This window comes from Shinella zoogloeoides, from assembly GCF_003574625.1.
Lineage (GTDB): Bacteria > Pseudomonadota > Alphaproteobacteria > Rhizobiales > Rhizobiaceae > Shinella > Shinella zoogloeoides_A.
The window spans coordinates 1-55,744 of the sequence record NZ_QNUJ01000016.1 but is presented as its reverse complement, the minus strand read 5'-3'; the positions used below and the strand labels follow the sequence as shown (position 1 = coordinate 55,744).

The 55,744-nt window shown below is 65.7% G+C and carries 53 protein-coding genes, 1 tRNA gene and 2 pseudogenes (1 of these 56 cut by a window edge); 25 read left to right on the top strand and 31 right to left on the bottom strand.

Features of this window, described 5'->3' with window-relative positions:
• The 4 genes from DSD28_RS24730 to DSD28_RS24715 all read right to left on the bottom strand — a co-directional run.
• Window positions 1–288 carry the 5' portion of a chemotaxis protein CheW gene (locus DSD28_RS24730; protein WP_119259092.1) on the bottom strand. 189 nt of this gene lie to the left of the window's left edge, so the window shows 288 of its 477 coding nt (coding positions 1–288); it begins with the start codon at window positions 286–288; its stop codon lies off the left edge, out of view.
• Between the two features lie 95 nt (window positions 289–383).
• On the bottom strand, window positions 384–4,556 hold the full coding sequence (locus DSD28_RS24725; RefSeq protein ID WP_119259091.1) for a translocation/assembly module TamB domain-containing protein: 4,173 nt from the start codon (window positions 4,554–4,556) through the stop codon (window positions 384–386).
• 102 nt (window positions 4,557–4,658) lie between these two features.
• Window positions 4,659–6,581, bottom strand: coding sequence for an autotransporter assembly complex protein TamA (locus DSD28_RS24720; protein ID WP_119259090.1), 1,923 nt, complete (start codon window positions 6,579–6,581; stop codon window positions 4,659–4,661).
• 257 nt (window positions 6,582–6,838) lie between these two features.
• Entirely contained in the window at window positions 6,839–7,105 is a 267-nt protein-coding gene (locus DSD28_RS24715) for a YMGG-like glycine zipper-containing protein (protein ID WP_119259089.1), read from the bottom strand.
• A gap of 455 nt (window positions 7,106–7,560) precedes the next feature.
• Between DSD28_RS24715 and DSD28_RS24710 the strand changes: the two genes are divergently transcribed.
• The 4 genes from DSD28_RS24710 (at window position 7,561) to hemA (ending at window position 12,772) form a co-directional block, all read left to right on the top strand.
• Window positions 7,561–8,052, top strand: a complete 492-nt coding sequence (locus DSD28_RS24710) for a (2Fe-2S)-binding protein (protein ID WP_119259088.1) — start codon at window positions 7,561–7,563, stop codon at window positions 8,050–8,052.
• Window positions 8,053–8,159: 107 nt separating this feature from the next.
• A complete protein-coding gene (locus DSD28_RS24705) occupies window positions 8,160–10,508 on the top strand; it encodes a xanthine dehydrogenase family protein molybdopterin-binding subunit (RefSeq protein ID WP_119259123.1) in 2,349 nt (782 codons plus the stop codon).
• Window positions 10,509–10,520: 12 nt separating this feature from the next.
• The gene (locus DSD28_RS24700; RefSeq protein ID WP_119259087.1) at window positions 10,521–11,318 is read left to right on the top strand and encodes an FAD binding domain-containing protein; all 798 of its coding nucleotides are present in this window, start codon (window positions 10,521–10,523) and stop codon (window positions 11,316–11,318) included.
• 239 nt (window positions 11,319–11,557) lie between these two features.
• A complete protein-coding gene (hemA, locus tag DSD28_RS24695; RefSeq protein ID WP_119259086.1) occupies window positions 11,558–12,772 on the top strand; it encodes a 5-aminolevulinate synthase in 1,215 nt (404 codons plus the stop codon).
• Window positions 12,773–12,790: 18 nt separating this feature from the next.
• On the opposite strand, the gene dxr is transcribed toward hemA, so the two are convergent.
• Window positions 12,791–13,966, bottom strand: a complete 1,176-nt coding sequence (dxr, locus tag DSD28_RS24690) for a 1-deoxy-D-xylulose-5-phosphate reductoisomerase (protein ID WP_119259085.1) — start codon at window positions 13,964–13,966, stop codon at window positions 12,791–12,793.
• A 191-nt stretch (window positions 13,967–14,157) separates the two neighbouring features.
• Here dxr and DSD28_RS26335 point away from each other — a divergent pair, with 191 nt between their 5' ends.
• Together DSD28_RS26335 and DSD28_RS24680 are read left to right on the top strand one after the other, a co-directional pair.
• Window positions 14,158–14,874 carry an META domain-containing protein gene (locus DSD28_RS26335; protein ID WP_162911547.1) on the top strand — a complete coding sequence of 239 codons (717 nt, stop codon included), beginning with the start codon at window positions 14,158–14,160 and terminating at the stop codon, window positions 14,872–14,874.
• Window positions 14,875–14,899: 25 nt separating this feature from the next.
• Window positions 14,900–15,280, top strand: a complete 381-nt coding sequence (locus tag DSD28_RS24680; RefSeq protein ID WP_119259083.1) for a CAP-Gly domain protein — start codon at window positions 14,900–14,902, stop codon at window positions 15,278–15,280.
• Window positions 15,281–15,299: 19 nt separating this feature from the next.
• Here DSD28_RS24680 and DSD28_RS24675 read toward each other — a convergent pair.
• A tRNA-Arg gene (locus tag DSD28_RS24675) sits at window positions 15,300–15,376 on the bottom strand.
• A 159-nt stretch (window positions 15,377–15,535) separates the two neighbouring features.
• Here DSD28_RS24675 and DSD28_RS24670 point away from each other — a divergent pair.
• Window positions 15,536–15,802 carry a hypothetical protein gene (locus tag DSD28_RS24670; protein ID WP_119259082.1) on the top strand — a complete coding sequence of 89 codons (267 nt, stop codon included), beginning with the start codon at window positions 15,536–15,538 and terminating at the stop codon, window positions 15,800–15,802.
• 59 nt (window positions 15,803–15,861) lie between these two features.
• Here DSD28_RS24670 and DSD28_RS24665 read toward each other — a convergent pair whose 3' ends face one another.
• On the bottom strand, window positions 15,862–17,022 hold the full coding sequence (locus DSD28_RS24665; protein WP_119259081.1) for a M20 aminoacylase family protein: 1,161 nt from the start codon (window positions 17,020–17,022) through the stop codon (window positions 15,862–15,864).
• Window positions 17,023–17,153: 131 nt separating this feature from the next.
• On the opposite strand from DSD28_RS24665, the gene DSD28_RS24660 reads away from it, so the two are divergent.
• Window positions 17,154–18,266: a D-alanyl-D-alanine carboxypeptidase family protein gene (locus tag DSD28_RS24660; RefSeq protein WP_119259080.1), complete on the top strand. Its 1,113-nt coding sequence runs from the start codon at window positions 17,154–17,156 to the stop codon at window positions 18,264–18,266.
• A 14-nt stretch (window positions 18,267–18,280) separates the two neighbouring features.
• Entirely contained in the window at window positions 18,281–19,435 is a 1,155-nt protein-coding gene (locus DSD28_RS24655) for a CobW family GTP-binding protein (protein WP_119259122.1), read from the top strand.
• A gap of 103 nt (window positions 19,436–19,538) precedes the next feature.
• Here DSD28_RS24655 and DSD28_RS24650 read toward each other — a convergent pair whose 3' ends face one another.
• The 5 genes from DSD28_RS24650 to DSD28_RS24630 all read right to left on the bottom strand — a co-directional run bounded on the left by DSD28_RS24650 (window position 19,539) and on the right by DSD28_RS24630 (window position 23,609).
• Window positions 19,539–19,781: a sulfurtransferase TusA family protein gene (locus DSD28_RS24650; protein WP_119259079.1), complete on the bottom strand. Its 243-nt coding sequence runs from the start codon at window positions 19,779–19,781 to the stop codon at window positions 19,539–19,541.
• Complete coding sequence (locus DSD28_RS24645; protein ID WP_119259078.1) at window positions 19,778–21,292, bottom strand: L,D-transpeptidase family protein; 1,515 nt, start codon at window positions 21,290–21,292, stop codon at window positions 19,778–19,780. The genes DSD28_RS24650 and DSD28_RS24645 overlap by 4 nt, the downstream gene beginning before the upstream one ends.
• 192 nt (window positions 21,293–21,484) lie before the next feature.
• A complete protein-coding gene (locus tag DSD28_RS24640; protein WP_119259077.1) occupies window positions 21,485–22,438 on the bottom strand; it encodes an acetyl-CoA carboxylase carboxyltransferase subunit alpha in 954 nt (317 codons plus the stop codon).
• A 77-nt stretch (window positions 22,439–22,515) separates the two neighbouring features.
• Entirely contained in the window at window positions 22,516–23,463 is a 948-nt protein-coding gene (xerD, locus tag DSD28_RS24635; protein WP_119259076.1) for a site-specific tyrosine recombinase XerD, read from the bottom strand.
• Complete coding sequence (locus DSD28_RS24630; protein WP_119259121.1) at window positions 23,460–23,609, bottom strand: hypothetical protein; 150 nt, start codon at window positions 23,607–23,609, stop codon at window positions 23,460–23,462. Before DSD28_RS24630 ends, xerD begins: the two co-directional genes overlap by 4 nt.
• A gap of 173 nt (window positions 23,610–23,782) precedes the next feature.
• Between DSD28_RS24630 and DSD28_RS24625 the strand changes: the two genes are divergently transcribed.
• The 3 genes and pseudogenes from DSD28_RS24625 to DSD28_RS24615 all read left to right on the top strand — a co-directional run.
• Window positions 23,783–24,364 (top strand): shikimate kinase, encoded by a 582-nt coding sequence (locus DSD28_RS24625; protein WP_119259075.1) that lies wholly within the window; start codon window positions 23,783–23,785, stop codon window positions 24,362–24,364.
• A 10-nt stretch (window positions 24,365–24,374) separates the two neighbouring features.
• Window positions 24,375–25,502 carry a 3-dehydroquinate synthase gene (gene aroB / locus DSD28_RS24620; protein ID WP_119259120.1) on the top strand — a complete coding sequence of 376 codons (1,128 nt, stop codon included), beginning with the start codon at window positions 24,375–24,377 and terminating at the stop codon, window positions 25,500–25,502.
• A 173-nt stretch (window positions 25,503–25,675) separates the two neighbouring features.
• A pseudogene (locus DSD28_RS24615) lies at window positions 25,676–26,401 on the top strand (transporter associated domain-containing protein); the annotation flags it as partial.
• A 3-nt stretch (window positions 26,402–26,404) separates the two neighbouring features.
• On the opposite strand, the gene DSD28_RS24610 reads toward DSD28_RS24615, so the two are convergent.
• A complete protein-coding gene (locus tag DSD28_RS24610) occupies window positions 26,405–26,686 on the bottom strand; it encodes a BolA family protein (protein WP_119259073.1) in 282 nt (93 codons plus the stop codon).
• A 113-nt stretch (window positions 26,687–26,799) separates the two neighbouring features.
• Between DSD28_RS24610 and DSD28_RS24605 the strand changes: the two genes are divergently transcribed.
• The 4 genes from DSD28_RS24605 to DSD28_RS24590 all read left to right on the top strand — a co-directional run bounded on the left by DSD28_RS24605 (window position 26,800) and on the right by DSD28_RS24590 (window position 31,500).
• Window positions 26,800–27,432 carry a J domain-containing protein gene (locus tag DSD28_RS24605; protein WP_119259119.1) on the top strand — a complete coding sequence of 211 codons (633 nt, stop codon included), beginning with the start codon at window positions 26,800–26,802 and terminating at the stop codon, window positions 27,430–27,432.
• 139 nt (window positions 27,433–27,571) lie between these two features.
• Entirely contained in the window at window positions 27,572–28,570 is a 999-nt protein-coding gene (gene cobS, locus DSD28_RS24600) for a cobaltochelatase subunit CobS (protein ID WP_119259072.1), read from the top strand.
• Between the two features lie 16 nt (window positions 28,571–28,586).
• The gene (gene cobT, locus DSD28_RS24595; protein ID WP_119259071.1) at window positions 28,587–30,488 is read left to right on the top strand and encodes a cobaltochelatase subunit CobT; all 1,902 of its coding nucleotides are present in this window, start codon (window positions 28,587–28,589) and stop codon (window positions 30,486–30,488) included.
• Complete coding sequence (locus tag DSD28_RS24590) at window positions 30,478–31,500, top strand: esterase-like activity of phytase family protein (RefSeq protein WP_245424927.1); 1,023 nt, start codon at window positions 30,478–30,480, stop codon at window positions 31,498–31,500. The genes cobT and DSD28_RS24590 overlap by 11 nt, the downstream gene beginning before the upstream one ends.
• Window positions 31,501–31,513: 13 nt before the next feature.
• On the opposite strand, the gene DSD28_RS24585 is transcribed toward DSD28_RS24590, so the two are convergent.
• The gene (locus DSD28_RS24585; protein ID WP_119259070.1) at window positions 31,514–32,152 is read right to left on the bottom strand and encodes a VUT family protein; all 639 of its coding nucleotides are present in this window, start codon (window positions 32,150–32,152) and stop codon (window positions 31,514–31,516) included.
• A gap of 114 nt (window positions 32,153–32,266) precedes the next feature.
• Window positions 32,267–32,560, bottom strand: a complete 294-nt coding sequence (gene rpmB / locus DSD28_RS24580; RefSeq protein WP_119259069.1) for a 50S ribosomal protein L28 — start codon at window positions 32,558–32,560, stop codon at window positions 32,267–32,269.
• Between the two features lie 342 nt (window positions 32,561–32,902).
• On the opposite strand from rpmB, the gene DSD28_RS24575 reads away from it, so the two are divergent.
• Window positions 32,903–33,679, top strand: a complete 777-nt coding sequence (locus tag DSD28_RS24575; protein WP_119259068.1) for a DUF3108 domain-containing protein — start codon at window positions 32,903–32,905, stop codon at window positions 33,677–33,679.
• Between the two features lie 36 nt (window positions 33,680–33,715).
• The gene (yddG, locus tag DSD28_RS24570; protein ID WP_119259067.1) at window positions 33,716–34,597 is read left to right on the top strand and encodes an aromatic amino acid exporter YddG; all 882 of its coding nucleotides are present in this window, start codon (window positions 33,716–33,718) and stop codon (window positions 34,595–34,597) included.
• Between the two features lie 2 nt (window positions 34,598–34,599).
• Here the strand turns inward: yddG and gloB are convergent, their stop codons facing one another.
• Window positions 34,600–35,364, bottom strand: coding sequence for a hydroxyacylglutathione hydrolase (gene gloB, locus DSD28_RS24565; protein ID WP_119259066.1), 765 nt, complete (start codon window positions 35,362–35,364; stop codon window positions 34,600–34,602).
• A gap of 91 nt (window positions 35,365–35,455) precedes the next feature.
• Between gloB and DSD28_RS24560 the strand changes: the two genes are divergently transcribed.
• Both DSD28_RS24560 and DSD28_RS24555 read left to right on the top strand, forming a co-directional pair.
• Entirely contained in the window at window positions 35,456–36,223 is a 768-nt protein-coding gene (locus DSD28_RS24560) for a class I SAM-dependent methyltransferase (protein ID WP_119259117.1), read from the top strand.
• Window positions 36,224–36,256: 33 nt separating this feature from the next.
• Window positions 36,257–37,189 carry a prephenate/arogenate dehydrogenase family protein gene (locus DSD28_RS24555; protein ID WP_119259065.1) on the top strand — a complete coding sequence of 311 codons (933 nt, stop codon included), beginning with the start codon at window positions 36,257–36,259 and terminating at the stop codon, window positions 37,187–37,189.
• On the opposite strand, the gene DSD28_RS24550 is transcribed toward DSD28_RS24555, so the two are convergent.
• On the bottom strand, window positions 37,190–38,200 hold the full coding sequence (locus DSD28_RS24550; RefSeq protein WP_119259064.1) for a DUF2125 domain-containing protein: 1,011 nt from the start codon (window positions 38,198–38,200) through the stop codon (window positions 37,190–37,192).
• Window positions 38,201–38,277: 77 nt separating this feature from the next.
• On the opposite strand from DSD28_RS24550, the gene DSD28_RS24545 reads away from it, so the two are divergent.
• Window positions 38,278–38,829, top strand: coding sequence for a gamma-glutamylcyclotransferase (locus tag DSD28_RS24545; RefSeq protein ID WP_119259063.1), 552 nt, complete (start codon window positions 38,278–38,280; stop codon window positions 38,827–38,829).
• Here DSD28_RS24545 and DSD28_RS24540 read toward each other — a convergent pair.
• The 4 genes from DSD28_RS24540 to ftsE all read right to left on the bottom strand — a co-directional run bounded on the left by DSD28_RS24540 (window position 38,808) and on the right by ftsE (window position 42,134).
• The gene (locus tag DSD28_RS24540) at window positions 38,808–39,620 is read right to left on the bottom strand and encodes a lysophospholipid acyltransferase family protein (protein WP_119259062.1); all 813 of its coding nucleotides are present in this window, start codon (window positions 39,618–39,620) and stop codon (window positions 38,808–38,810) included. The two genes, DSD28_RS24545 and DSD28_RS24540, sit on opposite strands and share 22 nt — an antisense overlap.
• A 75-nt stretch (window positions 39,621–39,695) precedes the next feature.
• Window positions 39,696–40,403 carry a YdcF family protein gene (locus tag DSD28_RS24535; RefSeq protein WP_119259116.1) on the bottom strand — a complete coding sequence of 236 codons (708 nt, stop codon included), beginning with the start codon at window positions 40,401–40,403 and terminating at the stop codon, window positions 39,696–39,698.
• A 71-nt stretch (window positions 40,404–40,474) separates the two neighbouring features.
• Window positions 40,475–41,482 carry a cell division protein FtsX gene (locus DSD28_RS24530; protein WP_119259061.1) on the bottom strand — a complete coding sequence of 336 codons (1,008 nt, stop codon included), beginning with the start codon at window positions 41,480–41,482 and terminating at the stop codon, window positions 40,475–40,477.
• Entirely contained in the window at window positions 41,475–42,134 is a 660-nt protein-coding gene (ftsE, locus tag DSD28_RS24525; RefSeq protein ID WP_119259060.1) for a cell division ATP-binding protein FtsE, read from the bottom strand. Before ftsE ends, DSD28_RS24530 begins: the two co-directional genes overlap by 8 nt.
• Before the next feature lie 184 nt (window positions 42,135–42,318).
• Here ftsE and DSD28_RS24520 point away from each other — a divergent pair, with 184 nt between their 5' ends.
• The 3 genes from DSD28_RS24520 to DSD28_RS24510 all read left to right on the top strand — a co-directional run bounded on the left by DSD28_RS24520 (window position 42,319) and on the right by DSD28_RS24510 (window position 44,189).
• Window positions 42,319–42,987, top strand: coding sequence for a hypothetical protein (locus DSD28_RS24520; protein ID WP_119259059.1), 669 nt, complete (start codon window positions 42,319–42,321; stop codon window positions 42,985–42,987).
• 101 nt (window positions 42,988–43,088) lie between these two features.
• Window positions 43,089–43,634, top strand: a complete 546-nt coding sequence (gene hpt, locus DSD28_RS24515; protein ID WP_119259058.1) for a hypoxanthine phosphoribosyltransferase — start codon at window positions 43,089–43,091, stop codon at window positions 43,632–43,634.
• Window positions 43,635–43,829: 195 nt separating this feature from the next.
• Window positions 43,830–44,189 (top strand): response regulator, encoded by a 360-nt coding sequence (locus DSD28_RS24510; RefSeq protein ID WP_119259115.1) that lies wholly within the window; start codon window positions 43,830–43,832, stop codon window positions 44,187–44,189.
• Between the two features lie 27 nt (window positions 44,190–44,216).
• On the opposite strand, the gene DSD28_RS24505 is transcribed toward DSD28_RS24510, so the two are convergent.
• From DSD28_RS24505 to argH, 4 genes are all read right to left on the bottom strand, one after another.
• Window positions 44,217–46,787, bottom strand: coding sequence for a TIGR02302 family protein (locus tag DSD28_RS24505; protein WP_119259057.1), 2,571 nt, complete (start codon window positions 46,785–46,787; stop codon window positions 44,217–44,219).
• A gap of 105 nt (window positions 46,788–46,892) precedes the next feature.
• Entirely contained in the window at window positions 46,893–48,161 is a 1,269-nt protein-coding gene (gene lysA, locus DSD28_RS24500; RefSeq protein WP_119259056.1) for a diaminopimelate decarboxylase, read from the bottom strand.
• Window positions 48,162–48,279: 118 nt separating this feature from the next.
• On the bottom strand, window positions 48,280–48,465 hold the full coding sequence (gene lptM / locus DSD28_RS24495; protein WP_119259114.1) for an LPS translocon maturation chaperone LptM: 186 nt from the start codon (window positions 48,463–48,465) through the stop codon (window positions 48,280–48,282).
• A gap of 104 nt (window positions 48,466–48,569) precedes the next feature.
• On the bottom strand, window positions 48,570–49,973 hold the full coding sequence (gene argH, locus DSD28_RS24490) for an argininosuccinate lyase (RefSeq protein ID WP_119259055.1): 1,404 nt from the start codon (window positions 49,971–49,973) through the stop codon (window positions 48,570–48,572).
• A gap of 23 nt (window positions 49,974–49,996) precedes the next feature.
• Here argH and tlpA point away from each other — a divergent pair, with 23 nt between their 5' ends.
• On the top strand, window positions 49,997–50,671 hold the full coding sequence (gene tlpA, locus DSD28_RS24485) for a thiol:disulfide interchange protein TlpA (RefSeq protein ID WP_119259054.1): 675 nt from the start codon (window positions 49,997–49,999) through the stop codon (window positions 50,669–50,671).
• 4 nt (window positions 50,672–50,675) lie between these two features.
• On the opposite strand, the gene DSD28_RS24480 is transcribed toward tlpA, so the two are convergent.
• The 6 genes and pseudogenes from DSD28_RS24480 to DSD28_RS24455 form a co-directional block, all read right to left on the bottom strand.
• The gene (locus tag DSD28_RS24480; protein WP_119259053.1) at window positions 50,676–51,698 is read right to left on the bottom strand and encodes a sulfate/molybdate ABC transporter ATP-binding protein; all 1,023 of its coding nucleotides are present in this window, start codon (window positions 51,696–51,698) and stop codon (window positions 50,676–50,678) included.
• The gene (gene cysW, locus DSD28_RS24475) at window positions 51,695–52,591 is read right to left on the bottom strand and encodes a sulfate ABC transporter permease subunit CysW (RefSeq protein WP_119259052.1); all 897 of its coding nucleotides are present in this window, start codon (window positions 52,589–52,591) and stop codon (window positions 51,695–51,697) included. The genes DSD28_RS24480 and cysW overlap by 4 nt, the downstream gene beginning before the upstream one ends.
• A 1-nt stretch (window position 52,592) precedes the next feature.
• On the bottom strand, window positions 52,593–53,414 hold the full coding sequence (gene cysT / locus DSD28_RS24470) for a sulfate ABC transporter permease subunit CysT (RefSeq protein WP_119259051.1): 822 nt from the start codon (window positions 53,412–53,414) through the stop codon (window positions 52,593–52,595).
• A 76-nt stretch (window positions 53,415–53,490) separates the two neighbouring features.
• Window positions 53,491–54,474 carry a sulfate ABC transporter substrate-binding protein gene (locus DSD28_RS24465; protein WP_119259050.1) on the bottom strand — a complete coding sequence of 328 codons (984 nt, stop codon included), beginning with the start codon at window positions 54,472–54,474 and terminating at the stop codon, window positions 53,491–53,493.
• A 138-nt stretch (window positions 54,475–54,612) separates the two neighbouring features.
• Window positions 54,613–55,485, bottom strand: coding sequence for a 3-hydroxybutyryl-CoA dehydrogenase (locus DSD28_RS24460; protein ID WP_119259049.1), 873 nt, complete (start codon window positions 55,483–55,485; stop codon window positions 54,613–54,615).
• A gap of 147 nt (window positions 55,486–55,632) precedes the next feature.
• Window positions 55,633–55,744: pseudogene (locus DSD28_RS24455) on the bottom strand (electron transfer flavoprotein subunit alpha/FixB family protein); the annotation flags it as partial.

Sequence of the window (55,744 nt, the reverse complement as noted above, 5' to 3'; positions counted from 1 at the left end):
GCCGACGACCATGTTGTGGACTTCGGCGACCACGATGGCGCTGCGTTCGTTGGCTTCCGTGCTCTTCATGCCGAGCTTGTGCGCCAGATCGATGATCGGGATCACAGTGCCGCGCAGGTTCATCACGCCGATGACGTCCGGCGGAGAATGCGGGATCGGCGTGGACGGCGCCCAGCCGCGGATTTCGCGGATCGTGGTCGTCTTCACGCAGAATTCCTGATCGTGCAGGCGGAATGCGATGATTTCGAGCGTGTCGCCGGCAAAGCCGGCCGTGTTGATGGAGGTCATCGAGCGGTCTTCCCAGTTGGTCTGCGTATCCCGGCGATCCTATGCACGCTCTGGTTAAAATCTTTCAAACGCTTTGCGGATTGCTGCCCGCGACATCAATATTCCTTCTCGTAGAAGATACCTGCGCCCGCGCTGCCGGCGCTGCCGGCCTCGCCGCGCAGCTTCAGCCCGCGCCCGACATCGAGGTTGATCACGGCCTTCGCCCCGTTCGTCTCGGGATCCTGCTTCAGCTCGATATAGGTGCGCTCGTTGAGATACTTGCCGGCCGACACCGCCGCCCGGCCCTCGGCATCCGTCGTGATGTCGAGGTCGTCGACGCCGAGTTTGCTGCGCAGGCTGTCGAGCAGGCCGGTGGAGCTGCCGCCGGCAAGCTGGCTGGCCGCCGAGGCAAGCTGCGCGATCTGTACCGCCGAGAGGTTCGACATGGAGCGGTTGAAGATGAGCTGCGCCAGGATTTCATCCTGCGGCAGCGAGGGCGAGGAGGCGAAGGTCACCGTCGGATTGCTGGCAAGACCCGCCACGGTCACGGTGATTTCCGTGGTGCCGGCCGTGCTGGAGGCGACGAGATCAACCGTCGGCACCAGTCCACCCGCAAAGCCGATACGGGCGCTGGTGAAATCGAGGCGGCGCGTCAGGATTTCCATGCGCCCGCGCTCCAGCTCGAAGCCGCCCGAGACGACCGGCGACGCGGACGTGCCGGTGATCTTGAGATTGCCGCCCATCTCGGCATTGATGCCGCGACCGCGCACGAAGAGCTGGCCCGGCGATTCGATGGTGAGGTCGAGCGCGATGCCGCGTGAGGCGCCGCTGGAGCCCTGCTGGCGCTGGACGTCCGCGGTCATGCGCTTGACGTCCGCCGGCGCGTTGCGGTGCTTGATGTCGATTTCCGAGAGCGATGCCGGCAGCTTCTGCGGAATGGTGATGTTCGCCTTGTTGATGCGCACCTTGCCGGCGAGCGCCAGGTCCGCGAGCGGCCCCTTCAGCGTCAGGTCGCCGGCAACGTTCCCGGTCACCAGCGTGCCGTCGACATAGACGATGTCGCCGAGCTTGATCGCCACGTCGACGGGAAAGCCGCTCGCAGGATCGATCCCGACCGTGCCGCTCGCCGAAAGCTGCCCGCCGCTCGCCAGCTTGCCGGAAACGGTCTCGATCACCGCCTGGCGCCCGTTCATGTTGACGCGGATCGTGAGGTTCTCGACGGCAAGGTTGCGGCGCACGTCGACGAGGCGCGCGCCGCTCGCCGTGATACTGCCGGTGACGGAGGGCGCCGCCGCCGTGCCGCCGATGGCAAGGTCGACATTGGCATTGCCCGTCAGCACGAAGCCCTGCGCCGAAAGCTGGCCCTGCAGGGCGCTGAACGGCACCGTGCCGTTGAATTTCAGCCCGAGCGGCGTCGCTCCGCCGATGCCGACCGTGCCGCCGCCGCGGAAGGAAAGCCCGCCGCCGCCGGAAAGCACCGTGTCGAGGCGCACCTGGTTGTTGGCGAATTCGCCCTTGGCATTGATGTCGAGCGCGCCGATCCCTGCACCGCGCGTCTGGCTCGTCACCGCGCCCTTCCAGTCGAGCGCATAGTTGACGACGGGGGCCGCCGCCTTGCCCTTCACCGTCACCGTGCCGCCGATCGCGCCGTCCGCATCGAGCCCGGCGGCGAAATTGTTGACGAGCGCGGCCGGCAGGGCATTGAGCCGCAGCGACAGGTCGAGCGTCTCGCCCGCCTTGCCGGAAACGGCAACGGAACCGCTGCCCGCCTGGATGGTGAGCCCGTCGAGCGTCGCAACGCCGTTGGTCACGCCGATCGTCGTCGGCTTGGCGAGCTTGACGGCAATGCGGCGCGGCGCGGCCTCGAAGGCCTGCAGGGCGACGTCGAGCCCGCCCTCCCGCTGCAGCACCTTGCCTTTGGTGAGGAGCGGCGCGCCGTCGAGACGGCCGGTCAGGTCGAAATTCGTCGCCTGTCCCTCACGGGTGAAGGCAAGCTTCAGCGCCTCCAGCTTGTTCTCGCCCGAGGCGACCTGCTCGGCGCGCACCGTGCCGGTGATCGCCGCCGTCGCAAGGTCGGTGATGGAAAGGTCGACGGCGGGCTTTGTAATGCTCACGGCATCGCGGCGGATCGAGGCGCCGGACGCCTGCACGGTGGCAGAAGTCTTGCCGTTGCCCGTCGCGATCTCGACCTGCCCGGACAGATCGCCCGCCGCCTGCTGGCCGGCCATGGCGGCAAGCAGGCCGAGATCGGGGAAATCGAAGCGGATCGTGCCGTCGGGCATGAAGTTCGGCGCCAGCGCCAGCGAGCTCTTCAGCGTGTTCGGGCCGATCTCGGCCTCCAGAACCGGCACGGAGATGCGCCCGCCCTCCGACGTGATGCTGGAGCGCACATTGATCGCCTGCCCGTCGAGCGCGCCAGTCGCCGTCAGCTCGCCGGAGGGGCTGTCGGCGACCGCCTTGCCCTTCAGCGTCACCACGAGGTCGCTGAGCGTTCGGCCGGAAAGCGTCGCCCCGCTGGAGGTGATCTTCGCGGAAACGTCGGGCCCGGAAAGCGGTCCATTCGCGGAAAGCTCGAACGCCGCCTCGCCCGCCGCATCCGCCAGCAGCTTGCCGAGGTTCAGCACCTTGCCGGTGAGCGCGGCCTCCACATTGCCCTTTGCGAGCGAGACATCGCCCGCCGTCTCCAGCGTGCCGGACTTCACCGTCAGGCCGGAAACCTGGAGCCCGCCGTCGCCGGCGAGCTGAACCCGGCCCTCCATAGCGATCGTCGTGTCGAACTTGCCGGCAAGGGCCGGCGGCAGCACGGCCGGCAGGGCGAAGAGACGGAAATTGACGTCCGCCTCGCGGCTTTCCAGCCCGTAGCGGCCGGAAAGCGTGCCGCCGATGCTGGCGCTTTCAAGCGTCGCCGGATCGAAAGCGATCTCGCCGGGCGAGACATTCAGCGTCGCGGTGAGTTTCGCCGGGCCCTTCACCATTCGGTCGACATCGGGATTGGCGAAGACCATGGTGCCGGTTTCGAGCGTCACGTCGATGCGGCCGGACTGGTTGGCCACATCGAAGGCATCGCTCCGGGCGGCAAGGCGGATATCCTGGATGCGCCCGGCCGGCAGCTCGGCGGCGGCGATGGTCGCATTGGCCTCGAGCCTTGCCGCACTCGCCTCGCCGGTCAGCGAAAGGTCAGCGTCGTGGATGACCACCTGGGCGTCGCCATCGGCGAGCGGCCAGCGGAAATCGATGGGGCCGTCCTTGCCGGAAAGCTTGACGTCGAGGTCGTTGCTGCCCTTGGCGCTCAGCGTGCCAGAGGCGGCAAGTGTCATCGCACCGGTCGAGATCGCGCCCTTCTCGATGCGCAGCATATCCGAACCGTCGAAGGCGGCGACCACGTCGATGCCGGTCTCGCCGGCAAAGAGCGGGCGGAGCTGCGGCGGCATCAGCGCGTCGAACGTGCCGCCGCCATTGAGCGCGATGGTGTGCAGGCCGCCCTGCGCCAGGTCATGGCGGCCGTCGACCCGCAGCATTTCCGTGCCGTCGAGCGCAGCGGAAAGCCGTCCCTTCCATTGCGAGAGCGGGCCGTCCCCCGTCAGGCGGATCGCCACGGCCGGCTCGTCCGGCAGCTTGAGCAGCCTCGCCAGGATTCCGCCCTTCGGCTCGGCGACGTCGGCCTCGAGCCGCAATTCGTTGGCGGCCGGATTGAAGACGATATCGGCCGCGACGCGCGCATCGGGCCGCGCCTTTTCGGAGGCCGAAAGCTTGATCGCCACGCTGTCCGCCGTCGCATCGCCCCGTCCCGACACGACGATGCGCTGGTCACGGCCGGCAACGGTTCCCGAGACGAAGAGTTCGGGAATGGCGAGCGAACCCACATGCACCTCGACCGGCAGGCTGAACGGCTTGCTTTCCGTCGGTTCCGCATCGGCCTTGGCCTCTGGCAGGCGGAGCAGCGAGATCGAGGAAGCGGACACCCGCGACGCATCGAAGCTGAAGAACAGGAGCCGCAGCGGCGACCAGTCGACGGCAAGGTCCCGGATTTCCGCATAGGTCCCTTTCTCGTCGCCGAGCGTGATCGCGCCGGCGCGCAGCTTGCCCGTCAGAAGGCCCGAGGGCTCGCTGATCGAGATGACCTGCCCGTTCGCAGCCGCGATCTTCTCCGCATAGGAAACCGCCAGGCGCGCGCCGGTGTCCGAAAACCCGACGAAGCCCAGCAGCGCGACGGCCAGCACGACGAGGACGGCAAGGCCGTAGCCGACACAGCGGAGCGTTGCGCGGAGAATTCGGGAAAGCCTGTTCATGCTTCATCCATTTCGCGTGCGGGGAGCGCGGAATCGCTCCTCAACGTCTAGAATCCCAATCGCGCATGCGATCAAGAGCCTAGATGAAAATTGGGGCGACAGTCAGAAGGACTGGCCGATGCCGGCATAGACCCCGAAGGAGGTTCCGCCGGGATATTTCTTCAGCGGCACCGCGACATCGAGGCGGAGCGGCCCGAACGGCGTCGCATAGCGCAGGCCGAGGCCGGCGCCGGCCCGGATATCCTTGAAATCCGGGATCTCGTCGGTCGAGACCGTGCCCGCGTCGATGAAGGGCACAAGGCCGATCGTCTCGGTGATCCCGATGCGGACTTCCGCCGACGCCGCCATGTAGGAACGCCCGCCGAGGAGCTGGTTCGCCCCGTTGCGCGGCGAGATCTCCTGATAGCCGTAGCCGCGCACCGTGCCGCCGCCGCCGAGATAGAAGCGGCGCGTCGCCGGAATGTCGGAGAGCTGGTCGCCGCCGATGATCGTGCCGCCTGCAAGCTTGCCCGCGAGCACGAAGCGATCCTCCGCGCCGAGTGCCTTGTAACCGGTGATCGCGCCTTCGAAGCTGGAGAAGAACGTGCCGCGTTGCGTTTCGTAGCTCGGCTTCGCGTTGATCAGGAAGCGGTAGCCTTCCGTCGGGTTCAGCTTGTCGTCGCGGGTGTCGCGCACATATTCGATCGGGATGCTCGCCGTCAGGTACTTGTTCTTGCCGAACGCGTCCTCGACATCGGCCCAGCTCAGCTCGGCGCCTGCGCTCACCGTATCCTTGTCGGAAAGCTCGACGCTGACGCCCGCGGCCGCCGTGGTGGTGAAGGCCTTGTAGGCGTCGGGATCGACGATCGAGGCCTTGAGGCTGGCATTGAACGTCGAGGCCGGGCCGAAGGCGCCGGGCTTGGAGAAAAGGATGGCGGTCGAATAGTCGAGATCGCCGATATCCGATTCGCCGATCCGGTTGACCGACCCTTCGATGCGCAGCGATTCGGCCTGGCCGAAAAGGTTGCGATGCCCCCAATATCCCTGCAGGCCGATGCCGTCCGTGTTCGAATATTGCGCGCCGACGCCGAAATAGCGGTGCTTGCCTTCGGAGACCTCGATGGTCATCGGCAGTGAACCGTCGGGCGCGAGCTTGGAGGCCTCGCGGATCGTCACGCTAGAAAAGACGCCGAGCGCGCGCAGCCGCTCCGACGCCTTGGTCAGCGCTTCCGGCGAATAGGGCTGGCCGGCATTGATACGCGAATAGCGCTGCACGAAACCGGGATCGACAGTCTTGGTGCCGTTGACGCCGACCGCGCCGACGGGTGCGACCGGCCCGCCCTCGGCGGCGATCACCACGTCGACGGTCTGCGTCTTGTGGTCGGCGGTGGCGTTGCGCTCGGTCAGCTTGGCCAGCGGCCGGCCTTCCGCCTTGAGATCGACGACGACCTTCTCGCCAGCCTTGAGGATGATGGTGGAATCGGCCCGCGCACCCGGCACCAGCCCGTAATCGGCCGGATTGCGTCCCTCGGCATCGCCCGAAAAGGCCACCTCGCCGAAGGTGAAGACCGGGCCGGGCTCGACGCTGATCGTCACCGGGATCGCGCCCCGGTGGTTGAATTCCGGATTGGGCGGCAGGGAATCGAGGTCCTGCCCGTTGACCGTCACGTTCACCACGCCGCCATAGCGGCCGTTCTCGTAGAGCGCGGCAAGGATGCGGTCGCGGTCGTCGCGCGCCTTGATGACGAGGCCCAGGTCGCCGGAGACCGGCGTCCCCTCGTCCTGCTTCAGATAAGCGGCATTCTCGACGGCCTTCTTGAGGTCGCCGTCCTCTGTGCCCGGATCGAGCGTCAGCGAATAATTGACCGGATCGATGACCTCGGCGGTGTCCTTCTCCTTTTCGAAGAATTTCATGCCGAAGAGTTCGAAGGCAAGGGCCGGATTTGCGGCCAGCGGACCACAGGCGAGCGCTGCGGCGACCGCGAGGGCGGTGCCAGCCTTCAGAAACGCAAAACTCTTTTCCGGCCGGTTCACTTTATCCCGCATCCGCAGCTATCCGTCGCCTTTCTCCTTCAAGGTGCGGTGCGCGAACGGCTTCCGACACGGACTTCAGGCGCTCCGATCCATCCGGAGCTCTCAGGCAGGAAAAGACCCTAACGTGTTAGGTTTTCCGTAATGTTAACGGCGGTTTTACACGCAGGCGCGCCAGATTTGAAGCGCAGCAGGCGATTTTATGCCGGCGGCAGGCAAGCAAAAGCCCCGGAGAACCTCCGGGGCTTCGCATAGGTTGCAGTCGTTGGCGATCAATAATAGTCGCGCGGGCAACGGTCGATATAGCGACGACCGTGGCGGTCGCGGTAGTAGCACTGACCGGGCTGATCGGAAACGCTGCCGATCACGGCGCCGGAAACGCCACCGATGGCGGCACCGACAGCCGCACCACGGACGTTACCGGTGACGGCACCGCCGATGATCGCGCCGGAGACGGCGCCGATACCTGCACCCTTTTCCGTCTGCGTGCAGCTGGCAACGGCCATGCCGACCAGAACGAGCGCAATGATTTTCTTCATGAACCTTCTCCAAAGTTGAACGGCGGCCCGGTTTTCCGGGTCCACCCTGCCCCCTTCTACTCAGCAACATACCGGGGCCGTCGACGACGGTCAGGTCTGTCCGACACTGAAAATATCGCCGGAAACAGGGAAGTCCATGGTTGGAAAGTATTTTTTTACGGCGCGAATAAACAGCGTTTCCGTTTCGTTTTAACGCCCTCGGCATGCGGCGCTCACGAGAAATTTCACCCGCCGTTGAAAGTACCGGTTGATCGCCGGGTCAAAACGTCAAATGATATGATTGCCGGGGCGCACAGGGGATGGAGGATTTCCCGTCGCGCCCGCAGTGCCGGAACAGATGCATGCGAAGACAATGCTGGCGTCATTAGATCCCGGGCCCGCGTCGTGAGGACGCCCGCTGCATGTCACGTCGGATCGAACGGCCCAGCGGTGCATGAACCGCCAGGGAGGAACGAATGGCGAAAGTGGCAATGACCGTCAATGGCAGGAAGGTGAGCAAGGAGTGCGAGGACCGCACCCTCCTTGTGCATTTCCTGCGCGACCAGCTCAGTCTTACCGGAACCCATGTCGGCTGCGATACGTCCCAGTGCGGCGCCTGCGTCGTGCATATGGACGGCAAGGCCGTGAAGAGCTGTTCCATCCTCGCGGCCCAGGCCGCCGGCTCCGAAATCCTCACCATTGAGGGCCTTGCGGCCAATGGCGAACTGCATCCCGTGCAGGCCGCCTTCAAGGCCAATCACGGCCTGCAATGCGGCTTCTGCACGCCCGGTATGGTGATGACGGCGGTCGACATGATCAACCGCCATGGCGGAAAGCTCGACGAGCAGACGGTTCGCGAGAACCTTGAAGGCAATATCTGTCGATGCACCGGTTACCACAATATCGTGAAAGCCATCCTCGCCGCCGCGGAGGAAATGAGCGCGGCAGGCCGGCAGGCTGCGGAATAGGCGTCAGGCAACAGGCAGCAGCCGATTGGCGGCCAGTTGCGCGACGGTGAAATCCCGAACGCCTGTTGGCCGGCGCCTGCTGCCTCACTTCTCTGGAGGAGATGAAGATGGGTGTCGAAGGCATCGGCGCGCGCGTCGCGCGAAAGGAAGACAAGCGGTTCCTCATGGGCCAGGGGCGCTACACGGACGACATGTCCGTGCCGGGCATGCGCTACGCCGCATTCGTGCGCTCGCCGCATGCGCATGCGAGAATCAAGGGCATCGACACGTCGGCGGCGGAGGACATGCCCGGCGTCATCGCCGTGCTCAACGGCAGGCAGATGCTCGACGACGGCATCGGCAACCTGATCTGCGGCTGGATGATCCATTCCAAGGACGGCTCGCCGATGAAGATGGGCGCCTGGCGGCCCCTTGCCCATGACACGGTGCGCTATGTCGGCGATGCCGTCGCCGTGGTCGTCGCCGACAGCGTCAGCGAGGCGCGCGACGCGGCCGAAGCCGTCGTCGTCGACTACGAGGTCCTGCCCGCCGTCACCGATGCCGTGAAGGCGCTGGAGGCCGGCCAGCCGCAGCTCCACCCGGAAGCCCCCGGCAACCTCATCTACGACTGGGAGATCGGCGACAGCGCCGCGACGGACGCGGCCATCGCCGCGGCCGCCCATGTCACGGAGATGAGGATCGTCAACAACCGCCTCGCGCCGAACCCGATGGAGCCGCGCGCCGCGCTCGGCATCTACGATTCGGCCGAGGATCACTACACCTGCTACACGACGAGCCAGAACCCCCATGTCGCGCGCCTCGTCATGAGCGCCTTCTACAATGTCGCGCCGGAAAACAAGCTGCGCGTCATCGCGCCCGATGTCGGCGGCGGCTTCGGCTCGAAGATCTATATCTATCCGGAAGAAATCGTCTGTCTCTGGGCCTCCAAGCGGTCCGGCGTTCCGGTGAAATGGACGAGCGACCGTACCGAAGCCTTCCTCACCGACGCCCATGGCCGCGACCATGTCTCGACGGTCAAGATGGCCTTCGACGCGAACAACCGCGTCACGGCGCTGAAGGTCGACACCATCGCCAATTTCGGCGCCTATATGTCGCTCTTCTCCTCCGCCGTGCCGACCTATCTCTATGCGACGTTGCTCTCCGGCCAGTACAATTTCCCGGCCATCCACGCCAATGTGCGGGCGGTCTACACCAACACCGTCGCCGTCGACGCCTATCGCGGCGCCGGGCGGCCGGAAGCGACCTACCTGCTGGAACGCACGATGGAGACGGCGGCGCGCGAACTCGGCGTTTCGCCGGCCGAGCTTCGCCGCATCAACTTCATCCGCTCCTTCCCGCACCAGACGCCCGTCATCATGAACTATGACGCCGGCGACTACGAGGCCTCACTGGAGGCCGCCATGGCCGCGGCCGACTGGAACGGCTTCCCGGCCCGCAAGGCCGAGGCCGCCAGCCGCGGCATGAAGCGCGGCATCGGCATGAGCTGCTATATCGAGGCCTGCGGCATCGCGCCGTCCGCCGCGGTCGGCTCGCTCGGCGCGGGCGTCGGCCTCTGGGAATCGGCGGAGGTGCGCGTCAATGCCGTCGGCACGATCGAGGTGTTGACCGGCTCGCACAGCCACGGCCAGGGCCATGAGACGACCTTCGCCCAGCTCGTCGCCGACCGCTTCGGCGTGCCGATCGACAGCGTCTCCATCGTGCATGGCGACACGGACAAGGTGCAGATGGGCATGGGCACCTATGGTTCCCGCTCCGGCGCGGTCGGCATGTCCGCCGTCGTCAAGGCGCTCGACAAGGTGGAGGCGAAGGCCAAGAAGATCGCCGCACACCTGATGGAAGCCGACGAGAGCGACATCGTCGTCGAGAACGGCGCATTGAAGGTCGCCGGCACCGACAAGTCGGTACCCTGGTTCCAGATGGCGCTCGCAGCCTACACCGCGCACAACCTGCCCTCCGGCATGGAGCCGGGCCTGAAGGAAGGCGCCTTCTACGATCCGGCCAACTTCACCTTCCCGGCCGGCTGCTACATCTGCGAGGTCGAGATCGACCCGGAGACGGGCAAGACGAAGATCGTCCAGTTCGTCGCTGCCGACGACTTCGGCAACATCATCAACCCGATGATCGTCGAGGGCCAGGTGCACGGCGGCATCGCGCAGGGCATCGGACAGGCGCTGCTTGAGGGCGTGCACTACGACCCGGAAACCGGCCAGCTCCTGACGGCGAGCTACATGGACTACACCATGCCGCGCGCCGACGACCTGCCCTCCTTCCAGGTCTCGCACCAGGTCACGCCCTGCCCGAACAATCCGCTCGGCATCAAGGGCTGCGGCGAGGCGGGCGCCATCGGCTCCCCGCCGGCGCTGATGAACGCCATCACCGACGCCATCGACAACAACGACCTCACCATGCCCGCAACGCCCCAGAAGGTCTGGGCGGCGCTGGCGGCAAGCAACTGACGGGAGGACGCCATGTACGCAACCAACTACTATCGCGCCTCCTCCGTCGCCGACGCGGCCAAGCTGCAATCGTCCTCCGACGAAGCGAAATACGTCTCCGGCGGCATGACGCTGATCCCGACCATGAAGCAGCGGCTCGCCGCGCCTTCGGACCTCGTGGACCTTCGCCACGTCACGGAACTCAAGGGCATCTCGGTGAATGGCAACCGGGTGCGCATCGGCGCTGGCACGACGCATTACGAGGTCTCGACCTCGGCCGAGCTGAAGGCCGTCTGTCCGGCGATCTGCCATCTCGCCTCCCATATCGGCGACCCGCATGTCCGCCATATGGGCACCATCGGCGGCTCCATCGCCAATAACGACCCGGCGGCGGATTACCCCTCCGCCATGCTGGCGCTGGGGGCGATCATCGTCACCGACAGGCGTGAGATTCCCGCCGACGCCTTCTTCACCGGCCTCTTCGAGACGGCGTTGGAAGAGGGCGAGATCATCGTGGCGGTGAGCTTCGATGCTCCGGCAAAGGCCGCCTATTCAAAATTCCCCAACCCGGCCTCGCGCTATGCCATGGCCGGCGTCTTCGTGGCGAAGGGGGATGGCGGCGTCCGGGTGGCCGTGACGGGGGCCGGCTCCAACGGCGTCTTCCGCCATGCCGGGCTGGAGGCGGCGCTTGCCGCCGACTGGTCGGCGGATGCGGCGGCCGGCGTTTCCGTGGATGCGGCCGACCTCCTGTCGGATATCCACGGCAATGCCGAATATCGCGCGAACCTCGTGAGGGTCATGGCCAAGCGCGCCGTCGCCGCCGCCGGATAGCGTTGCAAAAGCTGAAACTGTTCGATGAAAAGGACGGTTGAGGCCGTCCTTTTTTCATGCAGACTTGACATGCATCAACATGGAATGGCCTTTGGGAGCCTAGGATACATTGGAATGGTTCAAAGGTGGCGCCGATTTGCCGCAGCGCTTTGCATTGCGGCAAAGCCGGGCCGGGTGTAGCCGATGAACGACAGCCAATGACGATGATGCCCGGGATTTCGCCGGACTGGAGACTCTGGATGGACTTCGAGACTTTCTTCAAGAACGAGCTGGACGGCCTGCATCAGGAAGGCCGCTATCGCGTCTTTGCCGACCTCGCGCGCCACAAGGGCAGCTTCCCCAGGGCGACGCGCCACACGGCGGAAGGCCCGAAGGACGTCACGGTCTGGTGTTCCAACGACTATCTCGGCATGGGCCAGCACCCGAAGGTCGTCGAGGCGATGAAGCTCGCCATCGACCAGTGTGGCGCCGGTGCCGGCGGCACCCGCAACATCTCCGGCACCAACCATTATCATGTGCTCCTCGAAGAGGAACTTGCCGACCTGCACGGCAAGGAATCGGCCCTGCTCTTCACTTCGGGCTACGTCTCGAACTGGGCCGCGCTCGGCACGCTCTGTTCGAAGATCCCCGGCATCATCTGTTTCTCCGATGCCGGGAACCACGCTTCGATGATCGAGGGCATCCGCCACTCGAAATGCGAGCGCGTCATCTGGAAGCACAATGATCTCAAGGACCTCGAAGCCAAGCTTGCTGCCGCCGACCCGAAGGCGCCGAAGCTGATCGCCTTCGAATCGGTCTATTCGATGGACGGCGACATCGCCCCCATCAAGGAAATCTGCGACCTCGCCGACAAGTACGGCGCGATGACCTATCTCGATGAAGTGCACGCCGTCGGCATGTACGGCCCGCGCGGCGGCGGCATCGCCGAGCGCGAGGGCCTGATGCACCGCCTGACGGTCATCGAGGGCACGCTCGGCAAGGCCTTCGGCGTCATGGGCGGCTATATCGCCGGTTCCGCCGCGCTCTGCGACTTCGTCCGCTCCTTCGCATCGGGCTTCATCTTCACGACCGCCCTGCCGCCGACGCTCGCCGCCGGCGCCCTCGCCTCGATCCGCCACCTCAAGGAAAGCCAGGTGGAACGCATCGCCCACCAGGCGCGCGTGCGCAAGCTGCGCGCGGCGCTCGACCGCAACGGCATTCCGCACATGCCGAATCCGAGCCATATCGTGCCGGTGATGGTGGGCGACGCCTCCAAGTGCAAGTGGATCTCGGACCTGCTGCTCGACAATTTCGGCGTCTACGTCCAGCCGATCAACTACCCGACCGTGCCGAAGAAGACCGAGCGCCTGCGCATCACGCCGACGCCGCTGCACACCGATGCCGATATCGAGCATCTTGTCGGCGCGCTGCATGCGCTGTGGTCGCGCTGTGCGCTGGCCCGCGCCGTCGCCTGATACGAAGAGACGAAGCGGTTACCCAACAAGCCCGGCGGCCACCCGCCGGGCTTCTTCGTCTCCGGCAAAGACATCGTCCATCGATGCTGCCGGCGGCAGGTGGCTGAGCCTGTCCATGACGGTCTCCGCGACGTCGGCCATCGACAGGAAGCCGATGCGCCCCGCGACGAAGGCATGGAACGCCACCTCCTCGGCGGCATTCATCACCGCACCCTGCAGGCCGCCGCGCGTAAGCGCCGTGCGGGCAAGCCGGAGCGCCGGGAAGCGCGCCTCGTCCGGCGCCTCGAAATCGAGCCGCGCGAGCTTGGCGAAATCCAGCCGGTCGACATTGAGCGGCGAGCGCTCGGGATAGGTCAGCGCATAGCCGATGGCCGTGCGCATGTCCGGCGCGCCGAGCTGCGCCAGCACCGAGCCGTCGACATAGCCGACCATGGAATGGATGATCGACTGCGGATGCACCACCACCTCGATCTGGTCCGGCCTGACGTCGAAGAGATGCTTCGCCTCGATCATCTCCAGGGCCTTGTTGAACATGGAAGCGCTGCCGATGGAGATCTTGAGGCCCATCGACCAGTTGGGATGCGCCCGCGCGATATCGGCCGTCACGCCCGCCATCTGCTCGCGGCTCCAGGTGCGGAAGGGACCGCCGGATGCCGTCAGCACGATGCGCTCGACGGCGTGGCGCTGGTCATCCTCCAGCGCCTGGAAGATCGCGCTGTGCTCGCTGTCGACGGGAATGAGCCGCCCGCCGCCTTCCGCCACCGCCTTGACGAAGAGGTCACCGGCCGAGACGAGGCATTCCTTGTTGGCAAGCGCGATATCCGCGCCTTTCCTGGCCGCCGCCAGCGTCGGAGCAAGGCCGGCCGTGCCGACGATCGCCGCCATCACCCAGTCGGCATCCGCGGAAGCCGCCTCCAGCAGCGCCTCACGCCCGGCCGCCGCCTCGATACCACTGCCCGAAAGCGCATCCTTGAGCGCGCCGTAGCGGCTCTCGTCCGCCGTCACCGCCAGCCGCGCGCCGCAGTCCTTCGCCTGCGCGGCGAGAAGGTCGACATTGCCGTTGCCGGTCAGCGCCAGCACCTCGTAGCGCTCGCGCCCGCCGAGCTGGCGCACCACGTCGAGCGTGCTGGTGCCGATGGAGCCTGTCGAGCCGAGAATGGTGATGCGGCGCTTCGGCCGCGCATCGGGAGCCATGGTGATTTCCGCGTTTTTCTTGTTATCGAGCAAAAGGCTCTACAGGCGAAAGACGCCTGCAACAAGTCATGGAAATGCTGTAAAGCGAAGGCACGGCCCCTGTTCTGGAACCCGCGGCTTGACCTTTTCACCCGGACGGCCATAACGTCCCGGCGAAGCGGCATTCCGCGCTGACGCGATTGGAGAAATTCGTGCACCGACGCCTGAGAGTATGGACCCTCGCCTGCCTTGCCTTTCTGGCGGCAGCTCCGGCCTATGCCGACGAGCCGGTCCCGGGCGGTCTCGGCGGCACCTGGCTGGCCGAGGATATCGGCGGCAACGGTGTCATCGACAACCTGCAGACGACGCTCGAGATCAAGCCGGACGGCTCCTATGGCGGCAATGGCGGCTGCAACACCTATCGCGGCAAGCTGAAGGTGCAGAACGGCAACATCGCCTTCGCCCCCGCCGCCGCCACGCGCAAGATGTGCGCCCCGGCCATCATGGACCAGGAGCAGAAGTTCTTCGACGCACTCGGCACCGTCATCTCCTGGAAGCTCGAAAACGGCATCCTGCACCTGACGGGCAAGGAAGGCGCCCCGGCGATCCGTCTTGCCGGCCTCAAGAACAACACCGACATCGTCATCCGCCTGCCGGGACCGGAACAGAGCGTGGTGCGCGAAACGCTGAACTACCAGTGCGACGCCGATCAGCGCATCAGCGTCGAATACATCAATGTCGGCGCCAATTCGCTGGCCGTCGTGCGCATCGGCGAAGAGACGGTCATCGCCGCCAATGTCATGGCCGCCTCCGGCGCGAAATATGCCGGCGGCCATTACGAATGGTGGACCAAGGGCGACGAGGCGACGCTCTACGACCTCACCCGCGGCGAGAACGCGCCGGGCGTCACCTGCCGCAAGTCCGGCTGAGGAGCACCCGGGGGGAGAGAAGCGCATGCCCACATTCCGCGTCGGCCAGAAGGTGGTCTGCATCAACGACCGCTTCAAGAACGTCTCGATCGACCAGGGCATCCGCAAGGGCCAGATCTATACGGTCCGCTGGGCGGGCCACTATCGCCACTATGTCGACGGCGATTTCTACGGCATCAAGCTGATGGAGCTCTATCGCGGCAACGACGACGGCCCGGAAGGCTACGGCGCCGTCGACATGCCCTTCCGCGCCAGCCGCTTCCGCCCGCTGGTCTCGGACCGCATCCGCAACATGCTCGGCATGAAGGCCCCGCAGCCGAAGGTCGTCGCAAAGCCCTCCATCGTCCCCGCCGTGCGCGCGAAGCCCCGCGTCGTCACGCCCGAGCGCGAGACGGAAGACGTCTGACAATCCTCTTCGGAAAAAATGGTGATCCCGCCGCGATTCGAACGCGGGACCCCCAGATTAGGAATCTGGTGCTCTATCCTGCTGAGCTACGGGACCACTGACTGCACCCATACAAAAGCCGCGGGCCTAAGCCAAGCGATTTTCGGTGCCCTTGTGCCGAGTTCCCTGCGGAACAGCCCGCCGGGCGGGATCGTGAAACATTCGGGTCATCGGATGGAGATGGCTCCATCCCCTGAACCCAGAGGAGAATGTCCCATGCGCAAGTTCATCCTGTCCGCTGCCGTAGCAACCCTCGCAGCGCTTTCCTTCGCCGCCCCCTCGCAGGCCGGCGGCCTTTCCGTCGGTTTCGGCTTCGGTCATGGCCATGGCCACGGCTGGGGACACGGCCACGGGCATGGCTGGGGCAATGGCGGCTATGTCACCGTCTATGACGACTATGGCTACGACTGCTACTGGAAGAAGGTGAAGCACTACAACAAGTGGGGCAACCTGGTCGTCAAGAAGGTCAAGATCTGCGGCTGAGCGCCGGCAACGATCCCCACAAGGTACCCGGCTGCCGCTTCGGCAGCCGGGCCTTCGCGTCAGGCGGCAAGCCGGCTTTCGGTGAGCTTGACCCAGTAGGTCACGCCATGCGGGATGGCGTCGTCGTTGAAGTCGTAGGCGGGGTGGTGCAGGCCGGCGGTATCGCCGTTGCCGACGAAGATGAAGGCGCCCGGCCGGGCGAGCAGCATGTAGGAAAAGTCCTCCCCGCCCATCATCGGGTCGAGAGAGGCGTGGACCGCCGCCTCGCCGGCGATGCCGCGCGCTACGTCGACCGCGTGGCCGGTCTCTTCCGGATGGTTGACGGTGACGGGATAGTTGCGGTGATAGGCGACGGTGATCTCCGCGCCGTGGGCGGCGGCAAGGCCGGCGCAGATCTGCCGGATGCGGGCCTCCGCCTCCTCACGCATCTCCGGGCTCAGCGTGCGCACCGTGCCGGCAAGCTGCGCTTCCTCGGGAATGACATTGTGGGCAAAGCCCGCATTGAACTTGGTGACGGAAACGACGAGCGAGGCGATCGGATCGGCGACGCGCGAGACGATGGTCTGCAGCGCCGTCACCACCTGCGCACCGATGACGATGGGATCGACCGTCTTGTGCGGCAGCGCCGCATGGCCGCCGCGGCCCTTCACCTTGATGTTGAACTCGTCCGTCGCCGCCATGATCGCGCCGGGCCGCGTGCCGAAGGCGCCGACCGGCAGGCCGGGCAGGTTGTGCATGCCATAGACCTCGGCAATGCCGAAGCGCTCCATCATGCCGTCCTTGACCATCTCGTTGCCGCCGCCGCCGCCCTCTTCGGCCGGCTGGAAGATGACCGCGACATTGCCGGTGAAATTCCGCGTCTCGGCAAGGTACTTCGCCGCGCCGAGCAGCATGGCCGTATGGCCGTCATGGCCGCAGGCATGCATCTTGCCCTTGACGGTGGAGGACCAGGGCTTGCCGCTCGTCTCGTCGATCGGCAGCGCGTCCATGTCGGCGCGAAGGCCGATGGTGCGTCCCTCGCCCTTCCCGCGGATGATGCCGACGACGCCGGTGCGGCCGATACCCGTCACCACCTCGTCAACGCCGAATTCGCGCAGCTTTTCCGCGACGAAGGCAGCGGTCTTCTCCACGGCGAAGAGCAATTCCGGCTCTCGGTGCAGGTGCCTGCGCCACCCGGCGATTTCATCCTGCAATTCTGCGGCGCGGTTCAGAACGGGCATGCAACACTTCCTGTGATTTCGGCCTGAAAGTCGGCCACCGGTGTTCGACGGCTTTGCCATCTCGATGCCATATAGGTTAAATAGGGCGACGGTTCGAGACAACTCCCGATTTCGAGGACAGGCCTTTGCAGATGAACGGACGAACGACGCGCCGGAGCGCATGGTTTCTGGGCTCCGCCCTGTTGCTCACCACGTCCCTTGCGGCAGGCAGCGCCGTGGCCAATCCCCGCATGCTGGTTGACGTCAACACGCTGAAGGTCATCGAGCACGAGGATGCGTTCCAGCGCTGGTATCCGGCCTCGCTGACCAAGCTGATGACGGCCTATACGGTCTTCCGCGCCATCAAGGCCGGCGAGAAGACGCTTGAAAGCCCCGTCGTCATGAGCAAGAACGCGGCTTCCGAACCGCCGAGCAAGATGTATTTCAAGCCCGGCCAGAAGATGACGCTCGACAGCGCGATGAAGATCATCCTCGTCAAGTCGGCCAACGACGTCGCCGTCGCCCTTGCCGAATCGGTCGGCGGCTCGGAACAGGGCTTCGTCGACCGCATGAACGCTGAAGCCGCCCGCATCGGCATGAGCTCGTCACATTTCATCAATCCGCACGGCCTGCCCGGCAAGGGCCAGTACACGACCGCGCGCGACCTTGCCGTCCTCGCCGTGACGCTGAAGCGCGAGTTCCCGCAATACGCCCATTATTTCGCGCTCGAGGGCTTCACCACCGGCAAGAAGCAATATCCGAACTACAACATGCTGATCGGCCGCTTCGACGGCGCCGACGGCATGAAGACCGGCTTCATCTGCGCGGCGGGCTTCAACCAGGTCTCCTCGGCGACCCGCAACGGCCGCAGCGTCGTCTCCGTGGTGCTCGGCTCCGACAGCCTCGGCGCCCGCGCCGACATCTCCGCCGGCATGCTGCAGAAAGGCCTGACGACGCGCACCGGCAACGTGCCGACGCTCGGCCAGCTCCGCCCCTATGGCGAGACGCGCGACATCGTCGCCGACATCTCCGCCGATATCTGCTCCAAGCACGCCGCCAAGATACGCAGCGAGGGCCGCGACGAGGCCGGCCGCCAGAAGCTGACCTCCCCCTATATCCATGAGGTAAGCCGACCCCTCAAGCTCGTCTATGCCGGGCTGATGGCCGGCGAGGAAGAAAAGCCGGTGGCCGGCGAACAGGTTGCCGCCGGCGACATCGGCGATATGGTCAACGTGCCGATCCCGATCCCGCGGCCGACTTTCTGACAGGACGGATGACCATGACCCTTGCCGAGCGGCGCGTGCCGGTTTCCGTGTTGACCGGCTTTCTCGGGGCCGGCAAGACGACCCTGCTCAATCGCCTCCTGAAGGACCCGACGCTCACCGACACGGCCGTCATCATCAACGAGTTCGGTGAGGTCGGCATCGACCACCTGCTCGTCGAGCAGTCGGGCGACGGCATCATCGAGCTTTCGGACGGGTGCCTCTGCTGCACGATCCGCGGCGAGCTCGTCGATACGCTCGCCGACCTGATGGACCGCATGCAGACCGGCAAAATCCAGCCGCTGAAGCGCATCGTGATCGAGACGACCGGCCTTGCCGATCCCGCTCCCGTGCTCCAGGCCGTCATGGGCAACCCCATCCTCTCCCAGTCCTTCAGCCTCGACGGCGTGATCACCGTGGTCGATGCCGTCAACGGCCTCTCGACGCTCGCCAACCATCCCGAGGCGGTCAAGCAGGTCGCCGTCGCCGACCGCGTACTGATCAGCAAGACCTCGCTTGCCGACGCCGAAACGCTCGCCGCCATCAGGCGGGAGGTCGCCGCGCTCAACCCGCGCGCCGCGGTCGCCGATGTCGACACGCCCGGCCTCACGGGCCCGGACCTTCTTGCCAACGGCCTCTACGATCCCGGCAGCAAGATCCCGGACGTTCGCCGCTGGCTGCACGAGGAGGCGCACGGCCACCATCACCACCATGAGCATGATCACGGGCATCACCATCACGACCATGACCATGGGCATGACCACCACCAGCACGCCCATGACGTGACGCGGCACGATGCGACGATCCGCTCTTTCAGCATCGTTCACGACCGTCCCATCGACCCGATGGCGCTGGAAATGTTCATCGATCTGCTGCGCTCGGCCCATGGCGAAAAGCTGCTGCGCATGAAGGGCATCGTGCTGATGAGCAACAGCCCGGAGCGCCCGCTGGTGCTGCAGGGCGTCCAGAGCGTCTTCCATCCGCCGGAGCGGCTCGCCGCCTGGCCGGACCCGCACGACCGCCGCACGCGGCTGGTGCTGATCACCAGGGATTTGCCGGAAGCCTTCGTGCGCGACCTGTTCGACGCCTTCACCGGCACGCCGAAGATCGACCGCCCGGACCGCGCGGCGCTTGCCGACAACCCGCTCGCCATACCCGGCCTGAAATTCTAGAGCATTTCCAGCAAAAGTGCCTCGCGGTTTTGCGTTCGGAAATGCGCAAAACCAGAATGCCGGAGCGTTTTCGCGATCCGAAGAAGAGCCGAAACGCTCCCGCTCAGGCCTTCTTGCGGATCAGGAAACGGTGCCCCGCCTCGACGCGCTCGCTCGCCTCGAGCAGATGGCCGTCCTCCCGGCAGAAATGGGGAATGTCGATGACGGCGAGCGGATCGGTCGTCTCGACCCAGAGGCCGGCGCCCGCCGCCATGCTCGAAAGGCGCTTGCGCGTCTTCATCACCGGCAACGGGCATTTCAGGCCGCGCAGATCGTAGACCTCGACATCGCCCGCCGGGGAACTCATTTCTGCCAGAACTTCCAGAAGGGCTTCTTCGGCGCCTGCTCCACGACCTCGACGGCCGGGTTCTCTTCCGGCACCGGCTGCGTGCCGGCCGCATCCACCGGCTTCTTCGCCTTTTCGGCGCTTGCGGCCGTGGCCGGGTTGCGCGCTTCCTTCTGGGCCTGCTGCCCGGCATCGGCCTTCGCCTCGCCGGCCTGCTGCGAGGCCTCCGCGACAGGCGCGGCCTTGGCCGGCTGCTCTTCCTTGGCGGCCCAGAGCTTCCAGAACGGCTTCTTCTCCGGCTTCTCGACGACCGTCACGCCGGGGTTTTCTTCCGGAACGGGGAGAGCGCCTGCGCCGTGCGCCTGCTTCTGCGCCTTCTCGGCGGCAACGTCCGCCGCGAGGTCTTCCGCTTCCTTGACCTTCTTCTGCTCGGCATCGAGCTTGGCCTGCTCGACCGCCTGCTTGGCGCGTTCTTCCGCTTCGAGCTTGCGCTTTTCGGCCTCCTCGGCCTTGCGCTTCTGCGCCTCGATCTCCTGCTGCGTCATCAGCTTGCCGGCATCGAGCGAATTGCCCGTCGGCGCATAGGCAAGCTCGCGCCCCTTGCGCTGGTCGGCGACGATCGCCTTGCGCTGGGCTTCCGACGGCTCGATCCAGACGGTGCCCTGGTACTTGCTCATCGCCTTGGCATAGGCCGTGGCATAGGTCTTGTTGTAGCTGGAAAGCGCGACGTCGAGCGACGACGGCGTCGTCATCGCCGGACAGGCGCCGGCCGGCGAGAAGGGCTTGTCGGCCTGCTGGTTGAAGACGTACTTGCCTTCGCAGACATTGACCTCCGGCGGCCGCTTGGTGATCTCGAAGTGATCCCAGCCGACTTTCAGCATCTTCCAGAATTCGATGTTCGGATTGTCGCGGTGCCGCGCCATGTTCTCCGCGGTCATGCGGAAGGGGAATGCCTGGAGCTGAACCGCCTTCTGCCCGCCGTCGAAGGCGTCGCGCGCGAAGGCGAAGATTTCGAGCATCTGCTCGTCGGTCATCGAATAGCAGCCCGACGAGGAGCAGGCGCCATGGATCATCAGATTGGTGCCGCTCGCCTTGTTGGCGCGGTCATAGGTGTTGGGGAAACCGGTGTTGATCGCGAGATAGTAGCTGGAATTCGGGTTCATCTGGCCGCGCGAGAGCGGATAGAAGCCTTCCGGCGCCTGGCGGTCGCCTTCCTTCGTCTTCGGGCCGAGCTTGCCGGACCAGGCGCAGATCTTGTAGTTGCGCACCATCTGGAACCGGTTGGAACGGTCGGCCTTCCACACTTCCAGCCGCCCCTCCTCCTTCAGGATGCGCAGCATGATCGGCGAGGACCGGTCGATGTTCATCTTGGAGAACTTGGTCAGCACCGCCGGCGAAAGCTGGTAGCCGGTCTTGCTGGACACCTTGGAGATGTCGACGTCGACCTTGTCGAACGAGTCGAGCGTCTCATTGGTGCATCCCGCGGTGACCACGGCGAGAAGCGAAACGGCGGCAAGAACGGTAAGGCGCATGCAAGGGTCCGTGAACTATCGTCAGATCGCGAGCCGTCGCGCCGGCAGGGCGGGACGCGCAGTCGTAACCGGCTTATACTTCATAAACTCTTAACCGGGAATTCTTTCGCGAGACTGCCGGACGACCGCAGCCCCTTCACACACAAGGATTGTGGCCGAGATGGGGCGAAGGGTGCGAGCGCTGCCGGCGGATCAGAGCTGGCGGCCGATATTCAGGTAGCGCTGCCGGCGATCCTTGCGAAGCTGGTCGCCGGGCTTGGCCGAAAGATCCTTCAGCGCGGCGGCGATGACGTCGCCCGTGCGGCCGATGACGGCGGCCGGATCGCGATGCGCGCCGCCGACCGGCTCGGGAATGATGCCGTCGATGACGCCGAGGGCCTTCAGGTCCTCCGACGTGATCTTCATGTTGCTCGCCGCTTCCTTGGCGCGGGTGGAATCGCGCCAGAGGATGGAGGCCGCGCCTTCCGGCGAGATCACGGAATAGATCGCATGTTCCAGCATGTAGACGCGGTCGCCCGTGGCGATCGCGATCGCGCCGCCCGAGCCGCCCTCGCCGAGAACGACGGAGACGATCGGCACGCGGACATTGAGACACATCTCGGTGGAGCGGGCGATGGCTTCCGCCTGGCCGCGCTCTTCCGCGCCGATGCCCGGATAGGCGCCGGCCGTGTCGATCAGCGTGATGACGGGCAGGCCGAAGCGGTCGGCCATTTCCATGACGCGGATCGCCTTGCGGTAGCCTTCCGGCCGGGCGCTGCCGAAATTGTGCTTGAGGCGCGACTTGGTGTCGTTGCCCTTTTCCTGGCCGATGATGGCGACGGCCTCGCCGCGGAACCGGCCGAGACCGGCCTGAATCGCCTCGTCCTCGGCGAACTTGCGGTCGCCGGCGAGCGGGGTGAACTCCTCGAAGAGCTGCGCGGCATAGTCGACGAAATGCGGACGCTGCGGATGGCGCGCGACCTGCGTCTTCTGCCAGGGCGTCAGCTTGGAATAGATATCCGCCGTCGCCTCGCGGGCGCGAACTTCGAGCCTGCCGACCTCGTCGCTCGTGTCGATGCTCTCGTCTTCTTCCGCCAGCTTTCTCAGCTCGTGGATCTTGCCTTCGAGATCCGAGATGGGCTTTTCGAAATCGAGGTAGTTGTGCATGAGATGCGTTTCCGATCGTTTGCTCAAACCGCGTCAGGCTGCGCTCGGCCAGGGGCCAGTCGCAAGCGGGAGGGGTCCTAATCCGGTTTTTTTGCCTGTTTGGCAAGAGGGTGATGGGTTTGAACGAGCTGGTGCAGCCGTTCTTCCAGCACATGCGTATAGATTTGTGTCGTGGAAATGTCCGAGTGACCCAGCAGTTCCTGCACGGCGCGAAGGTCCGCGCCGTTCTGCAGGAGGTGGCTGGCGAAGGCATGGCGAAGGACATGCGGCGAGAGCGTCGCGGCCCTGATGCCCGCCCTGCCGGCCAGCGCCTTGAGGTCGCGGGCGAAGACCTGCCGGGGCAAATGCCCCTCCTTGCTCTGAGCCGGGAAGAGGAAGCTGCCCGCCGCCGGATCGTCGCCGATCGCGGCCGCCAGCGTCTCGCCATAGGCCTCCAGCGCCGAAACGGCGGCGCGCGACATCGGCACCAGGCGCTCCTTGCTGCCCTTGCCTTTCACGATGAGGAAGCGCCCCGTCTGCGCCAGCACGCTCGCCGGCAGCGAGACGAGCTCGCTGACCCGCAGGCCCGTCGCATAGAGAAGCTCGACCAGAAGATGCATGCGCCGCTTGAGGAGAAGGTTGCCGCCGGGCTCCGCCGCTTCCGCCTCCGCCCGGCCGATCAGGCGCGTGACGTCGTCGACGCTCAGCGTCTTGGGCAGCGAGCGCCCCTTCTTCGGCGCATCGAGGATGCCGGTCGGATCGTCGCCGCGCAGGCCCTCGCCATAGAGGAACTTGAAGAACTGCCGCAGCGCCGAGAGCCGCCGCGCCTGCGAGGACGCGGCAAATCCCTGCTTTGCGAGATGGCCGAGATAGGCCCTGAGATCGTCCGGCGTCGCCTCGGCAAGGCGCACGCCCCGCTCATTGAGGAAGGACCGCGCATCCTCGAGGTCGCGCTCGTAGGACTGCAGCGTGTTCGTCGCCGCGCCCCGTTCGGCGCTCATCATCTCGAGGAAGGACTCGACCTGAAGTGCGGATGGATCCCTCATTGCGGCGGGTTTACCCGCTCGGAGGGGATACGGATCGTCACCTCCCGCTCGGTCGGCTCGACGAAGGTCACCAGCGCCACCATCACACCATAGACCGATCCGACGATCACGGCGCAGAAGAACAGGAAGCGGAAAAGGGTGGGCATGGCTGTCTCCGGGGCGATGCCCCCTATATCGCCTTGCCATCCGCCGAGCGCAAGGGCGGCGGGCCCGGGATCGGCCTCGAAGAGCCGGCCATCCGCAGTCTCCGGCACGGCGTAGGCTTGACGCTTCCGGCGCTTTTGTCGATACGGAAAGGAGCGAAACCCCGGAAAACGCCATGACCGAGCTGATCGACCAGGCCCCTCTCACGCTCGCCGCCGAGGCCCGCGCCGCACTCGGCAAGCGAAACCTCGTCCTGATCGGCCTGATGGGCGCCGGCAAATCGGCCATCGGCCGCATGACGGCGCAGGCGCTCGGCATCCCTTTCGTCGATTCCGACCATGAGATCGAGCGCGTCTCGCGCATGTCGATCACCGACCTCTTCGCCGCCTATGGCGAGGCCGAGTTCCGCGCGCTGGAAACCCGCGTCATCAAGCGCCTGCTGCGTTCCGGCCCGCGCGTCGTCTCCACCGGCGGCGGCGCCTATATCAACGAGAACACCCGCCGCAACATCAAGCGCGGCGGGCTCACCGTCTGGCTCAATGCCGATCTCGACGTGCTCTGGGAACGCGTCAACAAGCGCGACACCCGCCCGCTCCTGAAGACCGAGAACCCGCGCCAGACGCTCGAAAACCTCATGAATGCCCGTTACCCGATCTATGCGGAAGCCGATCTGACCGTGATGTCGCGCGACGTGAAGAAGGAAACCATGGTGGAGGAGGTGCTCACCGCGATCGCCGCCGCCGCCCGCAAACCCTGACGAGATGACCATGACTGCCACTGCCACCGCGCGCCGCACCGTGCGCGTCGACCTCGGCGACCGCTCCTACGATATCCTGATCGGCCCCGGCCTCATCGCTGCCGCCGGCCGCGAGATCGCCAGCCGCCTCAAGGGCCGCAAGATCGCCGTCATCACCGACGCGCATGTCGCGCCGATCTATCTCGACGGCTTCATGGCCGCACTGAAAGCCGAGGGCATCGATGCCGTCTCGCTCGTGCTGCCGGCCGGCGAGAAGACCAAGAGCTTCGAGCACCTGATCAGCGTCTGCGACAGCGTGCTCGCCGCCCGCATCGAGCGCAACGACGCCGTGGTGGCGCTCGGCGGCGGCGTCATCGGCGACCTCACCGGCTTTGCCGCCGGCATCGTGCGCCGCGGCTCGCGCTTCATTCAGGTGCCGACCTCGCTGCTGGCGCAGGTCGATTCCTCCGTCGGCGGCAAGACCGGCATCAACTCGCCGCACGGCAAGAACCTCATCGGCGTCTTCCACCAGCCCGACCTCGTGCTCGCCGATACCGACGTGCTCGACACGCTTTCGCCCCGCGAATTCCGCGCCGGCTACGCGGAGGTGGCCAAATACGGCCTGATCGACAAGCCCGACTTCTTCGCCTGGCTGGAGAAGAACTGGCGCGACGTCTTCGCCGGCGGCGAGGCACGCATTACGGCCATCGCCACGAGCTGCCAGGCGAAAGCAGATGTCGTCGCCGCCGACGAGCGCGAGAACGGCCAGCGCGCCCTCCTCAATCTCGGCCACACCTTCGGCCATGCGCTGGAAGCCGCGACACAGTATGACAGCGCCCGCCTCGTACACGGCGAGGGCGTCTCCATCGGCATGGTGCTCGCTCACCAGTTCTCCGCCCGCATGAACCTTTGCAGCCCCGACGACGGCAAGCGCGTCGAGGCGCATCTGCGCGAGGTCGGCCTGCCGACCACGATGGGCGAGATTCCGGGCGGCCTGCCGCCGGCTGAAAAACTGATGGACGCCATCGCACAGGACAAGAAGGTCAAGGCCGGCAAGCTCACCTTCATCCTGACGCGCGGCGTCGGCCAGTCCTTCGTCGCCGACGACGTGCCGCAATCCGAAGTCGTCGCCTTCCTCAAGGAAAAGCTGCCGAAATGACCGGCGAAACGTCCGCCGCGCTCGCGTCTCCCCTCTGGCCGTGGATCGTTCTCGTCCTCGGCCTGGCCGCCGCCGCCCTCATCTTCCGGCAGCGCTCGTCGATTGCCGCCCTCTGGCGCTCGCATCAGGAAACGCGCGAGGCGGACGGCGAGCGCTCCCGGGACGGGGGCCCTGCAAAATCCGACCGCGACAGGATTACGAGCGGGCTCGATCTCGACGCGCTGGAAGTCTCCGACATCATGGTCCACCGCACTGCCATGCGGGCGTTGAATGCCGGCGATCCGCCGGAGGAGATCGTCAAGGCCGTGCTGGAAAGCCCCTATACGCGCATGCCGCTCTGGGCCGGCTCGGTGGACAATATCGTGGGTGTCGTCCACGCCAAGGACCTGCTGCGGGCGCTCGCCGAACCCGGCGTGGAGCCGAGGAACCTCGACATCACCAGGGTTGCGCAGAAACCCTGGTTCGTGCCCGACACGACGACGCTGAAGGAACAGCTCGCCGCATTCCTGCGCCGGCAGGAGCATTTCGCCACCGTGGTGGACGAATATGGCGAGGTGCAGGGCGTGGTAACGCTTCAGGACATTTTGAAGGAGATCGTCGGCGATATCTCCGACGAAACCGCCGTCGACATGCAGGGCGTGCGGCAGGAGGCGGACGGTTCGCTCGTCGTCGACGGCGGCGTCTCGATCCGCGACCTCAACCGTGCCTTCACCTGGAACCTTCCCGACGAGGAAGCGACGACCATTGCCGGCCTCGTCATCCACGAATCGAAATCGATCCCCGAGGAGCGGCAGGCCTTCACCTTCTACGGCAAGCGCTTCATCGTCATGAAGCGGGTGAAGAACCGCATCACCAAGCTGCGCATCCGCCCGGTCGAGCCCGGGCCGGCCGGCACGTAGCGACTACCAGCGCGTCGGCTCGCCGGGTGCGGTCGCCTCGACGGCGAGCGCATGCAGGCCCGCGTCGAGCTCCGCCTTCACCACCTCGTTGATCGCCCTGTGGCGCGCCACGCGGCTCATGCCGGCGAAGGCCGAAGAGACGATGCGGATGCGCATATGCGTCTCGCCCTCGCCATCGAACCCCGGCTGGTGACCGGCATGCAGGTGGCTTTCGTTGAGGACTTCGAGGCGCTCGGGCGAAAAGGCCGCTTCGAGCTTGGCGGTCATGCTGGATTTCATGGACATTTCGGAACCTTCGGCGGCCGGAAACGCCGGGCCGCGACGCAGAAAAATAGTCCCACAAAGCCAGCAACAATCCGCTTTGTCAATTCTTGTTGCGGGCCTTCCGGAGTCCCATAATTAGCGCCATGAAACTCGATTCCAAATACTTCGACCGCATCCGCACGAAGCGGCGCGTGGAGCGTCCCGAACGCTCCGCGCCGACCTGTCAGTGGGATGGCTGCGAGGAGAATGCCGTGCATCGCGCACCCGTCGGCCGCAATGCCGAAGGGCAGTATTTCATGTTCTGCTTCGAGCACGTCAAGGAATACAACAAGGGCTACAACTACTTCTCGGGCCTCTCCGACGGCGAGATCGCGCGCTACCAGAAGGAGGCCATCACCGGCCACCGCCCGACCTGGACGATCGGCGTCAACAAGGCCGCCAAGAACGGTCCGGCGCAGGGTACGGCGCGTTCCGGCACGGCCGGGGCAAATCAGCGCATCCGCGACCCCTTCGGCTTCTTCAACGAGGGCAAGGGCCGCAGGCCCCAGATGGAGCCACGCGCGCGAAAACTGAAGACGCTGGAGGCCAAGGCCTTCGACACGCTCGGCCTTTCGGCCAGTGCGACGACGGAGGACATCAAGTCCGCCTATAAAACGCTTGTCAAAAAGCATCACCCGGATGCAAATGGCGGAGACAGGGGCTCGGAAGAGCGTTTTCGCGCGGTCATCCAAGCATATCAATTGTTAAAGCAGGCCGGCTTCTGCTAGAGCATTGGCGAAGTCGGGCGGAATCGCCCGGCCGCGTATAATGCGGTCAAGCACCCGCGTATAATGCGGTCTAGCAAAAGGCAAAGTTGGCGTGCAATAAATTTGGGGTGGAGGTAAGGCCGCCGCCCGCGGAGACGTGATGAGCAAGATGGATCTCGATATTTCCAACCTCCCGGACACCACTGTTTCCGTACGGGAGGTTTTCGGCATTGATACGGACCTTCGGGTTCCGGCCTATTCCAAGGCGGACGCCTACGTTCCGGACCTCGACCCGGACTACCTGTTCGACCGCGAAACGACCCTCGCCATCCTCGCCGGATTTGCGCATAACCGCCGCGTCATGGTCTCCGGCTATCACGGCACCGGCAAGTCGACCCATATCGAGCAGGTCGCCGCCCGCCTCAACTGGCCCTGCGTGCGCGTCAACCTCGACAGCCATGTCAGCCGTATCGACCTCGTCGGCAAGGACGCCATCGTCGTCAAGGACGGCCTTCAGGTCACCGAATTCAAGGACGGCATCCTGCCCTGGGCCTACCAGCACAATGTCGCGCTCGTCTTCGACGAATACGATGCCGGCCGCCCGGACGTGATGTTCGTCATCCAGCGCGTTCTGGAATCCTCCGGCCGCCTGACCCTGCTCGACCAGAGCCGCGTCATCCGCCCGCACCCGGCCTTCCGCCTGTTCGCGACGGCCAACACCGTCGGCCTCGGCGATACGACCGGCCTCTACCACGGCACGCAGCAGATCAACCAGGCGCAGATGGACCGCTGGTCCATCGTCACGACGCTGAACTATCTGCCGCACGACAACGAAGTGAACATCGTCGCCGCCAAGGTGAAGCGCCTCGCTTCCGGCAAGGACGGCCGCGAGACGATCTCGCGCATGGTGCGCGTCGCCGATCTCACCCGCGCCGCCTTCATCAACGGCGACCTGTCGACCGTGATGAGCCCGCGTACGGTCATCACCTGGGCGGAAAACGCGGAAATCTTCGGCGACGTCGCCTTCGCCTTCCGCGTCACCTTCCTCAACAAGTGCGATGAGCTTGAGCGCACACTGGTAGCCGAGCTCTACCAGCGCGCCTTCGGCATCGAGCTGAAGGAAAGCGCCGCCAACATCGTCCTGGAAGCGACCGCCTGACGGCGAGGTGAAGCGCATGGCAGCCCGCGGAGACAATTCGAAGCCGAGACCCGGCGGCGTGGTGGACATGGAACCGTTCCGCCGCGCGGTGACCGGCTGCGTGCGCGCCGTTTCGGGCGACGCGGAGGTGGAGGTCACCTTCGCCAACGAGCGCCCCGGCATGACCGGCGAGCGCATCCGCCTCCCGGAGCTGTCCAAGCGTCCCTCGCCGGCCGAAGTCGCGCTGACCCGCGGCCTCGGCGACTCGATGGCGCTGCGCAAGGCCTGCCATGACGCCCGCATCCACGCGACCATGTCGCCGCAGGGCGCCGATGCCCGCGCGATCTTCGACGCCGTCGAGCAGGCGCGCGTCGAGGCGATCGGCTCCAACCGCATGCATGGCATGGCGCAGAACCTCAACGTCATGCTGACGGAGAAATACGCCAAGGCCAATTTCGGCGCGATCACCCGTCAGGCCGATGCCCCCCTTGAAGAGGCCGTCGCGCTCATCGTGCGCGAGAAGCTGACCGGCCAGGCCCCACCCGCCTCGGCCGGCAAGGTGCTCGACCTCTGGCGCGATTTCATCGTGGACAAGGCCGGCAAGGACATGGAGGGCCTTTCCTCCGCCATCAACGACCAGCAGGCCTTCTCCCGCGTCGTGCGCAACATGCTGGCCTCGATGAACGTCGCCGAGCAATACGGCGAGGACGAAAACGAACCGGACGATTCGGAAACGCCTGAGGACGAGAACCAGCCGCGCAGCGACGAGCAGGAAGACAACAACAGCCAGGAAGACGCTGGCGACGATTCAGCGCCCGCCGACGAGAACGAGACGTCCGACGAGCAGATGGACGAAGGCGAGATGGACGGCGCGGAAATCTCCGACGACGATCTCGTCGAGGACGACGGCGACGAGACGGAAAAGCCCGGCGAGGTCCGCCGCCCGAACCAGCCCTTCACGGATTTCAACGAGAAGGTCGACTACGGCGTCTTCACGCAGGAATTCGACGAGACGATCACCGCCGAGGAACTGTGCGACGAGGCGGAGCTCGACCGCCTGCGCGCCTTCCTCGACAAGCAGCTCGCCCATCTCCAGGGCGCCGTCGGCCGCCTCGCCAACCGGCTTCAGCGCCGCCTGATGGCGCAGCAGAACCGCGCCTGGGAATTCGACCTCGAAGAGGGCTATCTCGACAGCGCCCGCCTGCAGCGCATCATCATCGATCCGATGCAGCCGCTCTCCTTCAAGCGCGAGAAGGACACGACCTTCCGCGATACGGTCGTGACGCTGCTGATCGACAATTCCGGCTCGATGCGCGGCCGCCCGATCACCGTCGCCGCCACCTGCGCCGATATTCTTGCCCGCACGCTGGAGCGCTGCGGCGTGAAGGTGGAAATCCTCGGCTTCACCACCAAGGCGTGGAAGGGCGGCCAGTCGCGTGAAAAATGGCTCGCCAGCGGCAAGCCGCAATCGCCCGGCCGCCTCAACGACCTGCGCCACATCGTCTACAAGGGCGCCGACGCCCCGTGGCGACGCGCAAGGCGCAATCTCGGCCTGATGATGCGCGAGGGCCTGCTGAAGGAAAACATCGACGGCGAGGCGCTGATCTGGGCGCATGACCGCCTGCTGGCCCGGCCCGAACAGCGCCGCATCCTGATGATGATCTCGGACGGCGCGCCGGTCGACGATTCGACGCTCTCGGTGAACCCCGGCAACTATCTGGAACGGCACCTGCGCGCCGTCATCGAACAAATCGAGACGCGCTCGCCCGTCGAACTGCTGGCCATCGGCATCGGCCATGACGTGACGCGCTATTATCGCCGCGCCGTCACCATCGTCGATGCGGACGAGCTGGCCGGCGCCATGACCGAACAGCTCGCCTCGCTCTTCGCCGACGAAAGCACGGCCCGTCGCCCGGCCGGCCGGCGCCGTGCCGGCTAGGGCGCGGCACCGGGGACGGCCAGCCCTTCCCGCAATCGCTCTTTGCGCCCTGCTCTGCCTGCCGCTCGCGCGGCCGGTATCTGCCGCGGATATTCCCGTCTCCAGCCGCACCATCACGCAATTTACGCCGGGCTCCGACCGGCGCATCTTCGGCAAGCTCGAATTCCTCGGGGGCATCGCCTATTCGTCGTCAAGCCCCTTGCTCGGTGCCGTCTCGGCGATCCGCTTCCGCGACGACCGTGAGCATTTCGTGTCGGTGCTCGATACCGGCCACTGGCTGACCGGCCGTATCGAGCGCGACGGTGAAGGCCGGTTGAGCGGCCTTGCGGGCGTAAAGATCCGCTCGATGATCGACCGCGACGGACGCGACGGGAATCCCAAGGAGAAGATGGATGCCGAGGGTCTTGCGATAAGCAGGGGCGAACTCCTCGTCAGCTTCGAGGGACTTCACCGGATCGACGCCTATCCCGATCCCGGCTTCATGGACGCCAGGCCGAAGCGCCGCCTGCCGCTGCCCATAGAGCGGCGGGAAATCCGCCGAAACCGCGGCATGGAGACGCTTGCCATGTCCCCGGCGAAAGGCCCGCTCGGCGCCGTGCCGGTAACCGTGACCGAGCGCAGCCTCGATGCCGGCGGCAATGTGTTCGCCGCCGTGCTCGCCGGCCCGCGCGCCGGCCTCTTCGCCGTGAAACGCAGCGAACCCTGGGACATTACCGACGGCGCCTTCCTGCCGAACGGCGATCTCTTGCTGCTGGAGCGCCGTTTCCGCTTTTCGGACGGCATGGGCATGCGCATTCGCCGGATCGCCGGCGACACGATCCGCCCCGGTGCGGTCGTCGACGGCGAGGTGCTGATCGACGCCGACCTTCGCCAGCAGATCGACAATATGGAAGGGCTGGACGTGGTGGCGATGGCAAAGGACGATATCCGTATCATCGTCGTTTCCGACGACAACCACTCCATCCTCCAGCGCAACCTGATGCTTGAATTCCGGCTGCTTCCAGAAAAATAGGCGTTACGTCGCCTCAGGCCGTCTTCTCGACGCCCGGCATCGGCATCAGCCGGCTCATCAGGGCGCCATAGGGCAGCAGCATGACGAGGCCGACCACGACCTTCACGGAAAGGTCACCCATCGCCCAGGAAATCCAGCGCGGCATCTCGGTCGTGAAGACGCCCAGCACCGGCGCCCATTCGATCGCGAAGACGTCGTTGGGGCCGAAGATCGAGAAGGCCGGCGCGAAGGAGAAGGAAAAGAAGATCGCCGTATCGAGCACCGAGCCGATCAGCGAGGCGATCAGCGGCGCGCGCCACCAGGTCTGCCGCCGCAGCCTGTTGAAGACCGAGATGTCGAGCAACTGGCCGGCAAGGAAGGCCGAGCCGGAGGCGATGGCGATGCGCGGCGTGGATGCGCCGATCGAGAACAGCACCGCCACGAGGAAGCCGGCCGCCACGACGCGGCGCGCGACGCGCGGACCGAACTGGCGGTTGGTGAGGTCGGTGATGAGGAAGGCGACGGGATAGGTGAAGGCGCCATAGGTCAGGAGATCGCCGAGCGCGATGCCGAACAGCTCGCCCGAAAGCGGGTACTGCACCAGCACGTTGGAGGCGACGACCACGGCCGTCATCAGGAGGACATAGATAAGGGTAACGCGGTTCGCAAGCATTTTTTTATCCTGGGTGATGCCACCAGTTGGAGTAACGATGTTGCGCGCAAAGCATTGAGGCCTGCCCGCAAAGCGGTCAAGCCTCAATGAGAATGCTTCGGCCTCTTGCCTGGATCAGGCGGCAGCGGCAGCCGTCTTCTTGGCGATCTGGCGGCGCAGCAGACGGGCGCGCATCGACAGTTCGTTCTCTTCAGCCTTCAGGAGGAAGGCATCGAGACCGCCGCGGTGCTCGACCGAGCGGAGAGCGGCTGCGGAAACGCGAAGACGGAAACGCTGGCCGAGGGCGTCGGAAATCAGCGTGACATTGCACAGGTTCGGCAGGAACTTGCGCTTCGTCTTGTTGTTTGCGTGGCTCACATTGTTGCCCGACTGGACGCCCTTGCCGGTCAATTCGCAACTACGGGACATGGTACACCTATTTTTTCTTGTTCAGGACAATACGTTTCCGGCACCGAAACCGGCCGCAGTCCGTCTGGCCTTTTTGGAAAGTTGCGGTTCTATAGTCACACTGGCCGGCGACGTCAAGCCAAACCTGCCGTTCAGCGGGAATTCAGTTGCCAAGCGTCATGATTTGCAGGCAATAGCAGGCAAAGGCGCGATTTTCCACGGCGTAGAATCGCCGCAATGGCGGGCTAGGCGGGGCTTCTGCGGGACGATTCCGGCACGGCTCGCGCGGTCTTGCCGGAACGGCCGGATCAGGACGGTACATTCGCCTTCCGAAGAAAACGGAAGGCTCCAGGAGTCGAGACGATGAACGGGCGGGGTTGGATTGCTGGCGCAGCGGCGTCGCTTGCGCTTCTGGGCGGTGTGGGCCCCCTGTCGGCTGCGGAAGTCCAGCACCAGACGGACTACAGCATCCGCCTTTCCGGCCTGCCGGTCGCCACCGCCAGCTTCCGCTCGGCATTTTCCGGCAACCGCTACACCATTTCCGGCAGTCTGCATTCGGCGGGCCTTGTCGACATCTTCTCCCGCACGCAGGGCACGACCTCCGTTTCCGGCACCATCGGGCGCGACAACCTGCACGCCACCTCCTATTCGGTGACCTATCGCAGCGGCAAGCGCGGCCGCGCCATCGACGTGACCTTCCGCAACGGCAATGTCATCCATGCCAGCATGGTGCCGGCGCGCAAGAAGCCGGCCAACTGGGTGCCCGTCTCCAGCGCCGACATGCGCGCGGTGCTCGACCCGATCTCCGGCCTCATCATTCCTGCCGGCAAGCGCATCTGCCCCAAGACGCTGCCGATCTTCGACGGCGAATCCCGCATGGATTTCCAGCTGACGTCGAAGGGCACGAAGCCCTATTCCACCAAAGGCTTCAAGGGCGAGGTCGTGGTCTGCGGCATCCGCTTCATCCCGAAATCCGGCTACAAGAAGGGCCGCGACGACGTCGAATACCTGCGCCGGCTGAAAACGATGGAAATCTGGTTTGCCAAGGCCGAGGAAGCGAATGTATATGCTCCGGTCTATGTGAGGATTCCGACCAAGCTCGGCCCCGTTACCGTCTCGGCCACGCGCTTCGGCGGTTGATGCGGCCGCCGGTCGGCAGACCGGCGGAGCGATCGCTTGAAAACACGTGCAACCCTGATCGGCTTTACGGCGATCCTGATGTGGGCGCTGCTGGCGCTCTTTACCGCGGCCTCCGGCAAGATGCCGCCCTTCCAGCTTTCCGCCATCTGCTTCCTGATCGGCAGCCTGCCCGGCATCGCCGCGCTCATCGCGCGGCCGCAGCGCGCGCGCCTGCTGAGGCAGCCGGCGAAGGTCTGGGTCACCGGCATTCTCGGCCTCTTCGGCTATCACTTCCTCTACTTCACGGCCCTGCGCAACGCGCCGGCGGTCGAGGCGAGCCTGATCGCCTATCTGTGGCCGCTCCTCATCGTCACCGGCTCGGCGCTGCTGCCGGGCGAGACGCTGCGCTGGAACCATGTGGTCGGCACGCTGCTCGGCCTCGGCGGCACCGCGCTCATCGTCGGGCGCAACGGCGTCGCCTTTGAGAGCGCCTATCTCATCGGCTATGGTGCGGCCTTCCTGTGCGCCTTCACCTGGGCCGGCTATTCGCTGGCCACCCGCAGCTTCGAGGCCGTCTCAACGGATGTGGTGACCGGCTATTGCCTCGCCACCGCGATCCTGTCGCTCATCTGCCACCTGCTGCTGGAAACGACGGTCTGGCCGCAGACGGGCTTCGAATGGCTCGCCGTCGCCGGTCTCGGCCTGCTGCCGGTGGGCGCCGCCTTCTACGTCTGGGATTTCGGGGTGAAGAACGGCGACATCCAGATCCTCGGCGCCGCGAGCTACGCCGCGCCGCTGCTCTCCACGCTGGTCCTCGTGCTTTCCGGCTTTGCCGAGCCGAGCTGGACCATCGCGCTGGCCTGCCTGCTGGTGACGGGCGGCGCGGTGCTCGCCGCCAAGGACATGATCTTCAGGCGGCGGGTCGCAAGCCCCGCCTGATCTCAGAACCGGTCCTTCCGCCCGCGGATTTCGGCGAAGACCTCGGTGTCGCTCGCCCCCTCCATGCCGAGATGGCGGCGGATCGCCGGATCGCGGGCACGCAGGAACGGATTGGTCGCCTTTTCGAGACCGATGGTCGTCGGCGCGGTGAAGGCACCGGCGGCCCGCAACGCCTCGATCTCCTCGACACGGTGCGCGAGTGCAACGTTGTCCGGATCCACCGTCTTCGCAAAGCGGGCATTCGACAGCGTGTATTCATGGCCGAAATAGACGGTCGTCTCCTCCGGCAGCGCGGCGAGCTTCGACAGCGAATCCCACATCTGCGCGGGCGTGCCCTCGAAGAGCCGGCCGCAGCCGAGCGCGAAGAGCGTATCGGCGGCAAAGAGCAGCTTCTCCTCCGGCAGGTGGAAGCAGATGTGGCCGAGCGTATGGCCCGGCGTCGCGATGACCTCGACGCGCCGGCCGGCGAAATCGAAGCTGTCGCCGCCATCCACCTTGCGGTCGATGCCCGGAATGGTCTCGCGCGCCGGGCCGATGATCGTCGCGCCGAAGCGGTCCTTCAGCGCAAGATTGGCCTCCACATGGTCGCCATGGTGATGGGTGGTGAAGATATGGCTGAGGCGCCAGCCGCGGCGCTCCAGCGCCTCGAGGATCGGCTTTTCCTCCGGCGCATCGATGCTCGCCGTCGCGCCCGTCGCCGGATCGTGCAGGAGCACGCCGAAATTGTCGCTGCGGCAGGCAAAGAGTTCGATTTCCAGCGGGGTCATGGTCCATTCCTCGTCATATCGGCAGGGCATCGCGGGCGAATGTAAGGCAATCGGCCTTGAAGTCCACCGGACCATCGCTAACATCTTGTCCATGCATGCAGATATCGTCGACCTCCGCGAATTCTACCACTCGCCCCTCGGCCGCCTTGCCGATCACTCGATCGCCATGGCGCTCGCCTCGCTCTGGGCGCGGCTGCCGGACGAGCGGCTGGTCGGGCTCGGCTATGCCGTGCCCTATCTCGACCGCTTCCGCGCCGATACGGAGCGCACCTTCGCCTTCATGCCGGCCGGCCAGGGCGCGGTGAACTGGCCGCCGGGCGAGCTTTCCTCGACGGCGCTGATCTTCGACGAGGAACTGCCCCTGCCGGACGCCTCGGTCGACCGGATATTGATGGTGCATTCGCTGGAATTCGCCGAGAACCCGCGCGAGACGATGAAGGAACTCTGGCGCGTGCTGGCGCCCGGCGGCCGCCTCGTCATCGTCGTACCGAACCGGCGCGGCGTCTGGGCGCGCATGGAGCACACGCCCTTCGGCTCCGGCCGGCCCTATTCGCGCGGCCAGCTCACCGCGCTGCTGCGCGAGACCAATTTCACCCCCGGCGCCTCGGCCGAGGCGCTGTTCTTCCCGCCCTCCAAGCTGCGCGGCGTGCAGAAGCTGCGCAGCGCCTTCGAGCGGCTCGGCCGCTCGCTCTGGCCGATGTTCTCGGGCGTCATCATCGTCGAGGCCCAGAAGCGGCTCTATCAGGGCCTGCCCGTCGCCGCCCGCGCCTCGCGCCGCGTCTTCGTGCCGGTGCTCGCCCCGCAGGGCATCCCCACGACGCGCGAGCGCACCCTCGACAAAAGCCGGCCCGCCCGCTAGAGCGGGCCCGAACGGCAAAAAAGGGCAACGGGCATGACGGACGGACATTTCGACAAGATCGCGCTGATCGGCATCGGCCTCATCGGCTCCTCCATCGCCCGCGCCGTCAAGGCCAAGGGCCTTGCGAAGACCGTCACCATCTCCAGCCGCAGCATGGAGACGCTGGACCGCGCCCGCGCGCTGGAACTCGGCACCGACTATGTCCATGACGCCGGCAAGGCGGCCGAGGGCGCGGATCTCGTCATCGTCTCGGTGCCCGTCGGCGCCTCCGGCAAGGTGGCGGAAGAGATCGCCCCGCACTTGAAGCCCGGCGCCATCGTCACCGATGTCGGCTCCACCAAGGCATCGGTCGTCGCGCAGATGCTGCCGCACATGCCGAAGAACGTGCATTTCATTCCGGGCCACCCGCTGGCCGGCACCGAGCATTCCGGCCCCGATGCCGGCTTTGCCGAACTCTTCCAGGGCCGCTGGTGCATCCTGACCCCGGTGCACGGCACCGACAAGGACGCCAAGCGCAAGCTTGCCGCCTTCTGGGAGGCGCTCGGCTCGAAGGTCGACGAGATGGACACGGAGCACCACGACAAGGTGCTCGCCATCGTCTCCCACTTGCCGCACATCATCGCCTACAACATCGTCGGCACGGCGGACGACCTGGAGACGGTGACGGAATCGGAAGTCATCAAATATTCGGCCTCCGGCTTCCGCGACTTCACGCGCCTTGCCGCCTCGGACCCGACCATGTGGCGCGACGTCTGCCTGCACAACAAGGATGCGATCCTCGAAATGCTGGCGCGCTTTTCCGAGGACCTCGCCTATCTGCAGCGGGCGATCCGCTGGGGCGACGGGGACAAGCTCTTCGATCTCTTCACCCGCACCCGCGCCATCCGCCGCTCGATCATCGACGCCGGCCAGGACACCGCCGCGCCGAACTTCGGCCGCCCGGTCGACGACGACAAGAAGGGCTGATCAGAGGGGCGGGATTTCCGCGACGGGGAAGAGGCCGAGATAGACCGTCCCCTGCCGGATATTGACCTTCACGACGGCCCGCTCCTGTCCGCCCGAAAGAATTTTGACGGCCTCCGCGACACGCTTTGCCGTCTTTGCGGCCTGCGGAAACAGCTCCGAGACACGGTCGCGCCAGGCCGTGATGCCTTCGATGGTGAGGTCGAGCGCGCCGGAGACGGTGCCGTCATCGCCCACCGTCACGGGACCGGAAAGCGCCAGCGTCTGGCCCGCACCGAGATCGAACGACAGGCTTCGCAATTCCGTGCTCGTGCCGAGCGGCAGGTTCGGCGGCGGGCCTTCGGCGGTCAGCCATTTGGCGGCATCGGCGATCGTCAGGTCGGCCGCGACGTTCATCGGCGGCAGCGCCTTGCCGTTGAGCTCCAGCGAAAGCGCGTCGAGCGAGGCGGCAACGTCGAGCGCGTCACCGGACCGGCGGACATGCTTCTCGCCATGAGCCGCGGCAATGCCGACGGAAAGCCCTTCCGAGGGCATGTTCAGCTTGCCCTTCAGCCCGTCATAGGCGGCGGAGAACCGGTCGAGGCCGTCCGCCCAGGCGACGGCGCTGGCATGCATAAGGTCCCAGTCGGCATCGAAGACAAGGTCGGGCGTCACGCGCACCTGCGCCGGCCCGTCCAGCTCGAACACCGCATGGCCGGGGCGATAGACCTGCGCCGCCGAGCGCAGCGCCCCGAAGGTCGCCGAAAGCCCGGAGGGACGGTCGTCGATCGCGACCGAATCGCAGAACACCCCGATGCGGAACGGATAGCCGCGGACGGAAAGATCGCTGCACGCGGCCGAATGCATGCCCCGGGCGGAGGCGGCAAGCTCGCGCTCCACCCGGTCCTTGATCCAGCTTGCAGCATAGAACCAGCCGCCCGTATAGAGCGCCACGAAGAGAACGACGGCGATGGCGAGCAGGATCAGCTTGCGCGTAACCCCGGAAGCGTCGGCGGCGCGGCTTGACGATGCCATAGTGTTCTCCAATGGTGACGAAGATGATTTGCGCGACAATGCCGGCAATTGCGGCGGCTTTTTGAGAGACGATCCAGGTGACGGTGGATATGAACGAATTCTGGGTCTTTGGCTACGGATCGCTGATGTGGAATCCGGGCTTCGAGTTCGAGGAGCGGCAGGCGGCCCACCTCTTCGGCTTCCGCCGGTCGCTTTGCGTGCGCTCCTGGGTGCATCGCGGGACGGAGGAGAGGCCCGGCCTCGTGCTCGGCCTCGACCGCGGCGGCTCCTGCCGCGGCGTCGCCTTCCGCGTGACGCCGGAAAAACGCGAGGCAGTGGTGGACTATCTGCGCGAGCGCGAGCTGGTGACCCACGTCTACAAGGAACGCACGCTGCCCGCGACGTTGAGCGACGGCCGCCGCATCACCACGCTCACCTATATCTGCGACCGTGCCCACCACCAGTTCGCCGGTTCGCTGACGGTGGCGGAAGCGGCCAGTACCGTCAGCGCCGCCACCGGAAAATCCGGTCACAACATGGATTACGTCCGCAACACGCTGGCGCATCTGCGTGAGATGGGCATCCGCGACCACTGGCTGGAGGATGTCGGCCGGACGGCGGAAGGCCTTTACGCCCGCGCCTCGGCCTGATCGCGCGCTTCCGCCTTTAATTCCGTGAGCCGCCGCTCGGCGGTGGGCGGCAGGATGAGGCGCGGATTGGCCTCGACCGTCTCGACGAGCAGGCGGTCACTCGCCGTCTCCATCACCTCGACGAGATGGGCGAGGAAGGCGTCGGGATCCATGCCTGGCATGATCGCCGGCAGGATGCGCACCTTGAAATGGCCGGGCTGGCGGATGAACTTGCGCCGCGGCCAGAACAGGCCGGGATGCATGACGACCGGCACGACCGGCACCTGCAGGTCGCGGTAGAGGCGGGCGATGCCGTATTTGTATTCCGGCGGCGCGCCCGGCGGGCGGCGCGTGCCTTCCGGATAGATGATGAGCTCGCGGCCGGATTCCATCTCCGCCTTGGTGCGCTGCATGATGGCCGCCATGGCCTTGCCGCGCGCGCTGCGGTCCACCGGCACCATGCGCTGCTTCTTGATGTACCAGCCGAAGAGCGGGATCCAGGTCAATTCGCGCTTGAGGATGTAGAAGGGATCATCGAGCCACGGCAGCAGCGCATAGGCATCCCAGAAGGACTGGTGCTTCGGCGCGAAGATGTAGCCGCCGCCCTTCGGAATGTTCTCCAGCCCCTCGATCTCGAAGGTGGTGCCGACGATCTTTTCGAAGAGCCAATGGTTGCTGCGCACCCAGTTCTTGGCGATGACATAGGCCTTCTTGCGCGGCAGCAGGAAGTAGACCGGCGTGAAGACGATCATCTGCACGATGAGGTTCACGTAGAAGACGGCATTGAAGAGCACGGAGCGGAAAGCGATCATCGGGCAGCCTGTAAGCGGGACGTGCTTTCGCCCTACACGATAATCCCCGGCGGGGAAACTCCCGTCACGGCGATCTCAACTGCCGGTCATGTCGGCCCGCAGCCCCGACCAGCTTCGCGCGCCGGCAAAGGCCCGCACATGCGCGAGGCAATATTTGAGATATTCGGAGAGCATGGCCTTCAGGATGCCCGGCTGGCGCAGCCAGTTACCGTTCTTCAGGTCGGTGTTGACGACCGGATAGGCGATGAAGTCGGTCTCCGGATCGGCCGCCTTCAGCTCCAGCAGGCTGCGCGGCATGTGGTAGTTGTTGGTGACGACCAGCACGCGGCGGAACTGGTTGTCGCGAATCCAGCGCGCCGTCTCGTTGGCATTGCCGATCGTGTCCACCGCCTCGTAGCCCATGTCGACGCAGCATTCGAAGAGCGCGGAGGAGGTTTGCGTGAGCTTGCGGAGCTGGTTGCCGCTCGTCGCGGGATTGACGCCCGAGATCAGCAGCCGCCCGCCTGCCCCCTTCTTCAGAAGCTCGATGGCGCGGTCGATGCGCTGGTAGCCGCCAGTCAGCACCACGATGGCGTCCGCCTTCGGCTCGGGCGGCGCCTCGAGTGCGGCGACGGTCTCGGCGAAATAGAGAAAGCCTCCGGCGCCGGCCATGGCGGCAAGCAGGATGAGCACCAGAAAGGCGCGCACGACCCGCCGGGCGGGCCGCCGGCGGCGCCGCCGCCTTGCCTCGCCACGCGAGATGCCCTCCGGCAATCCCTGCTTTGCCCGTTCCAGCGTGTTCATGATTCGACCCATAGAACCGGATTGCGGCAACGGATAGTCCGTTTCGGGGCGATGATCCACCCCGAGAGAGGTCATGAATCGGGCAATTGATCGGTGCGCGAGGGATCGGAGCGGATGAGATCGATTTCGTGGATCGTGCGCATGACGGTGAAGCGCGCCGTCAATGTCGTGAGCAAAGCGATGACGACGATGGTCGCCGCGATGCCGAGATAGCCGGTCAGGCCCATGGAGAAGGAGCCGAAAAGCGCCGTCGCCTGGTCGCTCTGGGGCGTGGCGATGGACCGGCCCTGCCAGAAGCCCGCAACGGCGAAGAAGAGCGCCGCCAGGAACCCACCGGCAAAGGAGCCCTTGAGGCTGATCATCAGGAAATGCTTCTGGAATTCCGAGGCGACGAAGCTCGCCTCGGCACCGACGAAATGCAGCACCTCGACGATATGGCGGTTGCCGGAAAGCGCCCCGCGCGTGGCGAAGACCACGGTCAGCACCATGGCCGAAAAGACGAGGACAAGCACCCCCGTGCCGATGAAGGCGGTGGTGCGGGCCATGGCGACGAGACGGTCGACCCAGGTGCGATGGTCGTCGAGCGAGGCCTGCGGGATCGCCTCCGACAGGGCCTTGCGCATCGCCGCAAAATCGGGCGGGCTCTGCTCGTCGATGGTGATGATGACGAGGCGCGGCACCGGCAATTCGTCGATGTCCAGTCCCTCGCCGAGCCAGGGTTCGAGAAGGCGGGCGGTCGCCGTCTTGTCGACGATGGTGCCGCCGCGCGTACCGGAAAAGGTGAGCGCGAGGTCGCGCGCATCCTTGAGCGCGGTCTCCATGTCGAGATTGTCGTCCGGCTTGATCTGGATGGTGATTTCGCGGGAGATCTGGCTCTGCCAGCTCGCTGCCGTCGCCCGCACCATGGTGACGGCGCCGAAGGTGAGGCAGGCGAGGAAGGCCATGATGGCGATGACGAACATCAGCGCCCGGCCGGAAACGTTGGCCGGCGGCACGATGGGCGCGGTGGGGCGCACGCGCATTTCCGGCCGGCGGGCGGCTGCGGCATTCTCGCTGGCTTCGCGGGGCGCGTCAGTCATAGATGTCGAGCCTGCCTTGCGAGAGGATCATGCGCCGCGCCTCGACCTGGTCCATCAGGGAAAGGTCGTGCGTGGCGATCACCACGGCGGTGCCGAGCCGGTTGAGCTCGAGGAAGAGGCTGAGCAGCCGGCGCGCCATCGGCGGATCGACATTGCCGGTCGGCTCGTCGGCAAGCAGCAGCTCCGGCCGGTCGATGAGCGCGCGGGCGATCGCCGCGCGCTGCTTCTCTCCGCCCGAAAGCACCGGCGGCAGCACGTTGATCCGCTCGCCGAGACCGACCCATTTCAGGAGTTCGAGCACGTCGGCGCGATAGCTGGATTCGTCCTTGCCGCGCACGCGCAGCGGCAGCGCCACGTTCTCGTAGGTCGTCAGGTGGTCGAGCAGGCGGAAATCCTGGAAGACGATGCCGATGCGCCGGCGCAGCATCGGCAATTCGTCGCGCGGAATGGTCGAGATTTCCCGGTCGAAGGTGCGGATGATGCCGCGCGTCGGCTGGAGCGACAGGAAAAGCAGGCGCAGAAGCGTCGTCTTGCCCGCGCCCGACGGACCCGTCAGGAACTGGAAGGACCGGCGCGGGATATCGAAGGTGAGGTCCCGGAGGATTTCCGGCCCCATTCCATAGCGCAGTCCGACATTCTCGAAGTGAATCAATGGCCAATCCGGTTCTAGAAACGGTCACCCCATCGGTACCGCGGCTGACGTCGCACAGGAAAGCGGCTCTTTCACGGTCGGGTTTCCGAAGCATTAACCAGTATGGTTTACGTTTCGTAAGGATTTCATTCAATGCCCGACTTTTCGCCATGGATTTTGCGAAGGGCGGCCAGCGGAGGTGGCGATGAACGCCTTCAGAGCGAAGCAGCAGGCAAGGGGCCGGATCGACCTCCTGCCCCCCGAGCCGAAGGCGCCGGCCGCAAGGCAGCGCTTTACCAGGCGGCTCGAAGTGGTGGATGCCGATTTCGTGGTGATCCGCGCATCCGGCGCGCGCACCTCGAACGACAACCACCGCCCTGCCCGTCCCGCGCGGACGCAGCCGCTTTCCCGGCATCTCCTCTTCCGCATCGCGGCCGCCTGCGCGCGGCTCGCGGAAACGGGATTGCAGCGTCTTCCGGGCCGCGCCTTTGCCGGCCTCGTCACGGCGGCGTTCCTCTTCGTCTTCGCCCATGCCGGCGGGCTCTCGGCGCTGAAGGCCGCCATGCCCGGGGCGGATGCGGCCGAACCGCTGCGTGTCGCCGGGCTCAGCGCCACGCTCGACGACCGCAACGGCATGAAGGTGCTCTCCGTCTACGGCCGCGTGGACAATGCCGGCGGCAAGGTGGAAATCCTGCCGCAGCTCGAAATCCGCGTCGATGGCACCGGTGCCGCCCTCCAGCGGCGCGTCGCGCTCGATGCTGCGACCATCGCCCCCGGCGGCAGCGAGCCCTTCGCCCTGCGCATCCCGCACAGCGGCGGAAAAGTGCCGAAAGTCTCGGTTTCCTTCGTCCGCGAGGGTGCGCCGGCCAACTGACTGTGCTAATCGGCTGCTTTGTTCCGGTGCGGTTCCGGGCGTCATTGCGCTCCGAATGGTGGCCGGAATTCTCTGTCACGACCCCAGGGAGCCGTCTCGCGATGCAGATTGTCCGCGGAAAGAAGATCGAAACGCTTTACGACGCCGCGCAGATCGCCAAGCGCAACGAAGAACTCGCGGCGCAGATCGCCGCCGGCCCGACGAAAGACCTTCTCGTCATCGCCGTGCTCAAGGGCTCGTTCATCTTCGCCGCCGACCTCACCCGCGCGCTGCACGCCGCCGGCCTCGCACCGGAAGTGGAATTCATCACCCTTTCCAGCTACGGCGCCGGCACCGTCTCGCAGGGCGTGAAGGTGATCAAGGACATCGACAGCGACGTGCATGGCCGCGATATCCTGCTTATCGACGACATCCTCGAATCCGGCCGCACGCTCAGCTTCGCCAAGGAGCTGATGTACGAACGCGGCGCGCGCAACGTCACGATCGCCGTGCTGCTCGACAAGCGCGAGAAGCGCAGGACCGATCTTGAGGCCGATTATGTCGGCTTCGAATGCCCGGACCATTTCGTCGTCGGCTACGGCATGGACGTCGCCTATGCCTTCCGCGAGCTGCCCTTCGTGGGCGTCGTCACCGGCGACGCGGAATAGAGCAATTCAGCAAAAGTGCGCAGCGCATCCGGAATTGCGTAGAACCAAGGAGCTGGAGCGTTTTCGCGATTCAGAGAAAGCGCAAACGCTCCAGCCAGCCCCACTTTCCTCCATCGGGCGTTTACGGATCGACAAGGAAAGTCTGGTCTTTTCGTTCCCATACCGGGGCCAATGAACAGGCCCGAAGGGGAAGCGATGGCGAAGATCCTGATCACCGAAGACGAAGACTCCCTGCGCCGCTTCGTGGCGCGGGCGCTGCGGATGGATGGTCACGAGACCGTCGAGGCGCCGGACGGGGCCGCGGGCCTCGACGCGCTGACGGACGGGGGCTTCGACCTCCTGCTCTCCGATATCCGCATGCCCGTGATGGACGGCATCGAGCTCGCCCACAAGGCATCCGCCGCCCACCCGGCGCTGAAGATTCTGCTGATGACCGGCTATGCGGAGCAGCGCGAGCGCGCCGACGACCTGACGACGAAGATCGTCGACGTCGTCAGCAAGCCGTTCAGCCTGCCGGATATCCGCCGGGCCGTCGCCATGGCGCTTGCCGCCTGATCGTTCGCTGCTGTGGAAGCCGCTGTTTCAGCGAATCCCGAGTAGTCGCTCCAGATAGTCCCGCTCAAGGGCCGGCGAACCGCCGGTGCCGAGGCGGCGGCGGATCTCGTCGAGGATCTCGCGGGCCCGCTGGATATCGATCTCTTCCGGGACCCTGTTCCCGCCGGCCTCGCTGTTGCCACCTTCGGCGTTGCGCTCGCGGCCGAGGGGATCGCGGCCGTTGCGTCCGGCCTGCGGCATGCCCTGCCCCTGTCCCTGGCCCATCGCCTGCATCTGGTTCATCATGTTCTGTGCACCCTGGCGCAGCGCCTCGAGCGCACGCCCCTGGCTGCCGACGGCCGCTTCCCCCTCGCCCTCGCCGAGGGCCTTGCCGGCATCCTTCATCTCGCGGCCGGCCTGACCGAAGCCCTCGCCCGGCTCCATGCCCATGCCCTTGAGCGCCTGCTGCAATTCGCCGAGCTGCTTGCCGAGGCCGTCCTGCTGCTCGCGAAGCTTCTTCAGGGCATCGCGAAGCTGGTCCGCCGTCATCCGGTCGGACGGCTGCGGGTTGGTGCCGTCGTCGCCCGGCTGCGCCTCGTCCTCCTCGCCCGGCATCGGATCGCCGCGCTCCATGCGGTCGCGCAGCGCCTGATCGAGCTTGAAGGTCTCTTCCATCAGCTTCTGCTGCTTCAGCACCAGCTCGCCGAGTTTGTCCATCTGCTGGCGCATGGCGTCGTTCTGCTGGCCTTGCCCCTGCTGCGGCCGGCCGGCCTGAAGATTGTTCATCATGCGCTGCAATTCGGACAGCATCTGCTGCGCTTGATCCCGCGCACCCGAGCGCGCCAGGTTCTCGATCTGGTCCATCATGCGCTGCAGATCCTGCTGACGCAGGATGCGGCCCTGCTGCTGGGCATTCTGCTGGCCGTTCTTGGCCGCCTGCCGCGCCAGTTCCTCCATATAGGCCTGCATCGCATCGCGCAGCTCCTTCATGAGCCTGGCGATCTCCTCCTCGGAGGCATTGCGTTCAAGAGCCTCGGAAAGCGCCTTCTGCGCATCGCGCAGGCGCCGGTCGGCGAGCGAGAGGTTGCCGTCCTCGATGCCGAGCGCGATCTCCCAGAGATAGTCTGCCGTATCGCGCATCTGGTCTTCGCTGCGGGCAAGCCGCATGCGCGCGCCGGCCGACTGGATCAACAGGAAATGCGTGAGATTCGGAATCGTCTCCTCGGGACGGATCGTCAGCGCCTCGTTGAGCGTGATGGCAAGCGGCAACTGCCTTGCATCGAGCGCGAAGACCTGCCGCTCCTCGGCGACGGCGGCGGCGAGCGGCTCGAAGAAGTTTTTCGCCGGCAGCACGATCTCGACGGGCTGGCTGCGCCCCTCCTGCCCCGCGGCATCCCTGGCGACGAGCGTGATCCTCACGCGCTTGCCGGAAAGCGGATGTTCGGAGAGGTTGCGGCTCGTCGTTCCCTTGGCCTCACGCGCGGCGCGGCGCGGCAGGTCGAGCCTATATTCCGGCAGCGGATAGAGCGGGCGGGCATCCTTCGGCTGGTCGACCGGGACGATCTCCGCATGGGCCTCCTGAAGCCCGTAGTCGTCCCTCGCGATGAAGCTGATCTCAAGGGCCGAGGCGACCGTCGTCTTCGGAATGCCGTCGAAGGCGATTTCCGGCACGCGGTCCGGGATGACGGCGAAGGTCCAGCTACGGCCGTCGACCGAGAGCGTGCCGTCCTTCAGGATCTTGTAATGCATGGTCCGCGCGCCGCCGACGGTCGCGGCCGGCGCCGTTCCGTCCTTCGGCTTTTCCGCCTCGGGACGGATGGCCGTGACGGTGTTTTCGCCGGCCACCTGATAGCCGACCGTCTCATTGCCGCTGCCGCCGGTCACGCGCACCGTCAGGTCGCTGAATTGCGGAATGCGGATTCCGCCCTCCGCGACCTCGGCCGGCTGGCCCTGCGCGTTGCCGGTGAGGAACACGGGCGCCCGCGCGGTATGGGCCGGCGGCGTCACCCAGGCATCGATGCGCATGTCCGGCGCCGCCTCGGCGGGCGCCTGGAAGGAAACGACATCGGCCAGCAGGCCGCCGCGGTTGGAATAGGAGAAGGCAAAGGCGATGGCGACGAGGAGCAGCGGCACCGCACGCAATGCATGGCGGTCGTGGCGGGCAATGTCGGGCTCGGGCGTGCCGGTGCGCAGCGCGCCGATCATGCGGGCCATGCGCGCCTGATGCTCGCGCCAGAGCGCTTCGCCGAAGGCGTCGCCGACCGCAGGCTTGTCGTCCTGCACGCGGATCGCCTGGTGCGTCAGCGCGTTGCGCGCTTCCAGCATGCGGTCGGCGCTGTCGACCGACGGCCAGGAAATGCCGCGCAGCCGGGCGAGCAGGACGACGAACCCGATCGCGAAGGCCGCGAGCGTTCCGACATGCAGCCACAACGGCGCATGGCGGAAATAGCCGAACCAGGTGAGCGCGAGGAAGGCGGCGACGAGGAGCAGGACCGGCAGCAGGCGCGGCGCGAGCGCTTCGAGATAGAGCACGGCCCTCGCGGCAAGGCGTTTGGCCGCAAGCCGGCGGGCCAGCGGATTGCTGGTCGCCCCCTTCTCGCGCTGCCTGTCAGATGCCATCGATCAACGCACTCCGCCGCTCTTTCTCACCATCCGAAAATAACATCCTTTGTGGCGAAGACGAGGGCGCGCGCAAAATCGTGAACACTATTCCCCGCCTGCGGCTCAGGCGAGCCAATCCGGCAGCGAATCGAGGCCGATCAGGTCGTCATAGGAAAGCCGCGGGCGGATGACGTGGAACTCGGACCCGTTGACCAGCACTTCCGGCACCAGCAGGCGGCTGTTGTAGGTGCCGGCCTGCACCGCGCCATAGGCGCCGGCCGAGCCGACGGCGATGAGGTCGCCGGGCTTCGGCTGGGCCATTTCGCGGTCCTGCGCCAGATAGTCGCCCGTCTCGCAGACCGGGCCGACGACATCGGCGCGGATGCGCGGCGCATTCGCCGCCGAGATGACCACCGGCTGGATCTCGTGCCAGGCCTCGTAGAGCGTCGGGCGGATGAGGTCGTTCATCGCCGCGTCGACGATGACGAAGGTCTTCTCGCCGCCGTCCTTCACATAGATGACTTCGGTGACGAGGATGCCGGCATTGCCGACGATCAGCCGGCCGGGCTCCGTGACGATCTTGCAGTTCAGGCCCTTGAGCTGGTTCTTGACGATCTCGGCATAGGCATCCGGCAGCGGCGGCGGCGCATTGTCCGTCTTGTAGGGAATGCCGAGGCCCCCGCCGACATCGACATGGTCGATGGTGTGGCCGTCGGCGCGCAGCGTCTCGACGAGTTCGCGCAGCAGCCGGAAGGCATCATCGAAGGGTTGCAGCTCGGTGATCTGGCTGCCGATATGCATGTCGATGCCGGTGACCTCGATGCCCGGCAGGCTCGCGGCACGGGCATAGACGGCGCGGGCGCGCTCCCAGGATATGCCGAACTTGTTTTCCTTCTTGCCGGTCGAGATCTTGGCATGGGTGCGGGCGTCGACATCCGGGTTGATGCGGAAGGAGACATGGGCGACCTTGCCGGCCTTCACGGCGCGGGCGTTCAGCACGTCCAGTTCCGGCTCGGATTCCACGTTGAAGCAGTAGATGCCGGCCTCGAGCGCGAGGTCCATCTCGCGCGGCGTCTTGCCGACGCCGGAGAACATGATGCGCGAAGCGGGAACGCCGGCGGCAAGCGCCCGGCGCAGTTCCCCTTCCGAGACCACGTCGATGCCCGCGCCGAGCCGGGCGAGCGTCTTCAGCACCGCCTGGTTGGAATTCGCCTTCATGGCGTAGCAGACCAGCGCATCGACGCCCTCGAAGGCCTTGGAGAACACCTTGTAGTGCCGCTCCAGCGTGGCCGTCGAATAGACGTAGAAGGGGGTGCCGACCGCCTTGGCGATCTCCGGAACCGGCACGTCCTCCGCATAGAGAATGCCGTCGCGATGCTCGAAATGGTTCACTGCCTGATCCGTAGAACTAGAGCAATTCCAGCAAAAGTGCGCAGCGGTTTTGCGTCCGGAATTGCGTAAAAACAAAAGGATAGAGCGTTTTCGCGATTCGAAGAAAAGCGGAAATGCTCTAGAGAAGGGGATCGAGGACGAAGGGCTTGTCTTCGACCTGCTCGACCTTCTTGCCCTTGATGGTCTTCACGACCGGCTGTCCGCCGCCCGGTAGGTCCAGATCGCCCTTGCGGCCACAAGCGGTCAGAACCGCTGCGGAAAGGCAGAGCACGAAAGCCAGCCTGCCGATATCGATGCGTGTCATGAAGCGTTCCCTGGAATTGCCGGTGATCGGGTGGGCATCATCCTTAGCGAATTCGCCCGCCCTGTGCACCCTTAATCTCTTGATGATTCCTGCAAGCGGTTTGATCAGTTCCGCTGCCGCCACCAGGCGATCTGCCGGCGGACTTCCGAGGGCGCGGTGCCGCCGTAGCTCTTGCGGCTGGCGACCGAGGCTTCCACCGTCAGGACGTTGAAGATATCGGCCGTGATCGCGGCATGGATCGCCTGCAGCTCTTCGAGCGAGAGCTCCGCAAGATCGCAGCCCTTGCTCTCGGCGAGCGCCACGGCCCGGCCGGTCACGTGATGGGCGTCGCGGAAGGGCAGGCCCGCCTCGCGCACCAGCCAGTCGGCAAGGTCCGTCGCAGTGGAATAGCCCGAGCCGGCGGCCGCCTTCATGCGGTCGGCGCGGATCGTCATGTCGCGCACCATGCCGGTCATGGCGGCGATGGCGAGTTCCAGGCTCTCGGCGGCGTCGAAGACCTGTTCCTTGTCTTCCTGCATGTCCTTGGAATAGGCGAGCGGCAGGCCTTTCATCACCGTCAGCAGCGCGATCAGCGAGCCGTTGATGCGGCCCGTCTTGGCGCGCACGAGCTCCGCGGCGTCGGGGTTCTTCTTCTGCGGCATGATGGAGGAGCCGGTCGAGAAGGCGTCCGACAGGCGGATGAAGCCGAATTGCGGCGTCGACCAGATGACGATCTCCTCGGCAAGGCGCGAGAGGTGCACCGAGGCGATGGCGGCGATGGAGAGGAACTCCAGCGCGAAGTCGCGGTCCGAGACCGTGTCGATGGAGTTGCGCGTCGGCTCGCGGAAGCCGAGGGCCTTGGCCGTCATGTGGCGGTCGATATTATAGCCGGTGCCGGCAAGGGCGGCGGCGCCGATCGGGCTCTCGTCGAGATGCTCGATGGCATGGCGCACGCGCTGGCGGTCGCGGCCGAACATCTCCACATAGGCCATGCAATGGTGGCCGAATGTCACCGGCTGGGCCGTCTGGAGATGGGTGAAGCCGGGCATGACGGTTTCGGCGTGCTCTTCCGCGCGGTCGAGGAAGGCGGCGATGAGGCTCGTCAGCATCCTTTCGGTCTTCTGCAACTCTTCCTTCACCCAGAGGCGGAAGTCGAGCGCCACCTGGTCGTTACGCGAGCGGGCGGTGTGCAGGCGCCCGGCGGCGGGGCCGATCAGCGTCGCCAGCCGTGCCTCGACATTCATGTGGATGTCTTCCAGCTTGCGCGAGAACTCGAAGGTGCCCGCCTCGATCTCTGACAATATCGTGTCGAGACCGTGAACGATCTTTTCCTTATCGTCCGCCGAAATGATGCCCTGGTGGCTAAGCATTTCGGCATGCGCCTTTGAGCCGCGGATGTCCTGGGCATAAAGCTTCTTGTCGAAGCCGATGGAGGCATTTATCTCCTCCATGATCGCATCCGGTCCCGAGGCGAAGCGGCCGCCCCACATCTGGTTCGAGGATTTCGTCTCGGAAGTGCCGTCAGCCATGGGTGCCTATCCTGGAGAATGAAATGTCAGTGAAGAAGAAACTCGGCCTGCCGGCAGGAAAGCTGATCGCCATTGCCGGGCTCGCCGGACTTCTCGCCGGTGGTGCAGCGATATACGTGAAGGAAAGCCTGTCTGGCAATGGCGCGGTCGCGTCCGCCGGTTCCGCCGCCTGCCCGCTCGCCGCCGAAAAGGCCGCCGCGATCACGCCCTTCTCCAAGGGCCAGGTCGCCGCCATGCGCACGGTCGACGAGCACCGTCCCCTCCCCGACCTCGTTTTCGACGGCCCGGACGGCAAGAAGAAGACCATCGCGGACTTTGCCGGCAAGACGCTGCTGGTCAATCTCTGGGCGACCTGGTGCGTGCCCTGCCGAGAGGAAATGCCGGCGCTCAATGCGCTGCAGAAGAATCTCGGCAGCGACAAATTCGAGGTCGTGGCGATCAACATCGATACCGGCGACGACGAGAAGCCGAAGACCTTCCTCGACGAGACGAAGGTCCACGACCTCGGCTATTACCGCGATGCCTCGATGGGCGTCTTCAACACGCTGAAGAAGGAGGGCTTGGCCTTCGGCCTGCCCGTCACGCTGCTGATGGACGACAAGGGCTGCCTGATCTCCGCCATGAACGGCCCCGCCGCCTGGGACGGCGAGGATGCCAAGGCACTGATCAACGCCGCGCTCGGGGCGCCGAAGATCTGAGATATCATGCCGCCGCGTAGACCCGCGGCCGGCGGATCTCGATGAAGCCCGCCTCGCCCTTGCGGTGCGGGAATTCCGGTGCGGTATCGAACTCCACCGCTTGCCCGCTGCCGGTCATCGCCAGCACGCGGCGCGAATCCGGCCGGTCGATGACGCGGACGATCTTCGCCGCGATCCCCTCTCCGTCCTCGCGCCAGGTGACGTCCGCAGGACGGAAGAGAATCTGCCCGCCGCCATCGGTAATGCCCTCAGCCTCGAAGGAAACGTCCTCGACATAGGCCCTGCCGCCGCGGATATCCGCGTCGAGCCGGTTGGCATCGCCCAGAAAATTCATCACGAAGGCATCGGCCGGGTTGCGGCAGACGGCTTCGGGCGTCCCCTCCTGCACGATCCGGCCCTTGTTGAGGATGACGACGCGGTCGGCAAGGTCGAGCGCCTCTTCCTGGTCGTGCGTCACGAAAAGCGTGGTGATGCCGAGCTCGTCGTGGATCTTGCGCAGCCAGCGGCGCAGGTCCCGCCGCACATTGGCATCCAGTGCACCGAAGGGCTCGTCGAGCAGCAGCACGCGCGGATCGACGGCGAGCGCCCGAGCAAGCGCCACGCGCTGGCGCTGTCCGCCGGAGATCTGGCCGGGGAAGCGGTCCTTCAGCCCGCCGAGCTGCACGAGATCGAGCAATTCCTTCACGCGCGCCTCGATCGCCTGCGGCGTGCGCTTCACTCTGGAAACCTTCATGCCGAAGGCGATGTTATCGCCGACCGTCATATGCGGGAAGAGCGCGTAATGCTGGAAGACGAAGCCGACGCCGCGCTCGCGCACCGGAATGTCCGTCGCGTTCTCCTCACCGAAATAGATTGCCCCGGCATCGGCATATTCGAGGCCCGCCACCATGCGCAGGATCGTCGTCTTGCCGGAGCCCGAGGGGCCGAGCAGCGCAACCAGCTCGCCGCTTTCGATATCGAGCGAGACGCCGTGCACGGCGCGGAAGGTCTCGAATTCCTTGACCACATTATCGAGACGGATCTTCAAGGCTTGACCTCCGGAGTGATGCTGTCGGCCCCCGCAAGGGCGGACGGGCGCTGCACGCGGCCCGCGCCCTGCCGCTCCAGCGCCACCTTGGCAAGGAGCGTGACGATGGCGAGACCGGCAAGGATGGATGCGGCGGCAAAGGAGCCGGCCGCGTTATAGTCGTGATAGAGCAGCTCGATATGGAGCGGCAGCGTGTTGGTCTGGCCGCGGATATTGCCCGAGACGACCGAGACGGCGCCGAACTCGCCCATCACGCGCGAATTGCAGAGCACCACGCCATAGAGCATCGCCCATTTGATATTGGGCAGCGTGACCGAGAAGAAGGTCCGCCAGCCGCTCGCCCCGAGCGACGTCGCCGCCTCTTCGAGATCGCGGCCCTGCGCCTGCATCAGCGGGATCAGCTCGCGCGCCACGAAGGGCGCGGTCACGAACATGCTGGCAAGCACGATGCCGGGCAGCGCGAAGAGGATCTTGATCCCCGCCGCCTCCAGCGCATGGCCGAAGAGACCCTGTAGGCCGAAGACGAAGAGATAGGAGACGCCCGCGACGATGGGCGAGACCGAGAAGGGAATCTCGATGACGACGGTGAGCAGCCGCTTGCCCGGAAAGTCGTGCTTGGTGATGGCCCAGGCAGCAGCGACGCCGAAGGCCGTGTTGATCGGCACGGCGATGAGCGCCGTGACGACCGTCAGCAGGATGGCGTGCCGCGTGTCGGAATCGGCGATGGATTTCGCGAAATAGTCGATCCCGCGCGAGAAGGCCTCGACGGCGATGACGACGAGCGGCGCGATGATCATCAGCGCCACAAGCAGGAGAACCACCGTCAGCAGGATGCGGCGAAAGAGGGGATTGTCGCCGACGCGCGGCGGCTTGCCCTTTGCGTGATGCGTCATGTCAGCCCCTCACCGTGTAGCGCAGGGCCCGGGCCTGCATGAGATTGGTGATCGCCAGCATGACGAAGGCCGTCAGCAGCATGACGGAGGCGATGGCGGCGGAGGCCGGATAGTCGTATTCCTCCAGCCGGATAAAGGCGAGGAGCGCGGTGATCTCCGTCGAGAACGGCTGGTTGCCGGCGATGAAGATGATGGCGCCGAACTCGCCGAGGCTGCGGGCGAAGGAGAGCGAGACGCCCGCCAGCAGCGCCGGCGCCAGAAGCGGCAGGATGACCTTGGCGAAGATGGAAAGATCGCTCGCCCCGAGCGTCTGCCCCGCCTCCTCCAGCGCCGGATCGAGCTCCTCCAGCACCGGCTGCACCGTGCGCACGATAAAGGGGATGCTGGTGAAGCTCATGGCGACGATGATGCCGAGCGGCGTATAGGCGACCTTGATGCCGAGATGGGAAAGCGGGCCGCCGAACCAGCCGTTGGTGGCAAAGAGCGTGGTGAGCGCGATACCGGCGACCGCCGTCGGCAGCGCGAAGGGCAGGTCCACCAGCGCATCGACAAGGCGCCGACCGGGGAAGCGGTAGCGCACCAGCACCCAGGCGAGCGCCATGCCGAAGAGAAGATTGAAGACCGTCGCCGCCAGAGCACAGAGCACCGTCACGCGGTAGCTCGCAAGGGCGCGGTCGGAGGAGACGATGCGCCAGTAATCCGCAGGCCCAAGGCTTGCCGCCTTGAAGACGAGCGCCGCCAGCGGCAGCACCACGATGATGGCCACATAGACGAGGGTGATGCCGAGCGCGAGCGGCAATCCGGGCAGTACACGCCGTTTCAAACGGACGTTCCTTTCTCATACCACAACCGGCGGGTTTTGCGCCCGCCGGCTGCCTTGAAGAACGAAGGGGAGTGGATCAGCGGCTGCCGTAGATCTTGTCCAGCGTGCCGCCCTCGGAGAAATGCTCCTTCGAGACCTTGTCCCAGCCACCGAAGACGTCGTCGACATTGACGAGGCGGATGTCCGGAAACTGGTCCTTGAACTCGGCGGCGACCTTTTCGTCATGGACGCGGTGACCGAATTCAGCGGCGATCTTCTGGCCTTCCGGCGCATAGAGGAAGTCGAGATAGGACTTGGCCAGATCCCGGCTGCCATGGGCATCGGCCACCTTGTCGACCACCGCGACCGGGAATTCGGCGAGCAGCGAGACGGAGGGCACGACGCTTTCGAACTTGTCCTCGCCATACTGCTTGGCGATCGACTTGGTCTCGGCCTCGAAGGTGATGATGACGTCGCCGATCTCGCGCTCGACGAAGGTCGTGGTCGCCGCGCGACCGCCCGTGTCGAAGACCGGAACGTTGTCGAAGATCTTCTTGACGAACTCCTCGACCTTCGCCGGGTCGTCCTTGAAGGCTTCCTTGGCATAGGCCGTGGCGGCAAGATAGGTGTAGCGCGCATTGCCTGAGGTCTTCGGGTTCGGGAAGATGACCTTCACGTCGTCGCGGGCAAGGTCGGACCAGTCCTTGATGTTCTTCGGATTGCCGGCACGCACGAGGAAGGACGGGAAGGAATAGAAGGGGGAGGCGTTGTTCGGGAACGCCTTCTGCCAGCCTTCGGCGACGAAGCCGTTCTTCACGAGGAAGTCGATATCCGTCACCTGGTTGAAGGTCACGACGTCGGCCTCGAGGCCTTCGACGATGGCGCGCGCCTGCTTGGAGGTGCCGCCATGCGACTGGTCGATGGTGACGCCCGGATGCGCCTTCACGAAGGCCTCGTTCTCGGCGGCGAAAAGCTCGCGCGCCACGTCGTAGGAGGCGTTGAGCAGCTTGTCGGCGGCGTTGGCGGAGAGCGGAGCGGCAAGGCCGAGAAGGGCCACGCCGAGAAGGAGCAAACGTTTCATCTGAAAAACCCCGATGCGAGAGAATGGGGCAGACAATAACGAGCGGCTGGGCGGTCTCCGAGGCACGGGCCTGTCGCGCACGCGGCGACAGGCGGAACATTTTTCCCTGAAAGGGAAGGTTCGCGGATTCTCCGCCCGTCAGCGGGTCGGGACCGGAACCTCGCCGCGATAGTCGTAGAAGCCGCGGCCGGACTTGCGGCCGAGCCAGCCGGCCTCGACATATTTCACCAGCAGCGGGCACGGGCGATACTTGGAATCGGCGAGCCCGTCATGCAGCACCTGCATGATCGAAAGGCAGGTATCGAGGCCGATGAAATCGGCAAGCTGGAGCGGCCCCATCGGATGGTTCGCGCCGAGCTTCATGGCCGTGTCGATGGCCTCCACCGAGCCGACGCCCTCATAGAGCGTGTAGATCGCCTCGTTGATCATCGGCAGCAGGATGCGGTTGACGATGAAGGCCGGGAAATCTTCCGCGACCGTGATCGTCTTGTCGAGCTTGGTGACGAATTCCTTGGCGGCGGCGAAGGTGCCTTCCTCGGTCGCGATGCCGCGCACGAGCTCCACCAGCTTCATCACCGGCACCGGGTTCATGAAGTGGATGCCCATGAAGCGCTCCGGCCGATCGGTGGCCGAGGCGAGGCGGGTGATCGACAGCGAGGACGTATTGGTGGCAAGGATCGCCTCCGGCTTCAGCACGGAACAGACCAGGCCGTAGATCTTGCGCTTGACGGTCTCGTCCTCCGTCGCCGCCTCGATGACGAGATCGGCGTCGGAAAGGTCGTTGATGTCCGAGGAGCCCTTGATCAGCGCGAGCGCCTTCTTGCGGTCCTCGTCGCTCATCTTGCCGGAGGAGACCTGGCGGGCGAGGTTGCCGTTGATCGTGGCAAGCCCTGTCTCGATACGCTCGGGCGACAGGTCGTAGATATGGACCTTGTAGCCGGCTAGCGCAGAAACATGCGCGATCCCGCACCCCATCTGGCCCGCACCCACAATACCGACGTTCTTGATCATAGCGCCAATCGCCCCGTCACTTCATTCCGCGCCCTCGGCGCAGGCAAAAAAATACCGGGCCGGTCGAGCCGGCCCGGTGAAGTGATAAAGCCCTGCGACGCATTTTTCCAGTGAAATCATCGTCGCAAAAAGAGGCATGAAACCGGCTCAGAGGGCCTTCTCAAGCTCCGGGAGGATTTCGAAGAGGTCACCGACGAGGCCGTAGTCTGCGACCTGGAAGATCGGCGCCTCCTCGTCCTTGTTGATGGCGACGATGACC

Excerpts from the sequence above, each read along its gene's own strand:
- DSD28_RS24465 (WP_119259050.1), bottom strand. The coding sequence starts at position 54,474 with ATGAAACGTTTGCTCCTTCTCGGCGTGGCCCTTCTCGGCCTTGCCGCT.
- DSD28_RS24645 (WP_119259078.1), bottom strand. The coding sequence starts at position 21,292 with ATGCGCCTTACCGTTCTTGCCGCCGTTTCGCTTCTCGCCGTGGTCACC.
- DSD28_RS24510 (WP_119259115.1), top strand. The coding sequence starts at position 43,830 with ATGGCGAAGATCCTGATCACCGAAGACGAAGACTCCCTGCGCCGCTTC.
- xerD (WP_119259076.1), bottom strand. The coding sequence starts at position 23,463 with ATGAGGGATCCATCCGCACTTCAGGTCGAGTCCTTCCTCGAGATGATG.
- DSD28_RS24655 (WP_119259122.1), top strand. The coding sequence starts at position 18,281 with ATGACCCTTGCCGAGCGGCGCGTGCCGGTTTCCGTGTTGACCGGCTTT.
- DSD28_RS24625 (WP_119259075.1), top strand. The coding sequence starts at position 23,783 with ATGACCGAGCTGATCGACCAGGCCCCTCTCACGCTCGCCGCCGAGGCC.
- DSD28_RS24560 (WP_119259117.1), top strand. The coding sequence starts at position 35,456 with ATGCATGCAGATATCGTCGACCTCCGCGAATTCTACCACTCGCCCCTC.
- DSD28_RS24725 (WP_119259091.1), bottom strand. The coding sequence starts at position 4,556 with ATGAACAGGCTTTCCCGAATTCTCCGCGCAACGCTCCGCTGTGTCGGC.
- tlpA (WP_119259054.1), top strand. The coding sequence starts at position 49,997 with ATGTCAGTGAAGAAGAAACTCGGCCTGCCGGCAGGAAAGCTGATCGCC.
- DSD28_RS24460 (WP_119259049.1), bottom strand. The coding sequence starts at position 55,485 with ATGATCAAGAACGTCGGTATTGTGGGTGCGGGCCAGATGGGGTGCGGG.
- DSD28_RS24530 (WP_119259061.1), bottom strand. The coding sequence starts at position 41,482 with ATGACTGACGCGCCCCGCGAAGCCAGCGAGAATGCCGCAGCCGCCCGC.
- cobS (WP_119259072.1), top strand. The coding sequence starts at position 27,572 with ATGAGCAAGATGGATCTCGATATTTCCAACCTCCCGGACACCACTGTT.
- DSD28_RS24665 (WP_119259081.1), bottom strand. The coding sequence starts at position 17,022 with ATGCCCGTTCTGAACCGCGCCGCAGAATTGCAGGATGAAATCGCCGGG.
- DSD28_RS24555 (WP_119259065.1), top strand. The coding sequence starts at position 36,257 with ATGACGGACGGACATTTCGACAAGATCGCGCTGATCGGCATCGGCCTC.
- DSD28_RS24715 (WP_119259089.1), bottom strand. The coding sequence starts at position 7,105 with ATGAAGAAAATCATTGCGCTCGTTCTGGTCGGCATGGCCGTTGCCAGC.
- DSD28_RS24610 (WP_119259073.1), bottom strand. The coding sequence starts at position 26,686 with ATGTCCATGAAATCCAGCATGACCGCCAAGCTCGAAGCGGCCTTTTCG.
- cobT (WP_119259071.1), top strand. The coding sequence starts at position 28,587 with ATGGCAGCCCGCGGAGACAATTCGAAGCCGAGACCCGGCGGCGTGGTG.
- DSD28_RS24540 (WP_119259062.1), bottom strand. The coding sequence starts at position 39,620 with ATGATCGCTTTCCGCTCCGTGCTCTTCAATGCCGTCTTCTACGTGAAC.
- DSD28_RS24650 (WP_119259079.1), bottom strand. The coding sequence starts at position 19,781 with ATGAGTTCCCCGGCGGGCGATGTCGAGGTCTACGATCTGCGCGGCCTG.
- DSD28_RS24705 (WP_119259123.1), top strand. The coding sequence starts at position 8,160 with ATGGGTGTCGAAGGCATCGGCGCGCGCGTCGCGCGAAAGGAAGACAAG.
- dxr (WP_119259085.1), bottom strand. The coding sequence starts at position 13,966 with ATGGCTCCCGATGCGCGGCCGAAGCGCCGCATCACCATTCTCGGCTCG.
- DSD28_RS24535 (WP_119259116.1), bottom strand. The coding sequence starts at position 40,403 with ATGAACACGCTGGAACGGGCAAAGCAGGGATTGCCGGAGGGCATCTCG.
- DSD28_RS24700 (WP_119259087.1), top strand. The coding sequence starts at position 10,521 with ATGTACGCAACCAACTACTATCGCGCCTCCTCCGTCGCCGACGCGGCC.
- rpmB (WP_119259069.1), bottom strand. The coding sequence starts at position 32,560 with ATGTCCCGTAGTTGCGAATTGACCGGCAAGGGCGTCCAGTCGGGCAAC.
- aroB (WP_119259120.1), top strand. The coding sequence starts at position 24,375 with ATGACTGCCACTGCCACCGCGCGCCGCACCGTGCGCGTCGACCTCGGC.
- DSD28_RS24720 (WP_119259090.1), bottom strand. The coding sequence starts at position 6,581 with ATGCGGGATAAAGTGAACCGGCCGGAAAAGAGTTTTGCGTTTCTGAAG.
- DSD28_RS24575 (WP_119259068.1), top strand. The coding sequence starts at position 32,903 with ATGAACGGGCGGGGTTGGATTGCTGGCGCAGCGGCGTCGCTTGCGCTT.
- DSD28_RS24520 (WP_119259059.1), top strand. The coding sequence starts at position 42,319 with ATGAACGCCTTCAGAGCGAAGCAGCAGGCAAGGGGCCGGATCGACCTC.
- DSD28_RS24640 (WP_119259077.1), bottom strand. The coding sequence starts at position 22,438 with ATGCACAACTACCTCGATTTCGAAAAGCCCATCTCGGATCTCGAAGGC.
- DSD28_RS24680 (WP_119259083.1), top strand. The coding sequence starts at position 14,900 with ATGCCCACATTCCGCGTCGGCCAGAAGGTGGTCTGCATCAACGACCGC.
- DSD28_RS24630 (WP_119259121.1), bottom strand. The coding sequence starts at position 23,609 with ATGCCCACCCTTTTCCGCTTCCTGTTCTTCTGCGCCGTGATCGTCGGA.
- DSD28_RS24585 (WP_119259070.1), bottom strand. The coding sequence starts at position 32,152 with ATGCTTGCGAACCGCGTTACCCTTATCTATGTCCTCCTGATGACGGCC.
- argH (WP_119259055.1), bottom strand. The coding sequence starts at position 49,973 with ATGGCTGACGGCACTTCCGAGACGAAATCCTCGAACCAGATGTGGGGC.
- DSD28_RS24550 (WP_119259064.1), bottom strand. The coding sequence starts at position 38,200 with ATGGCATCGTCAAGCCGCGCCGCCGACGCTTCCGGGGTTACGCGCAAG.
- DSD28_RS24660 (WP_119259080.1), top strand. The coding sequence starts at position 17,154 with ATGAACGGACGAACGACGCGCCGGAGCGCATGGTTTCTGGGCTCCGCC.
- lptM (WP_119259114.1), bottom strand. The coding sequence starts at position 48,465 with ATGACACGCATCGATATCGGCAGGCTGGCTTTCGTGCTCTGCCTTTCC.
- hemA (WP_119259086.1), top strand. The coding sequence starts at position 11,558 with ATGGACTTCGAGACTTTCTTCAAGAACGAGCTGGACGGCCTGCATCAG.
- gloB (WP_119259066.1), bottom strand. The coding sequence starts at position 35,364 with ATGACCCCGCTGGAAATCGAACTCTTTGCCTGCCGCAGCGACAATTTC.
- hpt (WP_119259058.1), top strand. The coding sequence starts at position 43,089 with ATGCAGATTGTCCGCGGAAAGAAGATCGAAACGCTTTACGACGCCGCG.
- DSD28_RS24670 (WP_119259082.1), top strand. The coding sequence starts at position 15,536 with ATGCGCAAGTTCATCCTGTCCGCTGCCGTAGCAACCCTCGCAGCGCTT.
- DSD28_RS24710 (WP_119259088.1), top strand. The coding sequence starts at position 7,561 with ATGGCGAAAGTGGCAATGACCGTCAATGGCAGGAAGGTGAGCAAGGAG.
- cysW (WP_119259052.1), bottom strand. The coding sequence starts at position 52,591 with ATGACGCATCACGCAAAGGGCAAGCCGCCGCGCGTCGGCGACAATCCC.
- DSD28_RS24505 (WP_119259057.1), bottom strand. The coding sequence starts at position 46,787 with ATGGCATCTGACAGGCAGCGCGAGAAGGGGGCGACCAGCAATCCGCTG.